General features: G+C 65.8%; 55 protein-coding genes. 26 read left to right on the top strand and 29 right to left on the bottom strand.

Going from position 1 to position 55241, the window contains the following annotated elements; translation table 11 throughout:
* The 11 genes from Q0R13_RS10015 to Q0R13_RS09965 form a co-directional block, all read left to right on the top strand.
* The coding region (locus tag Q0R13_RS10015; protein WP_293903229.1) for a DUF924 family protein at window positions 1-113 on the top strand (113 nt) is incomplete at its 5' end.
* A gap of 286 nt (window positions 114-399) precedes the next feature.
* The gene (locus tag Q0R13_RS10010; protein WP_293903226.1) at window positions 400-2778 is read left to right on the top strand and encodes a TonB-dependent receptor; all 2379 of its coding nucleotides are present in this window, start codon (window positions 400-402) and stop codon (window positions 2776-2778) included.
* Between the two features lie 152 nt (window positions 2779-2930).
* On the top strand, window positions 2931-3500 hold the full coding sequence (locus Q0R13_RS10005; RefSeq protein ID WP_293903223.1) for an SDR family oxidoreductase: 570 nt from the start codon (window positions 2931-2933) through the stop codon (window positions 3498-3500).
* Entirely contained in the window at window positions 3497-4264 is a 768-nt protein-coding gene (locus Q0R13_RS10000; protein ID WP_293903220.1) for an SDR family oxidoreductase, read from the top strand. Before Q0R13_RS10005 ends, Q0R13_RS10000 begins: the two co-directional genes overlap by 4 nt.
* 22 nt (window positions 4265-4286) lie before the next feature.
* The gene (locus Q0R13_RS09995; protein ID WP_293903217.1) at window positions 4287-5252 is read left to right on the top strand and encodes a thiamine pyrophosphate-dependent dehydrogenase E1 component subunit alpha; all 966 of its coding nucleotides are present in this window, start codon (window positions 4287-4289) and stop codon (window positions 5250-5252) included.
* A 2-nt stretch (window positions 5253-5254) separates the two neighbouring features.
* Window positions 5255-6265, top strand: a complete 1011-nt coding sequence (locus Q0R13_RS09990; protein ID WP_293903214.1) for an alpha-ketoacid dehydrogenase subunit beta — start codon at window positions 5255-5257, stop codon at window positions 6263-6265.
* Window positions 6266-6284: 19 nt separating this feature from the next.
* Window positions 6285-7295 carry an NADP-dependent oxidoreductase gene (locus Q0R13_RS09985; RefSeq protein WP_293903211.1) on the top strand — a complete coding sequence of 337 codons (1011 nt, stop codon included), beginning with the start codon at window positions 6285-6287 and terminating at the stop codon, window positions 7293-7295.
* Between the two features lie 4 nt (window positions 7296-7299).
* Entirely contained in the window at window positions 7300-8163 is an 864-nt protein-coding gene (locus tag Q0R13_RS09980) for a ThuA domain-containing protein (RefSeq protein ID WP_293903208.1), read from the top strand.
* A gap of 89 nt (window positions 8164-8252) precedes the next feature.
* The gene (locus tag Q0R13_RS09975) at window positions 8253-8663 is read left to right on the top strand and encodes an OB-fold domain-containing protein (protein ID WP_293903205.1); all 411 of its coding nucleotides are present in this window, start codon (window positions 8253-8255) and stop codon (window positions 8661-8663) included.
* Between the two features lie 18 nt (window positions 8664-8681).
* Complete coding sequence (locus Q0R13_RS09970) at window positions 8682-9824, top strand: thiolase family protein (RefSeq protein WP_293903202.1); 1143 nt, start codon at window positions 8682-8684, stop codon at window positions 9822-9824.
* A 2-nt stretch (window positions 9825-9826) separates the two neighbouring features.
* Window positions 9827-11233, top strand: coding sequence for an aromatic ring-hydroxylating dioxygenase subunit alpha (locus Q0R13_RS09965; protein ID WP_293903200.1), 1407 nt, complete (start codon window positions 9827-9829; stop codon window positions 11231-11233).
* 4 nt (window positions 11234-11237) lie between these two features.
* On the opposite strand, the gene Q0R13_RS09960 is transcribed toward Q0R13_RS09965, so the two are convergent.
* Together Q0R13_RS09960 and Q0R13_RS09955 are read right to left on the bottom strand one after the other, a co-directional pair.
* The gene (locus Q0R13_RS09960; protein WP_293903197.1) at window positions 11238-12029 is read right to left on the bottom strand and encodes an SDR family oxidoreductase; all 792 of its coding nucleotides are present in this window, start codon (window positions 12027-12029) and stop codon (window positions 11238-11240) included.
* A gap of 22 nt (window positions 12030-12051) precedes the next feature.
* Window positions 12052-12819, bottom strand: coding sequence for a glucose 1-dehydrogenase (locus Q0R13_RS09955; RefSeq protein WP_293903194.1), 768 nt, complete (start codon window positions 12817-12819; stop codon window positions 12052-12054).
* A gap of 239 nt (window positions 12820-13058) precedes the next feature.
* Here Q0R13_RS09955 and Q0R13_RS09950 point away from each other — a divergent pair, with 239 nt between their 5' ends.
* Window positions 13059-14417 (top strand): carotenoid oxygenase family protein, encoded by a 1359-nt coding sequence (locus Q0R13_RS09950; RefSeq protein ID WP_293903191.1) that lies wholly within the window; start codon window positions 13059-13061, stop codon window positions 14415-14417.
* A 57-nt stretch (window positions 14418-14474) separates the two neighbouring features.
* Here the strand turns inward: Q0R13_RS09950 and Q0R13_RS09945 are convergent, their stop codons facing one another.
* The 5 genes from Q0R13_RS09945 to Q0R13_RS09925 all read right to left on the bottom strand — a co-directional run bounded on the left by Q0R13_RS09945 (window position 14475) and on the right by Q0R13_RS09925 (window position 18951).
* Window positions 14475-15407, bottom strand: a complete 933-nt coding sequence (locus tag Q0R13_RS09945; protein WP_293903188.1) for an NmrA family NAD(P)-binding protein — start codon at window positions 15405-15407, stop codon at window positions 14475-14477.
* A gap of 39 nt (window positions 15408-15446) precedes the next feature.
* Window positions 15447-16844 (bottom strand): MFS transporter, encoded by a 1398-nt coding sequence (locus Q0R13_RS09940; protein ID WP_293903185.1) that lies wholly within the window; start codon window positions 16842-16844, stop codon window positions 15447-15449.
* Window positions 16845-16982: 138 nt separating this feature from the next.
* Entirely contained in the window at window positions 16983-18020 is a 1038-nt protein-coding gene (locus Q0R13_RS09935; protein WP_293903183.1) for an NADP-dependent oxidoreductase, read from the bottom strand.
* A 65-nt stretch (window positions 18021-18085) separates the two neighbouring features.
* Entirely contained in the window at window positions 18086-18454 is a 369-nt protein-coding gene (locus Q0R13_RS09930) for a MaoC family dehydratase (protein ID WP_293903180.1), read from the bottom strand.
* Between the two features lie 35 nt (window positions 18455-18489).
* A complete protein-coding gene (locus Q0R13_RS09925; protein ID WP_293903177.1) occupies window positions 18490-18951 on the bottom strand; it encodes a hypothetical protein in 462 nt (153 codons plus the stop codon).
* Between the two features lie 282 nt (window positions 18952-19233).
* Here Q0R13_RS09925 and Q0R13_RS09920 point away from each other — a divergent pair, with 282 nt between their 5' ends.
* The 4 genes from Q0R13_RS09920 to Q0R13_RS09905 all read left to right on the top strand — a co-directional run bounded on the left by Q0R13_RS09920 (window position 19234) and on the right by Q0R13_RS09905 (window position 22359).
* A complete protein-coding gene (locus tag Q0R13_RS09920; protein ID WP_293903174.1) occupies window positions 19234-19995 on the top strand; it encodes a glucose 1-dehydrogenase in 762 nt (253 codons plus the stop codon).
* A gap of 161 nt (window positions 19996-20156) precedes the next feature.
* Window positions 20157-20987: a ThuA domain-containing protein gene (locus Q0R13_RS09915; RefSeq protein WP_293903171.1), complete on the top strand. Its 831-nt coding sequence runs from the start codon at window positions 20157-20159 to the stop codon at window positions 20985-20987.
* 178 nt (window positions 20988-21165) lie between these two features.
* Complete coding sequence (locus Q0R13_RS09910; protein ID WP_293903168.1) at window positions 21166-21777, top strand: TetR/AcrR family transcriptional regulator; 612 nt, start codon at window positions 21166-21168, stop codon at window positions 21775-21777.
* A gap of 66 nt (window positions 21778-21843) precedes the next feature.
* Complete coding sequence (locus tag Q0R13_RS09905; RefSeq protein WP_293903165.1) at window positions 21844-22359, top strand: nuclear transport factor 2 family protein; 516 nt, start codon at window positions 21844-21846, stop codon at window positions 22357-22359.
* Here Q0R13_RS09905 and Q0R13_RS09900 read toward each other — a convergent pair.
* Window positions 22337-23104: a glucose 1-dehydrogenase gene (locus tag Q0R13_RS09900; RefSeq protein WP_293903162.1), complete on the bottom strand. Its 768-nt coding sequence runs from the start codon at window positions 23102-23104 to the stop codon at window positions 22337-22339. The two genes, Q0R13_RS09905 and Q0R13_RS09900, sit on opposite strands and share 23 nt — an antisense overlap.
* A gap of 188 nt (window positions 23105-23292) precedes the next feature.
* Between Q0R13_RS09900 and Q0R13_RS09895 the strand changes: the two genes are divergently transcribed.
* The 4 genes from Q0R13_RS09895 to Q0R13_RS09880 all read left to right on the top strand — a co-directional run bounded on the left by Q0R13_RS09895 (window position 23293) and on the right by Q0R13_RS09880 (window position 26912).
* Entirely contained in the window at window positions 23293-23766 is a 474-nt protein-coding gene (locus Q0R13_RS09895; RefSeq protein ID WP_293903159.1) for a nuclear transport factor 2 family protein, read from the top strand.
* A gap of 152 nt (window positions 23767-23918) precedes the next feature.
* Window positions 23919-24611, top strand: a complete 693-nt coding sequence (locus Q0R13_RS09890) for an SDR family oxidoreductase (protein ID WP_293903156.1) — start codon at window positions 23919-23921, stop codon at window positions 24609-24611.
* Between the two features lie 183 nt (window positions 24612-24794).
* Window positions 24795-25553 (top strand): SDR family NAD(P)-dependent oxidoreductase, encoded by a 759-nt coding sequence (locus tag Q0R13_RS09885; RefSeq protein WP_293903153.1) that lies wholly within the window; start codon window positions 24795-24797, stop codon window positions 25551-25553.
* A gap of 51 nt (window positions 25554-25604) precedes the next feature.
* The gene (locus Q0R13_RS09880) at window positions 25605-26912 is read left to right on the top strand and encodes a cytochrome P450 (RefSeq protein ID WP_293903150.1); all 1308 of its coding nucleotides are present in this window, start codon (window positions 25605-25607) and stop codon (window positions 26910-26912) included.
* A gap of 258 nt (window positions 26913-27170) precedes the next feature.
* Here the strand turns inward: Q0R13_RS09880 and Q0R13_RS09875 are convergent, their stop codons facing one another.
* From Q0R13_RS09875 to Q0R13_RS09810, 14 genes are all read right to left on the bottom strand, one after another.
* Complete coding sequence (locus Q0R13_RS09875) at window positions 27171-29708, bottom strand: TonB-dependent receptor (RefSeq protein ID WP_293903147.1); 2538 nt, start codon at window positions 29706-29708, stop codon at window positions 27171-27173.
* A 172-nt stretch (window positions 29709-29880) separates the two neighbouring features.
* Window positions 29881-30645 (bottom strand): LuxR family transcriptional regulator, encoded by a 765-nt coding sequence (locus Q0R13_RS09870; RefSeq protein ID WP_293903144.1) that lies wholly within the window; start codon window positions 30643-30645, stop codon window positions 29881-29883.
* A gap of 184 nt (window positions 30646-30829) precedes the next feature.
* A complete protein-coding gene (locus tag Q0R13_RS09865) occupies window positions 30830-31747 on the bottom strand; it encodes an NmrA family NAD(P)-binding protein (protein WP_293903141.1) in 918 nt (305 codons plus the stop codon).
* Complete coding sequence (locus tag Q0R13_RS09860) at window positions 31744-33405, bottom strand: FAD-dependent oxidoreductase (RefSeq protein ID WP_293903138.1); 1662 nt, start codon at window positions 33403-33405, stop codon at window positions 31744-31746. Before Q0R13_RS09860 ends, Q0R13_RS09865 begins: the two co-directional genes overlap by 4 nt.
* 120 nt (window positions 33406-33525) lie before the next feature.
* Entirely contained in the window at window positions 33526-34071 is a 546-nt protein-coding gene (locus tag Q0R13_RS09855; RefSeq protein WP_293903135.1) for a nuclear transport factor 2 family protein, read from the bottom strand.
* Between the two features lie 23 nt (window positions 34072-34094).
* Complete coding sequence (locus Q0R13_RS09850) at window positions 34095-34625, bottom strand: nuclear transport factor 2 family protein (protein WP_293903133.1); 531 nt, start codon at window positions 34623-34625, stop codon at window positions 34095-34097.
* A 19-nt stretch (window positions 34626-34644) separates the two neighbouring features.
* The gene (locus Q0R13_RS09845) at window positions 34645-35469 is read right to left on the bottom strand and encodes a glucose 1-dehydrogenase (RefSeq protein ID WP_293903131.1); all 825 of its coding nucleotides are present in this window, start codon (window positions 35467-35469) and stop codon (window positions 34645-34647) included.
* A gap of 22 nt (window positions 35470-35491) precedes the next feature.
* On the bottom strand, window positions 35492-36871 hold the full coding sequence (locus Q0R13_RS09840; RefSeq protein ID WP_293903129.1) for an MFS transporter: 1380 nt from the start codon (window positions 36869-36871) through the stop codon (window positions 35492-35494).
* Window positions 36872-36875: 4 nt separating this feature from the next.
* Window positions 36876-38267, bottom strand: coding sequence for an aromatic ring-hydroxylating dioxygenase subunit alpha (locus tag Q0R13_RS09835; protein ID WP_293903127.1), 1392 nt, complete (start codon window positions 38265-38267; stop codon window positions 36876-36878).
* A 79-nt stretch (window positions 38268-38346) separates the two neighbouring features.
* Window positions 38347-39537: an aromatic ring-hydroxylating dioxygenase subunit alpha gene (locus tag Q0R13_RS09830; RefSeq protein ID WP_293903125.1), complete on the bottom strand. Its 1191-nt coding sequence runs from the start codon at window positions 39535-39537 to the stop codon at window positions 38347-38349.
* Between the two features lie 42 nt (window positions 39538-39579).
* Window positions 39580-39927, bottom strand: coding sequence for an antibiotic biosynthesis monooxygenase (locus Q0R13_RS09825; protein WP_293903122.1), 348 nt, complete (start codon window positions 39925-39927; stop codon window positions 39580-39582).
* Window positions 39928-39939: 12 nt separating this feature from the next.
* On the bottom strand, window positions 39940-40341 hold the full coding sequence (locus Q0R13_RS09820) for a nuclear transport factor 2 family protein (RefSeq protein ID WP_293903120.1): 402 nt from the start codon (window positions 40339-40341) through the stop codon (window positions 39940-39942).
* Between the two features lie 3 nt (window positions 40342-40344).
* Window positions 40345-40887 (bottom strand): nuclear transport factor 2 family protein, encoded by a 543-nt coding sequence (locus Q0R13_RS09815; RefSeq protein WP_293903117.1) that lies wholly within the window; start codon window positions 40885-40887, stop codon window positions 40345-40347.
* Window positions 40888-40992: 105 nt separating this feature from the next.
* Entirely contained in the window at window positions 40993-41736 is a 744-nt protein-coding gene (locus Q0R13_RS09810) for a TetR/AcrR family transcriptional regulator (RefSeq protein ID WP_293903114.1), read from the bottom strand.
* 145 nt (window positions 41737-41881) lie between these two features.
* On the opposite strand from Q0R13_RS09810, the gene Q0R13_RS09805 reads away from it, so the two are divergent.
* Window positions 41882-43225 (top strand): aromatic ring-hydroxylating dioxygenase subunit alpha, encoded by a 1344-nt coding sequence (locus Q0R13_RS09805; protein ID WP_293903111.1) that lies wholly within the window; start codon window positions 41882-41884, stop codon window positions 43223-43225.
* A 141-nt stretch (window positions 43226-43366) separates the two neighbouring features.
* Window positions 43367-44488 carry an acetoin dehydrogenase dihydrolipoyllysine-residue acetyltransferase subunit gene (locus Q0R13_RS09800; protein WP_293903108.1) on the top strand — a complete coding sequence of 374 codons (1122 nt, stop codon included), beginning with the start codon at window positions 43367-43369 and terminating at the stop codon, window positions 44486-44488.
* 24 nt (window positions 44489-44512) lie between these two features.
* Here the strand turns inward: Q0R13_RS09800 and Q0R13_RS09795 are convergent, their stop codons facing one another.
* The gene (locus Q0R13_RS09795) at window positions 44513-45190 is read right to left on the bottom strand and encodes a TetR/AcrR family transcriptional regulator (RefSeq protein ID WP_293903105.1); all 678 of its coding nucleotides are present in this window, start codon (window positions 45188-45190) and stop codon (window positions 44513-44515) included.
* A 185-nt stretch (window positions 45191-45375) separates the two neighbouring features.
* Between Q0R13_RS09795 and Q0R13_RS09790 the strand changes: the two genes are divergently transcribed.
* The 3 genes from Q0R13_RS09790 to Q0R13_RS09780 are packed head-to-tail and all read left to right on the top strand — an operon-like array spanning window position 45376 to window position 47229.
* Window positions 45376-46137 carry an SDR family oxidoreductase gene (locus Q0R13_RS09790; RefSeq protein WP_293903102.1) on the top strand — a complete coding sequence of 254 codons (762 nt, stop codon included), beginning with the start codon at window positions 45376-45378 and terminating at the stop codon, window positions 46135-46137.
* A gap of 10 nt (window positions 46138-46147) precedes the next feature.
* Window positions 46148-46918: a ThuA domain-containing protein gene (locus Q0R13_RS09785; protein WP_293903099.1), complete on the top strand. Its 771-nt coding sequence runs from the start codon at window positions 46148-46150 to the stop codon at window positions 46916-46918.
* Window positions 46915-47229 carry a hypothetical protein gene (locus Q0R13_RS09780; RefSeq protein WP_293903096.1) on the top strand — a complete coding sequence of 105 codons (315 nt, stop codon included), beginning with the start codon at window positions 46915-46917 and terminating at the stop codon, window positions 47227-47229. The genes Q0R13_RS09785 and Q0R13_RS09780 overlap by 4 nt, the downstream gene beginning before the upstream one ends.
* A 207-nt stretch (window positions 47230-47436) precedes the next feature.
* On the opposite strand, the gene Q0R13_RS09775 is transcribed toward Q0R13_RS09780, so the two are convergent.
* The 6 genes from Q0R13_RS09775 to Q0R13_RS09750 all read right to left on the bottom strand — a co-directional run bounded on the left by Q0R13_RS09775 (window position 47437) and on the right by Q0R13_RS09750 (window position 54218).
* Window positions 47437-47973 carry a VOC family protein gene (locus Q0R13_RS09775; protein ID WP_293903093.1) on the bottom strand — a complete coding sequence of 179 codons (537 nt, stop codon included), beginning with the start codon at window positions 47971-47973 and terminating at the stop codon, window positions 47437-47439.
* The gene (locus Q0R13_RS09770; RefSeq protein ID WP_293903090.1) at window positions 47970-49187 is read right to left on the bottom strand and encodes an aromatic ring-hydroxylating dioxygenase subunit alpha; all 1218 of its coding nucleotides are present in this window, start codon (window positions 49185-49187) and stop codon (window positions 47970-47972) included. The genes Q0R13_RS09775 and Q0R13_RS09770 overlap by 4 nt, the downstream gene beginning before the upstream one ends.
* Before the next feature lie 80 nt (window positions 49188-49267).
* A complete protein-coding gene (locus Q0R13_RS09765; protein ID WP_293903087.1) occupies window positions 49268-50812 on the bottom strand; it encodes an AMP-binding protein in 1545 nt (514 codons plus the stop codon).
* Window positions 50813-50824: 12 nt separating this feature from the next.
* Window positions 50825-52027, bottom strand: a complete 1203-nt coding sequence (locus Q0R13_RS09760) for an acyl-CoA dehydrogenase family protein (protein ID WP_293903084.1) — start codon at window positions 52025-52027, stop codon at window positions 50825-50827.
* Between the two features lie 17 nt (window positions 52028-52044).
* Window positions 52045-53325, bottom strand: a complete 1281-nt coding sequence (locus Q0R13_RS09755; RefSeq protein WP_293903081.1) for a cytochrome P450 — start codon at window positions 53323-53325, stop codon at window positions 52045-52047.
* A gap of 38 nt (window positions 53326-53363) precedes the next feature.
* Window positions 53364-54218: an SDR family oxidoreductase gene (locus Q0R13_RS09750; protein ID WP_293903078.1), complete on the bottom strand. Its 855-nt coding sequence runs from the start codon at window positions 54216-54218 to the stop codon at window positions 53364-53366.
* Between the two features lie 100 nt (window positions 54219-54318).
* Between Q0R13_RS09750 and Q0R13_RS09745 the strand changes: the two genes are divergently transcribed.
* On the top strand, window positions 54319-55149 hold the full coding sequence (locus Q0R13_RS09745; protein ID WP_293903075.1) for an enoyl-CoA hydratase-related protein: 831 nt from the start codon (window positions 54319-54321) through the stop codon (window positions 55147-55149).
* The last annotated feature ends 92 nt before the right edge of the window (window positions 55150-55241 follow it).

The raw sequence follows: 55241 nt of genomic DNA, 5'->3' as shown, positions 1-55241 counted from the left end.
ACCGCGACATCGTCGTGCGCTTCGGCCGCTTCCCGCACCGCAACGCCGCCCTGGCGCGGGTGACCACGCCGGAGGAGCGGGAATTCCTGGATGAGGGCGGGTTCGGCGGCTAGAGCCTTCCGGTTCATATGGAATCATTTGAACCGGACAAAAAGGCTCTAAATCAAAAGCTTAGAGCACGACGGGCGCTTGAACCGGTATCCACTTCAAGCAGTCGTGCTCTAGGCGGATCGTGACGCTCTGACCGCACCGCAGCGGCGCTCTATCGAGTCATGCCGCCCGCTTCGCTTGTTACAATCACGCTTGACTTTTATTTTGGGCGGCGTTCACTCCACAGCTTGTTGGACTGTGACTGAAACGCGCACCAGACGCGTTCAGCGGTCCAGGGGAGGCTAGATCGTGGGCAACCAGGCTTCGAGATTCCGTGTCGCATTGATGGGCGGCGGCGCCCTGACGCTGGCGTTGGCGGCCCAGCCTGCGGTCGCGGCGGACGCCGCGGCCAAGGGGTCCGCCGAAAGCGCCACCACCATCGAATCGGTTGTGGTTACCGCCCGCCGCTCCAGTGAAAAGCTGCAAGAGGTGCCCATCGCGGTGACGGCGGTGACCGCCAAGCAGTTGGAAACCCTGAAGCCGCGGACGCTGGAGGACCTGAACGGCATCGCGCCCAATGTGGAAATCGGCCGGGTCGGCGCCGGGGCCGGATCGTCGGCCATCTACATCCGCGGCCTGGGCTATTCCGATATCGAGAAGGGCCAGAACCCGGCGGTCGGCCTGCTCATCGACGATGTGGTGATCGGCACCAACACCGCACAGCTGATCGATTCATTCGACATCGCCCAGGTCGAGATCAGCCGAGGTCCGCAGGGGATCTTCTTCGGCAAGAACACCACCGCCGGCGCGATCAGCATCCACCGCACCCGGCCGACCCACGCGTGGGGCGCGAACGTGAGTGTCGGCTATGGCGACTATCGACAGAACGCCGAAAAAATCACCCTCAACGCGCCGTTGGGTGAGACCGCCGGCCTGAAGGTGGGATACTCATTCCGCTCGCGCCACGGTTTCCTGGACAACCTCTACACGCAGAAGAGCTATGGTCGAGATGCGCTCTCCACCGGCACGGTGGCGCTCGACTGGAACCTGACGCCCGACCTGCACCTGTTGGCGACGGCCGACTTCACGCACCAGTATGGCGAAGGCACCCCCGTCGCGCTCGGCAACCCGCTGGCGGCCCAGGTCTACAGCTTCCTGCCGGCGGTGATCCCGGGCCTTGCCTACAACAAATACGGGTCCCCCTTCATCCCCGGGGTCACCATCCCGCTGGGTCCGCTGCAGGTCGCGAACGACTTTCCGGACCGGAATCTACTGACCCAGCAGCGCTATGCCCTGAACGTCGACTACAACACGCCGATCGGCCAACTCGTTTCGGTGACGGCGTTCATCCATCAGCACGATGACGCCGAACAGGACTTCGACGGCAGTTGCGGCGCATCCGTGCTGGGCGGCGGGGTTTGCCGGGTGCTGCCAAACCCGATCCTGGGGTTCCTGCACACCTCGCGCCCGCAGAAATATGACCAGTTCACCGAGGAAGTCCGGCTGTCGCACGACTTCGGCTCGAGGGCCAAGGCCACGGTCGGGGCCTACTATTTCCACCACACGATCGAGGCCCTGCAACTGACCCGCACGAAGGTCCCCGGCGTGCCGCCGACCAGTCCGATCACCAATCAGATTTCGGGCGAACGGAACCACAGCATCTCGGTGTTCGGCAACCTCGACGTGAACGTGACCAGCCAGCTGAAGATTTCAGGCGGCCTGCGCTACATCGACGAGTCGACCAGCTTCCACAACGCGTTCAACATCATCTTCCCACCCGGAACCAGCACGCCTCAAGGGCCCCCGTTCCGCGGTTCGGAGTCGTGGAGCAAGGTGATCACCCGGTTCTCGGCGGACTACAGGCTGTCCGACACCAGCCTGCTCTACATCAGCCGTAGCCAGGGGTTCCGGTCCGGTGGGTTCTCGCCGCGCGGCACGCTTTCGGAGTCCCGGGTGGGCAGCACCAATTTCTCGCCGGGCGCCAACTATGCGACCTTCAACCCGGAAACCGACGTCTCCTATGAACTCGGGGCGAAGAACACGTTCCTCAACGGCCAAGTGGTGCTGAACGTCGCCGGCTTCTGGAACATCGACAAGGACCACCAGGCCGGCCAGGTCGTCACCACCCCGGGCGACGGCCCCGGCACCAACACCTACATCGTCAACATTCCCCGGGTCAGGATCAGGGGCGCCGAATTCGAATTCGCCTATCGCCCCGAACAGGCGCCCGGCCTCACGCTCACCGCCTCCGGCGGGATGCAGAACGCCAAGATCACCAACGGCAAGCTGCCCGGCGTGGTCTCGCCTATCGGACCCGGCGGCCAGGCCGGCGCGCCTGGCACGGTTTCCGACATCACCGGCAAGCCGCTTGAACGCGTCGGGAAGTATAACTACCGGGTCGGCATCGACTACGTTTTCGACGTGGGACCGGGCGCCGTCGATGTCACGGCCGCCTACAACTGGACCGACAAATATCTGTTCACGACCCTGGCGGGTCTTGGCGACTACCAGCCTTCCTTCGGCCTGTTGAACGCCTCGGCCTCGTACAGCTGGAAGCAATACAAGCTGACCGTGGCCGGCAAGAACCTCACCGACAAGGTCTATCGCAGCAACTCCTTGCCCGTGGTGTTCTTCCAGGGCTGGGGCGATCCGCGCACCGTCTTCGTGGAGCTACAGGCCAAGTTCTAACCCCGGCTCGGGCGAAAACAGTTCGAGATGCCGCTAACAGTCAGCCTTGACTTTATATATCGCGTCCCGATGACTTCGGGTTGCGCCTCGCGGGGGCCGCCGAAGCCCGAACACGGGCGGGGCGTATTGCAAGCTGGGGAGTGCGTCCGACGATGGAGAGGCCCGCGCCCCCCCTTCTGACGGCCAGGCTGATCGGCGCCGGCGACGACCTGGCGAAGGCGATCGGCCACGCCCTCGGCGCGGACGGCGCGCGGCTCGTCGAAAGCCCGGCTGACGAAGACTCTGCCGGCCTCGACATCCTGGTTTTCATAGCCCCCGATACGACGATCGGTCCCATCGCCAAGACGACCGCCATCGACTTTTCCGGTCAGGTCGGGGCCAGCCTGCGGGCGGCATTCCTTGCGCTGCAGACCGGCGTGTCCTCGATGCGCGCCAAGGGGGGCGGGGGGTCGGTGGTGTTTGTCGCCCCGCCGGCTGGACAACGACGCGCGTTCGACGCCCTGACGCAGGGCCTCCGACTCATGACCAAGGCCGCAGCCCTGGAGCTGGGTCCGGAGAAGATTCGCGTCAATATCGTGCTGCCGGGCAGCGGGGAAAACCCGCTCGGCCGCCCCTACATGCCCGCCGATATCGCCGCCGTCGTGGCCTTTGCTGCGTCCGGGAGATCGCGGTTCATGACCGGCGCGGACCTAGTGATCGACGGCGGGGCGCTGGCCCGATGACCGGTGGCCTTAAAGACCGGGTGGTGGTGGTCACCGGCGCCACCAAGGGCATCGGCCGCGAGACGGCGAAGCTCCTGGCCCGCGAGGGCGCCAAGGTCGCCTGCACCGGGCGGGACGCCGCTGACGGCGCCAGCGTGGTCGCCGAGATCACCGCCGAGGGCGGCAAGGCGATCTTCGTCCCCCATGACATCGCCAGCGAGACCGACTGGCGCACGGTGATGGCTCGGGCCGAAGCCGAGCTGGGCGGCGTCTATGGCGTGGTGAACAACGCCGGAGCCTTCTTCGTGCGGCCGCTCGCGGACACCACCGAAGCGGACTTCCAAGGCATCTATGACGTCAACGTCCAAGGCGCCTTTCTCGGCCTGAAGCTCGGGTTCGAAGCCATTGCCCGCGCCGGCGCGCCCGGCGCCATCGTCAACGTCTCCTCGCTCATGGGCCAGGTCGGCTTTCCCGGGGCCATCGCCTATTGCGCCACCAAGGGCGCCGTCACCGGCCTGACCAAGACCGCGGCCGTGGAAGGCGCGGCCATGCGACCGCAGGTGCGCGTCAACTCGCTGCATCCCGGGGTGATCTGGACGCCGATGATCACCAGCCAGTTCGGAGACGATCCGGCCCTGGCAGACGCCTTCGCGGACGACACACCTTTGAAGATGATCGGGCTGCCGCAGTACATGGCGGACGCCATCCTCTTTCTGATCGGCGACGAGGCGGCCATGGTCACCGGCGTCGAGTTGACAGTCGACGGCGGGCGAGGCGCCGACTGACGCCCATGGAAGGATCGATGAGATGCAATTGAGCCGCGACGACCTGAAGCGCGCCTACCGTGGGATGTCCACGATCCGCGCGTTCGAGGAGCGGGTGGATAAGGAGTTCGCCCTGGGCAATATCCCGGGCTTCGCCCACGTCTATCTGGGTCAGGAAGCCTCAGGGATCGGCGTCTGTTTCGACCTCAGCGACGAGGACCAGATCGGCTCGACCCACCGCGGCCACGGGCATTGCATCGCCAAGGGCTGCGACGTGAAGGGCATGATGCTCGAGATCATGGGCAAGGCCGGCGGTCTCTGCGGCGGCAAGGGCGGCTCGATGCATATCGCCGACATGTCCAAGGGCATGTTGGGCGCCAACGCCATCGTCGGGGGTTCGCCGCCGATTGCGGTCGGTGCGGCCCTCACCCAGAAGCTCCTGAAGACCGGCAAGGTCGCGGTGGCGTTCTCCGGCGACGGCGCCTCGAACCAGGGCACCACGTTCGAAGCGCTGAACATGGCCGTCGTGCTCGGCGTACCGGCGATCTTCGCCTTCGAGAACAACGGCTATGGCGAACATACCGCCGCCAGCTATGCGGTGGGCGCCCCGTCGATCGCCGAGCGCGCCAAGAGCTTCGGCATGCCGGCCGAGGTGGTCGACGGCTCGGACTTTTTCGCGGTCCACGACGCCATGGGCCGCGCGCTCGAACGCGGGCGGGCGGGCGAGGGGCCCTATGCGCTGGAGATCGTCTGCTCGCGATTCCTTGGCCACTTCGTGGGTGACCCGCAAGCCTACCGCCTGCCCGAAGAGCTGGCGCAGGCGCGGGCCAACGATCCGCTGGCCCGGTTCCGCACCAAGGTCACCGAGGCGAGTCTCCTGGACGACGCCGATCTGAACGCCATCGACGCTGAGGTTCTGGCGCAGATCGAGGAGGCGGTGGCGTTGGCCATCGCCGCCCCCCGGCCGGACCTGTCGACCCTCGAACAAGACGTCTACGTCAGGTATTGAACATGGCTCGCAAATCCTATCGTCAGGCCATCAATGAGGCGCTCCGCCAGGAGATGCGGCGCGATTCCAAGGTCATCGTCATCGGCGAGGACGTCGCCGGCGGTCAGGGCGCCTCGGGCGAAACCGGCGGGGTCGGCGGCGTATTCGGCGTCACCGGCGGCCTCTACAAGGAATTCGGTCCCGAGCGGGTGATCGACACCCCGATCAGCGAGAGCGCGATCATCGGGGCGGCCTCCGGCGCGGCGCTCACCGGCATGCGGCCCGTCGCCGAGATCATGTTCGTCGACTTCGTCGGCGTCTGCTTCGACCAGATCTACAATCAGGCCGCCAAGTTCCGATACATGTTCGGCGGCAAGGCCAAGACGCCGATGGTCATTCGCACCATGATCGGCGCCGGTTTCCGGGCCGGCGCCCAGCACAGCCAGACCCTGCATCCGCTGTTCACCATGATCCCGGGTCTCAAGGTGGTCATGCCGTCGAACGCCTATGACGCCAAGGGCCTGTTGATCAACGCCATCCGCGACGACGACCCGGTGATCTTCATGGAATCCAAGGTGCTCTACGACACCGAGATGGAGGTTCCCGACGAGGCCTACCGCATCGCCTTCGGCGAGGCCAACATCGCGCGGGAGGGCAAGGACCTGACGTTCGTGGCGTTTGGCCCCATGGTCCCGCGTGCGCTGGCGGTGGCCGAGGTCCTGGCCAAGGACGGGGTGTCGGTTGAAGTGATCGACCCCAGAACGACATCTCCGCTCGATGAGGACGCCATTCTGGACAGCGTCGGGAAGACCGGCCGTCTGGTGGTCATCGACGAGAGCCCGCCGCGCTGTTCGCTGGCGGCCGATGTCGCCGCCATGGTCGCCAGCAAGGGCTTCCGCAGCCTGAAGGCGCCCATCGGCCAGGTGACCTGTCCGCACACGCCGGTGCCCTTCGCGCCCAATCTGGAGGACGAGTTCCTCCCCAATCCGCGGCGCATCGAAGAGGCGGCGCGCGCGGCGCTGTCCTGGCGCTGATCCGACACAAGGAGCGATCATGACCACCAGCCGCCAGTGGCTGATCAATGGGCGACCGAACGGCCGCGCGCTGGTCCAGGATGACTTCAAGTGGGTGGAGACCGAGGTTGGCGCGCCGGGCGAGGGCGAGGTGCTGGTCCGGACCCTCTATCTGGCGTTCGATCCGGCGCAAAAGGGCTGGATGGAGAACATCGGCGGCTACACCGCGCCCACCGAAATCGGCGACGTGATGCGTGGCTCCGGCCTGGCCGAGGTCGTCGCATCGAACAGCCCGCTGCTGCGCGAGGGCGACAAGGTCACCGGCATACTGGGCTGGCGCGACCTGGCCACCCTGCCCGCCAAGGACCTGTTGAAGTTGCCCGATGACGGGCCGCCGACCGCGCACCTCGGCGTCTTGGGGACCACGGGCCTCACCGCGCTGTTCGGACTGCAGCGGATCGGCAAACCCTTTCCTGGCGACACGGTGGTGGTCACCGGCGCAGCCGGCGCGACGGGCTCCGTGGTCGGCCAGATCGCCAAGATCGGCGGCTGCAAGGTCATCGGTGTCGCGGGCGGGGCGGAAAAGTGCCGCTGGCTGGTGGATGAACTCGGGTTCGACGGGGCGGTGGACTACAAGGCCGGCGACCTCCGCAGGCAGGTGCGTGAACACGCCAAGGGCGGGATCGACGTCTTGTGGGACAATGTCGGCGGGCCGATCCTCAACGATCTGATGGGCGAGATCGCCCTGCACGCCCGGGTGGTCATCTGCGGCGGCATCAGCCGCTACCAGCTGGGACAGATGCCCGCCGGTCCTGAGAACTACTTCAACCTGGTGTTCAAGCGCGCGACCATGGAAGGCTTCATCCTCACCGACTTCATCGGCGAGTTTCCGTGGGCGCGCCGGCGAATTTCGCAATGGATTGCGGACGGACGCCTAAAGTTCAAGGAGGACATCCAGGTCGGCCTCGAGAACGCGCCGCAGACTCTGATGCGCCTCTTCGAGGGCGCCAACTTCGGGAAACAATTGCTCAAGGTCGCGGACGGAGGCTGAACCCTTGCCGGTCATTCGGTACGGCGAGCCGCTGCGGATCCTGGTTTCGGTCAAGGGGCACCCGTTTGACCGCAACGCCTTCGCGTCGGTGTTCGAGGACATGCCGGGCGTCCAGGCCAGCTTCGTCGACCAGCCGGCCGCCGGCCGCCTGATGAACCCGGACGCCATGGACGGGTTCGACGCCCTGGTGCTCTACGACATGCCCGGGATCGACTTTGGCGCCGAGCGCGACAAGCCGGGAGTCGTGGCGCCGGAGGCCTCGGTCAAGGCGGGCCTCAAAGCGCTGCTGACCCAGGGCAAGGGGGTCGTCGCCCTGCATCACGCTATCGCCGGATGGCCGGGCTGGCCGGAGTATGCGGACTGGCTGGGCGGCCGGTTCCTCTACAAGCCCACGCTTGTGCGGGGTCGGATGTGTCCGGACTCCGGCTATCGGCACGACGTCGCCTATGACGCCGAATCCGCCGATCCGGCGCACCCGATCCTTCAGGGCGTGCCCGCATCGTTCCCGCTGCGGGACGAGCTCTACCTCTATGAGGTGTTCGAGGCCGAGGTGCGGCCGCTGCTGCGGGCCCGCCACGCCTTCGTTCGCGACGATTTTTTCTCGGCCCACCACGCGGTCGCGCGGGGCCGGATGTTCTCCAACGAGGGCTGGGACCACGCGGCGGGGTCAAATCTGATCGGCTGGACAAAGCGGGCAATCAACAGCCCGCTGGTCTATCTTCAGCCCGGCGACGGCCCGGAGACCTACGCCAACCCCGATTTTCGCCGGATCGTTCGCAACGCGATCGAATGGGTCGCCTCCGAAGCCGCGCTCGCCTGGGCGCGAGGCGAACGATCAAGCTCGGCGCGCCAAAACGAAACAGACTGACGCGTTCAAAGAAAACACGAGTGACTTTTTTATTCGACGCCGTATGGTTTTCTCACCGACGCGCCTGAGCGCGCTGGGAGGATTGACGCATGAGCCAAGTTGTCGCCGAAGGCGTGTTCGTCGAGGGCGCGGGCGGGCCTCGGATGATCGCCGGCCGGCGCAAGGCCGATGGCGAAATTCGTTTCCCGATGCCCTCGGGCGCCGACGCCGCCCTCTACGATGCGATCGAAGTGACCGGCGAGGGCCGCCTGTGGTCGTACACGATGCAGCGATTTCGCCCCAAGACACCGCCTTACATCGGCGACGACGACGAGAAGAGCTTCAAGCCCTTCGCCTTGGGATATGTGGAATTTCCCGGTCAGGTGATCATCGAGGGGCGCATTCTCGTGGATGACATCGCCGACCTGAAGATCGGCCAGCCCATGCGCGTGGCCATTGAGAAATTCCCGACCTCAAGCCGCGGCGAGCTGAGCACCTACGCCTTTGAACCGGCGACCTGAAACGAGGAGGCTGTAGACATGACCCAAGTTCATATCATTGGGGCCGGAATACACCCGTTCGGGCGCCATGACGACAAGACCGGGCTCGACCAGGGGGTGCATGCCGTCCGCGAGGCGCTGGCCGACGCCGGCCTCGAGTGGTCCGACATTCAGTTCGCGTTCGGCGGCTCCTCCGCCGCGGGGAGCGCGGACGCCGCCCTGCCCCGCCTGGGTCTGACCGGCGTGCAGTTCATCAACATCTCCAACGGCTGCGCCACGGGCGGCTCCTCGCTCCTTTCGGGCTATTGGGCGATCAAGTCGGGCGAGTTCGATCTGGGCGTCGTGATCGGCTTCGACAAACACCCCAGGGGCGCCTTCAACGCCGACCCGGAAGCCTCAGGCCTGCCGCGCTGGTACGGCGAAACCGGCATGATGCTGACCACCCAGTTCTTCGCCATGAAGATCCGCAGGTACATGGAGCTTCACGACATCAGCGCCACGACACTGGGGCGCGTGGCGGTCAAGGCCTACGAGAACGGAACGGTCACGCCGCACGCCTGGCGGCGGTCCCCGGTCGATCTGGAGACCATCATGACCAGCCAGATGCTGTCGGACCCGCTGACCAAGTTCATGTTCTGCTCCCCGGCCGAAGGCGGCGTGGCGCTGGTGCTGGCGTCTGAGACGAAGATGCGGGAGCTGGGCCTCGCCGGACCCCGGGTTCGCGGGGCGGCGGTCCGCACCCGTCCCAAGGGCTCCTTCGAGGTGTTCGCGCCCTCCCTGGACATCGAACGCGGCGTCTCACCGACCGAGTTGGCGTCGAAGGCGGCGTACGACATGGCAGGCGTCGGTCCCGGCGATATCGATGTCGCGCAGATTCAGGACACTGAATCCGGGGCCGAGATCATGCACATGGCGGAGAACGGATTCTGCGCCGACGGTGAGCAGGAGCAGTGGCTTGCCGAGGGGGCCACCCGGCTTTCGGGTAAGCTCCCGATCAACACCGATGGCGGCTGCCTGGCCTGCGGCGAGCCGATCGGCGCGTCAGGCCTGCGGCAGGTCTATGAGAACGTCCAGCAACTCCGCGGACGCGCGGAAGCCCGGCAGGTCGGCGGCGCTCGCCTCGCCTACAGTCAAGTCTATGGCGCGCCGGGTCTTTCCGCCGTCGCAATCCTGGAGATCTAGACATGGATGGATCCGCGCCAACCTATCGCCCCGATCGCCACCCGTCGGAGTCGTACGACGACATTCTCAATCGGGATACGCGGGTCGTTCCAGAGTTCATGCGCCAGGGCCCGACCCCGGACATCGGACTGGAACCCGTGCCGGTGTCGCGATATTTCGACCCTGTTTTCTTCCAGAAAGAGATCGATCATGTCTGGTCGAAAATCTGGCAGATGGCCTGCCGCGAGGAGGATATCCCCGAGACCGGCGACTATCATATCTACGAGGTCGTCGGAAAATCGTTCATCGTCACCCGGACGGCCACGGGGGAAATCCGCGCCTACTACAATGCTTGCCTGCATCGCGGCCGCAAGCTGGTGACACTGAACGGCTGTAAGGACGAGTTCCGCTGCCCCTATCACGGCATGTCGTGGAACACTGACGGCACGTTCAAGGAAAACCCCATCGGCTGGGACTTCCCGCAGTGGGAGGGCCGCGACATGGGCCTGCCGCAGGCGAAAGTCGACACCTGGGGCGGCTTCGTGTTCATCAACATGGATTTGAACGCGCAGCCGCTGATGGACCAGATCGGTCCGCTGGCCGAGCATTTCAAAGGCTATGACTACGCCAACCGCTACAAGTCGATGCACGTTTCCAAGGTGGTTCGCTGCAATTGGAAAGCGCTGGCGGAAGCCTTCATGGAGAGCCACCACTCCGTCACCACCCACCCGCAGATCCTGCCGTTCCTGGCCGACGCCAACAGCCAATACGATGTGCTGAACGACTATGTGAGCCGACAGTTCTCCGCCTCGGGGGTGCCCAGCCCATTTGTCGCCGACGAGAACTACACGCCGACCGAGATCATCCAGGCCATGGGCGGCACGAGCGGAGGGCGGCGCGGTTTTGCCGCCGAGGCCGAGAACCTCGTACCCGACGGCATGAGCGCCCGGGCGTTCGCCGCCGAGCAGGCCCGCACAATGCTGGGCGCCGAGGACGGCTGGGACTACTCGCAATGCTCGGACGCCGAAATGGGCGATCCGCTGCTCTACAATTTCTGGCCGAACATGAGCTTCTGGGGCGGATACGCCCCCAATCTGGTCTATCGCTGGCGGCCGAACGGCCGCGACCCGGACAGTGGGATCATGGACGTGATCATGCTGAAACGCGTCCCCAAGGAGGGGCCCCGGCCTAAGCCGGCGCCGGTGCGCGAACTGAGCGTCGACGATCCGTGGAGCGACGCGGTCGAAATGGGCGGCCTTGCCGGAATCTTCGAGCAGGACATGGGCAACTTGCCCTACGTGCAGGAAGGCCTGCATGCGTCAGGCAATGGCGAGGTCCACTTCGGGCGCTACTCCGAAATGCGCATCCGCCAGCTACACCTCATGATCGACCGCTATATAGCGGCCGGAGAAGCCGCCGCCGGCAAGTAGGCCGCTATTTGGCCGCCATCGCAGCGATCACCGAGGCGGTGATCTCATCCCCCGTCGGGTTGCGGCGCAGGGTGAGGCCGCCGTTCACCTGCAGGTTCTGGCCGGTCATGAAGCACTCGTCGCTGGCCAGCCAGACGGCCGCCGCGGCGATGTCGTCGGACGTGCCCACGCGGCCCAGGGGATAGGCGCTCGCAAACGCCGCGAACACCCCGGGGGTCTGCTTGGCGCCCGCCGTCATGGGGGTGTCGGTCAGGCCCGGCGAGATTGAATTGGCGCGGATGCCCCGGGCGCCGAACTCATTGGCGACACAGCGGACCACGTGATCGGTTCCCGCCTTGGTGCCCATATAGGCGGCGTGGTCGTTGAGCATGATGGTGGCGGTGGCCGAGCTGATCTGGATCAGCGAACCGCCCTGATCCATCGCACCGATCATCGCCTGCAGGAAGAAGATCGGGCCGACGAACTGCAGGTCGCTCATCGCCTTGAGCTCGGCTTCCGAGTTCTCCAGGAAGGGCTTCAGGAGGCCCCAGCCCGTGGCGTTCACGCCGATCTGCACGCCGCCGAGTCTGGACTTCGCCGTTTCGGCCAGGGCGAACACGTCGTCCCGCCGGGTGATGTCGCAAAGCGCCCAGTGACCGCCGATCTCGCCGGCGAAGCGGGCGAGCTCATCTTCGCGCCGCCCTGCCACCAGAACCTTGGCGCCCTCCTCCGCGAACCGGCGCGCGATGACCTGGCCCATGTTGTCCCGGCCCGCCGCGCCCAGCACAACCGCGCCCTTGCCTTCAAGTCGCCCCATCGTGTCGCTCCCGATCCTGATGCTACATGCCCGGGTGGCCGGCCATCATGCCGCCATCCACCAGGAATTCCCCGCCCGTGACATAGCTCGCCTCCTCCGACGCCAGGAACACCGCCATGGCGGCGATCTCCTCCGGCCGACCCATCCTGCCCATCGGCGACATGGCGTGGAATACCGGCAAGAGGTGCGGCGCGGCGTCCAGGGCCGGACGCAGGATCGGCGTATCCGTGGCGCCGGGATGCAGGGAGTTGCAGCGGATAGCGTAGCCGGACCGCGCGCAGTGCGCCGCCACCGCCTTGGTCAGCATCCGCACGGCGCTCTTGGTCGCCGAATAGGCCGCGTCACTCGGGATGGCCGCGTAGGCCGCGGTTGAGGCGATGTTGATCAGCGCGCCCCCGGACCCCTGGGGATTTTTCCGCATTGTCGAAATGCCGTGCCGGCAGCCCAGCATGACGCCCGTCAGATTGACCTCGATGACCCGGTTCCAGGTCGCCAGGTCAATGTCCTCGATCGACTGTCCGCTGACGATCCCGGCGTTGTTGACCACCACGTCGAGGCGCCCGAACCGGCGCCAGACAACGGCCATGAGGCGCGCCCACGCGGCGTCGTCGGCGACGTCGAGCTCATGGAAGAGGCCGCCGGTTGCCGCGGCGATCTCCGCGCCCAGGTCGGTCTGAAGGTCGGCGACGATCACGGAAGCGCCCTCGGCGGCGAACCGCTTCGCCGTCGCCGCGCCGATCCCCGAAGCGCCGCCCGTGATGATCGCCACCCGCCCCTGCAACCGTTCCATCCCTCACCTTAAGGTGGTCAGAAAAGCGACGGCAAGGCTTTGTTCAAACAATGTAGCTTGTTTTCGGCGACTCTGCCGGAAACCGTTTGATCGCAGGCCTTGAGCAGGTCTAACCTCGCAGTCTGAGGCCGCCCGTAAACCGGCTGAAATCATAACAACTTCAGGACGGAAACATGACTATTCAGGGCAAGATCACCGAAGCGTCAAATCCATTTCTGAGTGGCAACTACGCGCCCGTCATGGATGAGCATGTGACCCCGTGCCTTGAGGTCGAAGGTGAGATTCCACAGGATCTGAGCGGCAGTTTCCTGCGGATCGGCCCCAATCCAGTGTTCGTGCCGGACGTCGCGACCTATCACATCTTCGACGGCGACGGGATGATCCACGCGGTCCAGTTCGAGAACGGCAAGGCCACCTATCGCAATCGCTTCGTCGACACCGAGGGCCTGCGCCTGGAACGCGCCAAGGGCACGTGGATCTGGAAGGGCATGGCCAGCATGGGCGACCTGGTGAAGGGCGTGCCGCCGCCGGCCGAGGGGATGTTCAAGAACACCGCCAACACCGCGATGGTCTACCACAACAACACGCTCTACGCCCTGATGGAGGCGGCCCCGCCGCACGCGATTCAACTGCCGGACCTGGCCACCCGTGGTGAGCATACGTTTGGCGGCAAGCTCACCCACCCCTTCACCGCCCATCCGAAGGTGGACGCGGTGACGGGCGAGATGAAGACCTTCGGCTATTCGCCGTTCGCGCCCTACCTGACCTACAGCGTGGTCGATGCGAAGGGCGAGATCGTGCACACGACGCCGATCACCATGCCTAAGGGCGTGATGATGCACGATTGCGCGATCACCGAGCACCACACGGTGTTCCTGGACATGCCGATCACCTTCGATCTCGGCCGCGCGATGGCCGGCGGTCTGATGCTGGACTGGGAGCCCGAGAACGGCTCGCGCCTGGGGGTCATGCCGCGCTTCGGTCGAGACGAGGACGTCAGGTGGTTCGACGTCGCGATCTCGATGGTGTTCCACGTGTCGAACGCCTGGGAAGACGGCGACGAGATCGTCGTGCAGGGCAGCCGCTCGATGCGCACCGATATCTCCCGCGCGACCGAGAACGCGGCGCAGCAGGAGGCCATGACCGACCAGCTGGGCCAGCTCTATGAGTGGCGGCTCAACATGCAGACGGGCGCGGTCAAGGAAGGCTATCTCAACACCGCGCACTACTGCGACTTCACCCGGATCAACGACGATCTTTGCGGTCGCAAGACCCGCTACACCTACGCCGCCCGCTTTGACCCGGCGCACGGTGCGTTGTTCGACGCCGCCCTGAAGTATGACGGTTCGACCGGCGAGATTCAGGTGCACGCGCTGGGGGCCGGCCGGTTTGGCGGCGAAGGTGTGTTCGCCAAGCGCGCGGGCGCCACGTCAGAGGACGATGGCTACGTCATCTCATTCGTCTGGGATGAAAACCTTGGACAGAGCGAGTGCCTGATCATCGACGCCAAGGACTTTGAAGGCGCGCCCGTGGCGAAGATCCGCATCCCGCACCGGGTGCCGTTCGGCTTTCATGCGGGATGGGTCCCGGCGGGCTGAGCCCGCGGACCCGCGCGGTTCCCGAGGCCGGCGCAGCCAGCCTCGGGGTTGCCGCCATCATCCGGCAGGCGGCCGAGGCTTGTTGCTCAGGCGCCAATCCTGGCGCTTGGCCCAATGGTCCATGGTTTCCAGCTCGATCGGAATCCTCTCCAGCACCGGCCCCATATCGACCCTGAACGGCTTCAGCGGCGACCGGTTGTTGTACTCGTAGAACGCACCGATGGCGGGGGCGAGATGGGACCGCTCCTCTTCGCCCATGTCATCGCCGAAGGCATTGGCCAGGTGCCGGCCGAACTCCGCCGGCGTGCTGGGGTCGTACTTGATCGGCCGCCCGACAGCCTCCGAAAGATACTTGGCCACTGTCCGCGGCTTCAGGATCTCCGGGCCGCCAATATTCATCCAGGCGCCTTCGAGGTCGGGGCGATCGATCGCGGCGATCATGAACTTGGCCACGTCGTCCAGGCTGATCCAGCTGCATTCCAGATCCGGGTGGTGCGGATAGACGTAGCGCCCCTCATTGACGATGAACGGGAACGCCCAGTTGGTCAGCAGATTGTCCATGAACAGCACCGACCCGAACACCGTGGCGGGGACGCCGGTGCGCCACAGGGCGTTGATCGCCTTGGTGTTCTCACCATAGCTGAACGGGTCGCCGGCCTTGTCGGGGATCCACCCCGACGTGTTCCAGACCACGCGCTTCAGCCCGGCGCGCTTGCCCGCGCGGCCGATCGTGGTCACCGCGACCACGCGATCGACCCGGGCCCGTAGGGGATGGGTGTAGAAGGCGGCGTCGGCGCCCTCCATCGCCGCGAACACCGAGTCCTCGTCGTAGATGTCCGCGGGCCGCACCTCGACGTTCTCGAACGTCTCCCCATAGAAGGGATCCGCGCTTCGCGAGATCGCCCGCACGTCATGGCCCGCGGCCTTGAGCTGGCGCACCTGCGCCAATCCCTGCCGACCGCTCGCGCCGAAAACCGCAACCAAAGCCATGTCTGCTCTCCTTCAGGATCGTGTAAAATCGAACTCGGACTAGGGGTGACCCAACACCGGACGCGCGGCGTTTGCGGCCCGCAAGGTCAGCATGCTGGTCACCACCGCCACCAGGACCATCGCCGCCAGGACCAGGTAGGCGCTGCGGAACGCCGCCAGGCCCGCCAGCGGCCCGGCCAGGCCGATCACCGACAGCGCGACGGTCGCGCCCAGCGGCACGCCTATCGCCTGGGACGTCATCAGGACGGCCGTGGCCGCGCCCTGCTGCAAGGGCGGAATGCCGGACGTTGCGTCGGCCATCAGCACCATGAAGGCCCCGGTGGTGCCGAAGCCGATCACCACCGAGCCCAGGGCGATGGCGATCCAATAGTTCGGCTGGACGCTGAAGACCGCCAGCATCGCCAACCCCAGGACGAACAGCCCAAAGCCGCCGAATACGATCAGGCGATGCGGCGTATGGGCCATGACCGGCGCCAGGGCCTGGCCCGACGCCATGACCGCCGCCGCATAGGGCATCATCCCCAGGCCCGACTGCATGGCGGTCATCTTCAGACCCGCCTGCATGTAGAGGTTCAAGAGAACGAAGACGCCGCCGACCGCAGCCATGATCAGCAGGAAAATGATGTTCGCCGCCGCGAAATTTCGCCGGCCGAACAATGAAAGGGGTGCGAGTGGCGCGCTGGCGCGGCCTTCCACCACGAAGAACAGGGCAAACCCGACCACCCCCGCCGCCAGCATCGCCAGGGGCTGAGGCGCGGTCCATCCCACCCGGCCCATCATCGACACCGCGAGCAGGATGAGCGCCATGCTGATCGTGATCAGCGCCGCGCCGAGCCAGTCGACCTTGCCGCTCTGGCGTTGCACCGGCGGCGGCCTGGGCACCACCATCAGCGTCAGGACGATCGACACGAGCGCCAATGGCGGGTTCAGCAGAAATACCGATCGCCAGCCGTAGTGAGTGGTCAGGATTCCGCCGATCAGCAGGCCGATCACCAGCGACAGGCCCTGCATCACGCCGAACACGCTCAAGGCCTGGCGACGAGGGGCGCCGTCCGGCAGCAGGGTGTTGATCAGCGAGAAATTGGCGGGACCCAGGATCGCGCCGCCGAGCCCCTGCAGCGCCCGCGCGGCGATGAGCACGGAGAGATCCGGCGACAGCGCGGCGCCGAGCGACCCCGCCCCGAACAGGGTAAGGCCGATCAGCATGCAGAGCCTCTGTCCGAAGATGTCGGCGGCCCGTCCGGCCAGGATCAGGATGCCGCCCCCCGCCAGGGCGCCCGCTGAAATGACCCACGACAGCGAAGCGGGCGGGACTTGCAACTGCAGACCGATGGACGGCAAGGCCATGCTGACAATGGAGAAATCGATGGTCGCAATCAGCTGAGTCAGGCCGACCAACAGGATCACCAGCCGATAGTCCGCCCCGCCCCGCGCCATACGATCGACCTCGGCCTCTGCAGCTTGACTGCGGCCTATGGATCCGCATTCGCCGTCAAGTTGACTGAGCGATCCGCGCCCGTCTCCTGGCGCTTCTGACAGTATTTGGCGTGCGCCCGACGCCCGCCCTTGTCCGATCTAGACGACCGGCGGGTCGGCGATGCGCACGACCGTCTTGCCAAAGTTGCGCCCGGACAACATGTCGATCATGGCGCGGCCGGCATTTTCGATACCGTCCACCACATACTCCCTGGAGACCAGGCGGCCGTCGCGGATCAACCCGCCAACCTCCTCAAGGAACCTGGGCCGCAGGTCCCAATAATCGGCGACCATAACGCCCTTCACGATCAGCCGCTTGAGCGCGATCATGCGAAGCAGGTTCGGGGACCGATCCGGGCCGGGCGGCGGCGAACTGTCGTTGTAGTCCGCGACCAGGCCGCAGATCAGCATGCGGCCATAGGGCTTCATGTGGTCGAACGCCGCCCAGAACACCTCGCCGCCAGCGTTCTCGAAATCCACGTCGATCCCCTCCGGGCACGCTGCCGCCACGCGGGCGGCGAAGTCAGGCTGGGTCCGGTCCAGACAGGCATCGTATCCCAGCGCCTCGACAGCGTAGCGGCACTTCTCGGCCGAGCTGCTGACGCCGACCACCCGGCAGCCCTTGAGGCGCGCCAGTTGGCCCGCGACCGCGCCGACGCCCCCCAGCGCGGCGGACACGAACACCGTCTGGCCTGCCTCCGCCTCAGCAAGCTTGGTCATGCCCACATAGGCCGTCAGGCCGGGCATGCCCAGTGACCCTAGGTGCGCCGTGAGCGGCGCAAGCCGGGCGTCCACCTTGCGCAGCGAGTCTCCTGGAAGTGCGCAATAGTCCTGCCAGCCGCCGAACCCGGCGACGAACTCGCCGTCCTTGAATCCGGGATGCCGCGACTGCACCACCTGCAGGATCGCCTCCCCCGGGATCGGCCAGCCAAGAGGGGTGGTCGGGGCGTACCCGACCGACATGCTGGGGCTCACGTGGACGCGGATGTAGGGATCCACGGTCAGGTAGTAGGCGCGGCAAAGCACCTCGCCCTCACCGACCTCCGGAAGCGCCGCCATAACGACCTCGAAATCGCTCTCCTTGGGCATGCCGTCCGGATATCGACGCAGGGTCATCTGGCGGTTGACGGCGTTCATCGTCCCGGTCTCTCCGTGTCCAAATTCAGGCTGGGCCGCGGACAGGCCGCAGGCCAGGGGTCCGATCAATCGGGGAGCTTCACCGTCGCCGTGCCGATCAGCGGACGATCGCCGGGTTCGCGCTCCAGCCAGATGTCGCAGTCGGCGAAGCGCTCTCCGTCGACCTCCCGGACGGCGGTCACCGCGCCGCGCGCCGTGATCCTGTCGCCGTCGAGCACGACCTTCGGGAAGGTCATTACCAGGCGCAGCAAGCAGCCCTGCCCCGCCCAGGCGTGCAACATGTTGACCATGTAGCTGAGCCCCAGCGGCCCCTGGTTGATCGTCCGCTGGCCGAACCCCAGGGCGTCACAGGCGTTGCGGTCCCAGTGGACGGGGTTCGGATCGCGCAGAATCGCCGCCATGGTCCGCATCCGCTCCGGACGAACGCTCTCCATCAGCCAGTCAGGTATGAGGTCTCCAGGCGAAACCTTCATGACGAGAGCCCCCGGCGGTATATCCAAGTGATCGTCGTGCGCGCCGCCAGAACGCCGTCCGCCTGCGCGACCCCGAACTGAAACTGGATGCGATCGTAGGGCTGGTTGTCTGGTGTCATTCGGCGCTCGGCCGAGACCACCTTGCCGCTGATCGCATAGGGAACGTCCTCGTGCAGCGGCGAGAACATCTCCCAATCGTAGCTTTCGATGCCGATGGAGAAATCAGACTCGGCCTGACCGAGCGCGAACATCTCGGCGATCGAGGCGCCGCAGCCCAGGATCGGCATGTGGAACAGCACCACGGGATGGACCATGCCATCCGCCAGAAGATCGGCGCCCGTGCACTCGGTGAGCAGGAAATTCTCCCAGTGCGCGACCGTGTAGATCCCACCCGGGAAGCTGTGGCCAACGATTGCGCGTATCTCAGCCTCCGGCGGTATCGGCCGAACCCCTGCCATCGACTTTCCTCCTTGGACCTCATGTCGAGACGGGCCCTGTGCACTTATCCCGAGCCGGCCAGTTTCTGTCAAAACCAAAATGTGTTCCGGCTTATGAGAAGGCCCCGATCCGATCTGCGGCGAGGTCGGCAGCGACGGGCGCGCAAGCCGAGCACCCGGCCGGATTCGCCAGCGACGCCGTTCGTCCCAGCGCGCGTCACGTCAGATCGCTTTCCGATCTGCCGGATTCGGCGATAAGACCGCTGACGGGCAGCGCGCGAACCGGCGCGGCGGGAGGAAGCTATGGGACGTGTTCAAGGAAAAGTCGTGATCGTGACCGGGGCGGCGTCAAACCCCGGCCTTGGTCATTCCGCCGCGCTCAGCCTAGCGCGCGAGGGGGCAAGGCTCGTGGTCACGGACGTCGACGCCGCCGGGGCCAAACGCTGCGCCGACGAAATTCGCAACGCCGGCGGCGAAGCGATCTCGCTCCCGCAGGATGTGACCGATGAAGCGGCCTGGAAGCAGGTCATGGCCACCACCGTCGAGACCTTCGGACGCCTGGATGTGCTTGTAAACAATGCCGGAATTGCAGTCCTCAAGCCCCTCGACCAGCTCACTCTGGAGGACTTCAACCGACAGATAGCCGTCAATCTGACCAGCGTGTTCCTGGGCTGCAAATATGCGGCTGTGGAAATGCGCAAGACAGGCGGAGGGTCGCTGATCAATCTCTCGTCTGTGGCCGGGCTGGTCGGCATCTCCACCTGCGTCGCCTACGGAGCCTCGAAAGGCGGCGTGCGATTGATGTCAAAATCGCTGGCGGCGGAACTGGGCAAGGATGGGATTCGCTGCAATTCCGTCCATCCAGGCGTGATCTGGACCAACATGCAGGCCGGCGCCGGGGGTGGCAGCCGTGACAACGCCGACGCGCTGGCCGCCGGCCTTGCGATCCGCCGGGTCGGCGAGCCGAAGGACATCGCCAACTGCATCCTCTATCTCGCCTCCGACGAGTCCGACTATGTCACCGGCGCCGAGTTCACGGTCGACGGCGGGATGACCGCAACCTGACAGGATCGGCGGCGCATCCCGCAATTATGGATCGCTGTGCGGTATTGCTGGTTTGCGGTATGAGCGGCAGTGTCCGGGGTGCGACGCTGACCGCGGCGTCCATCGGCGACGCTGGACGCGCGGCGGGCATCAGGGATGGCGATGAACACAGGGAGCCGGTCATGACGTCCAATCTGCTGGTCGTAACCAAGGGACATCCCTTCGATCACAACGCGTTCCACGCCCTGTTCGACGCCAACACAGACATCGTCACCACCTTCGTGGAGCAACCCGCGGCTCAGGTGATCATGCGTCCCGAGAACATCGGACGGTACGACGCGGTGGTGTTCTACGACATGCTGGGCATTCCGATGGGTCCCGACGATTTGGCGGCGGCGCAACCGCCGGCGGACTACGCCAACAGCCTCGAGACCATGCTGGAACGAGGCATCGGTCTGGTCCTGCTCAATCACGCGCTGGTGCAATGGCCCCTGTGGCCGCTCTGGCGCGAGATTACCGGCTCGACCTTCAGGCTGACCGCGGGGGAGGTCGACGGACGGCAGGTTCCGGGCTCCGGCTATCGGGGGGGCGCCGGCGAGCCTCACCGCAACGCCACCCACCGACTATCTCCGGTGGGCGCGTCCCATCCCGTAACCCGCGGCCTGGAGGCGGGGTTCGAGATCACCGACGAGCTCTACCTTCGAACGCCGCTGGCGAGGACGCCGGACATCGTGCCGCTCCTGGCGAGCGACTATGCCTTTACGCAGTCGAATTTCAGCCCGCCGCCCCTGGCGCCCAAGGCCGAGCAGGACTCCTGGGCGCACGATGACGGCGACAATGTCGTCGTCTGGGCCAGGCGCGCCCGCAACAGTCCGGTGGTGGCGTCGGAGGCGGGCGATGGACCGGCCGCGTATTCCAATCCCGGCTTTCGCCGCCTGCTGGCGAACGCCATCGCCTGGGTCGCCTCCGACGAGGCGCGAGCCTGGGCGCGCGATCGTTCGGCCTTGGAATAGAAGTCCAACCCCGATGTTCGGCACGCTATGAGTGGCGCCAATGCCCACTAGATCCAAGGCGCCGACCGGCGAACAGCCCCCCGCCACCTTTAGCCGCACGTCGCCGGACGGCGCGCCGCGCAAGGCCGCTCAGCGCGGTCGCTACATCAGCGATTCCATCCTTGCGAGACGCCGGCGCATGCTCGAGGCGGCCAAGCAGATGATCGCGGAGGGCGGGGCCGAGGCCTTTACGATTCGCGAGATGGGCCGACGCGCCAAGGTGTCGGTGACGACGATCTATGCCACCTACGGCGACAAGCTGGGGCTGATCGCGGCCGCCATCGAGGACTACTACCAGAGCCTCCCGCTCGCCCGCGCCCCGCAATCCACCAGCCTGTCGGCGCTGCTGACCTCCAAGGACCGGGTCCGCGAGGCCATCCTCGCCGATCGGCCCTATGCGCGCCACTACGCCGAACTCTATTTCTCGCGGTCGGTCGACCCGCGAATCTACAACGTGATCCGCGACACTTCCACCGCGTCGGGCGGGCATCTGCCGTGGTTGCACAAGGTCGTGCGCGATGGCGATCTGGTCCCCGGCCTGTCCCTCGACTACGTGACCACGCTGTTTGCAAACCATCGCCTTCTGGTCCTGCACGACTGGGCGCACGAGCGGGTCAGCGATGACGAACTGGGAACCGCGCTCAAGATGTCCTTCCTGGTGCTGGCCCGGGCCATAACCCGCGGCCCGTCACAGGCGCAGGTCGATGCCGAACTCAAGAAACTGCTGCGGACACAGGTGGCCGCCCGTTGATCCCGAAGCGTCCCGCATCCTGCAGCAAGGCATGGGACGCGTCAGAAGAGCGAGAAGAACTTTCAGATGACAATTGATGACATGCTCGACATCGAGAGAATACGGAAGCTTCGCATTCTGTATTCCTACTATCTGGACGCGGGCGAAATCGACCGCCTGGTGGCCTTGTTCACCGATGACGCCGTCTGTGAATTTGGGCCATTTGGCGTGTGGGAGGGGGTCGAGATGATTGCCGAAAACTACAGGCGCGTGATGGGTCCGGTGATCGAAAAGGGGCCCTTCCAGTCCCTGCACGCCAACACCAACCACTGGGTGGAGATCACCGGGCCAGATACGGCGCTGGGTCGTCTCTATCTTATCGACCTGGCCTTCGGCGGCCCGCCCGAGACGAATCCGATGGTGTGGCTTGGCGTCTATGACGAGGCCTATACGCGGGTCGCCGGCCAGTGGCGGATCCAGCGTTCAGGTTTGCAGTTCATGTGGCCGCAACGGCATGTGTCCGACAACTTTCCAGGCGCTCACCTGCCGATCGGTTCGCAAGGCGGTACGGCTTCGATGTCTACGGACCACCCGCCACGCTGATGCACTGTCCGGTGGTCCATTCCGCCGCCGGCGAGGCAAAGAACACCGCCGCGGCGGCCGTGTCATCGGGGGTGCCGACACGGCCCAGCGGAATGCTTGGCCCGAACATCAGCTCGGCCTTGTCCTGCTCGACATGGAGGGTCTCGGCCAGCATTTCGGTGAAGATGGTGCCCGGCGCGATACAGTTGACGGTGATGCCGCGGGGCCCCAGTTCCACGGCCAAGGTCCGGGTCATGGCGATGACGCCACTGTTGGCCGTGGAATAGGCGCCGAAGCCCGGGGTCGGACGCAAGGCGGCGATGGAGACGATGTTGATGATCCGGCCACCGTTCTTCATGCGGGCCGCAGCTTGCTGGGAGCCATAGAACTTGTGACGGAGATTCAGGGAAATCTGCTCATCCCACTTCTGTAGCGTTATGTCGGTGAGCGCGTGTTGTCTGCGGTCCAGATTGCCACCGGCATTGTTGACCATGATGTCGATCGCACCGAGTTCGCCGACCACCCGGTCCAGCGCGGCCGGGATCACCGCGTCGTCCATGACGTCTCCCGAGATCGCCAGAGCGCGACGGCCCAGGTGCTCGATGTCGCGGGCGACAGCATCGACGTCCGCCTGGCGCCGCGCCAGCACGGCGACGTCGGCCCCACATTCTGCGAAGGCCAGGGCGATGCCACGACCGATGCCTTTGCCGCCCCCGGTGACAAAGGCGACCTTTCCGTCAAGCCGGAACCTCTCGTGCATGCCCATTGGCGATTCTCAATTCTCGTAACGCGTGACGGTTTTGACGCTATTGGTCGAAACCGTGAAAGGCAAGGGCCGGCCTGGCGGCCGTCACCGTCGTCGGGTCGAACAAACACTTTGGAAGCACCGCGCTCCGTGTTCCAATCTTGCCGGCATCTGACGCCGTCGATGGCGGCGTAGGGGAGGGAGAGGGCATGGACCCGTTGCAAAGGCTTCTGGATATCGAGGAGATCAGAGGCCTGAAGGCGCGCTACTTCCGCTGCATGGACACCAAGGACTGGGACGGCTTGTCCAAGGTCTTCGCGCCTGACGCCGTGTTCGATCTGCGAGAGGTGAGCAGCGTGCGCAACCCGCTCACCGGCGAGTGGTCGCCACCCTATGGCGATGACTCGGCGGTCCACCGTGGCCACGCGAACGTTCTCAAGATGATCCGCGAGGCCGTGGAGCACAGAGTGACGATTCACCATGGTCACATGGGTGAAATCGAGATCACCGGCGAAGACACGGCGCGCGGGATATGGGCGATGCAGGACGTTGTCGTCAACGCGCCGGGGGGCGAGCCGATCGACATGCGCGGCTCGGGCCACTATCATGACGGCTATGTGCGGCTGCCCGACGGTTGGGCCATTCTGAGCACCAAGATCACCCGCCTCGCCCTCGAGCGCTAACGTTTGGGACGTCTGGATGGGGCGCACCCGGTCCCTGTTCCCCCCAATTACTCTCATTGTCGGGAGGTTGAGGCCGCTCGAGCGATGTGATCCGGATGTAGCGGAGCGTTTCGCATCCGGCCCGGTAGGGCGGGGCGACTGGGGAGAGCCACATGTCCACCATACTCATAACCGGTGCAAACCGCGGCATCGGCCTCGAACTTGCCCGGCAATACACCGAGGCCGGCGATCGGGTGTTCGCGACCTGCCGTGCGCCCGCCGAGGCTCGCGACCTGACGCTTCTGGCGGGTGGGGCGGGCGGGCGCCTCACGGTTCATGCGATGGATGTCGGGGACGCCGCGTCGATCGCCGCCTGCGCGAAGGCGGTGGGCGATACGCCGATAGATGTCCTGATCAACAACGCCGGCATCCTCGGCGGCAAATCCCAGACCCTGGAGTCGATCGATTTCGATGCCTGGATCGACGCCTTCAAGGTGATGACCATTGGCCCCTTTCGGACCGTGCAGGCCTTCCTGCCGAACCTGAAGGCCGCCCCTGCGGCAAAGGTGATGACGGTGACCAGCCAGCTGGCCGCCTCGACCTGGCCGTTCGGCGGTTCCTACGCCTATTCCAGCGCCAAGGCCGCGGTGAACAAGGTGATGCAGACGCTGGCCAAGGACCTCAAGACGCAGAACATCGCCGTCTCAATGATCCATCCGGGCTGGGTGAAGACCGAAATGGGCGGCGCCGGCGCTGACATCACGGCGGAGGAAAGTGCGACTGGAATCCGTGGCGTCATCACCGGCCTGACGTCAGACACATCGGGTAAATTCTACAAATGGAACGGCGAGATCCACCCGTGGTGACGGCCATCCGGCCCGGCGAGATGCCGCGGGATTAGTCGATCCTGGGGCGCCAGGTCGCTGCACGAAAATACAAGTTCGTTGCATATTTCGCGGTGATCGCGCCAAATTCAAACCGGGTGCGGCGGCGCGGAGAGCTCGGGCCGCCCTACCCGTTCAGATCAGAATTCAGAAGGGGCCGAACCGATGGATCTTGGACTTGCCGGCAAGAAAGCGCTTGTCACGGGATCGACGCGCGGCATCGGGCGGCGGATCGCCGAGACGCTGTTGGCGGACGGCGCGGCGGTCGCCATCGGCGCGCGGGATGCGGCCGAGGTAGCCGCCACCGTCGAGACCCTGAGCAGGACCGGCAAAGTGGTCGGCGATGTCCTCGACGTGGCCGACGCCGCAAGCTATCGCGGCTGGATCGACGCCATGGCTGAAACGCTCGGCGGGGTGGATATCTTTGTCCACAACGTGTCCGGCGGCGGCAGCATGGATGGCGAGGCCAGCTGGTATAAGTGCTTCGAGATCGACATCATGGGCGCCGTGCGCGGCTGCGAGGCGGCCATGCCGTATCTGAAGGCCTCGGACGCCGCCTCGGTCATCTTCATCGGCACGACGGCGGCCGTCGAAACCTTCATGGGTCCCATGGCCTACAACGCCCTGAAGGCCGGCCTCGTCACCTATGCCAAACAGCTCTCGCAGGCCGTGGGGGCTGACAACGTCCGGGTCAATGTGGTGTCGCCGGGTCCGATTCAGTTCCCGGGCGGCGCATGGGAGAACATCGGCAAGGGCATGCCGGACCTCTACAAGTCCCACCTCGCGGTTCAGCCGAACGGGCGCTTTGGAACCCCCGAAGAAGTCGCCCAGGTCGTGGCCTTCCTGGCTAGTCCCGCCGCCAGCTGGGTGACGGGCGTCAACCTGGTTGTCGATGGCGGCTACACCAAACGCGTCCAACTCTAGTCCGGGTCCGCGACAGCGGGGCGCGAAGGCGCAACGAAGGAAAGACAGCCTATGGCCAGAACAGAACCCCGGACGGCGCCGACCGAAATGAAGCGGCCGGTCACACTTGCGGACGTGGATCTGTTCTGTCCAGGCGCTCAGGAGCACTGGTATGAAGCCTACCCGATCCTGCACGAACAGGCGCCGGTGCTTCGGCTGCCTGGTGAGGGCGCCGAGCCCGGGACAGATGGTTTCATCCTCTCCAAGTATCAGGACATCCTGAGGGTTGTGCGCGACTCGGAGCGCTTCCCGCCTGGCCTGACGACGCCTCCGAAGTTGAATCCCGACGGCTCGATGCCGCAGATGAACGCCATGATCGCGTCGATCCAGAGCCTGCGGCCGAACGAGGACCTGTGGCGGGCGCACAAGGCGGAGCTGACCGATCCCTGGGTGGGGACGGGCGCGACGCGTCACCGGGACATGATCGCGGCGGCCGCGACCGCATTGATCGACGGGTGGATCGACAAGGGGGCGGTGGATTTCGTCGGCGCGTTCGCCCGGCCGCTGCCTCAGATGGTCATGGCCAATGTGCTGGGATTTCCTTACGCGGACATTCCGCGGATGGAAATGTGGGGCGCCGCTCAGGTTATGGCGTTTGTCCACGGCAAGGGGCATCGCAATCAGCTCACGCCGGAGCAGATGGGCGAACAGATGCGCCTGCTGGCCGGGTTCGGAGAGTATGTCGCCACGTCGGTGATCGAGAAGCGGCGCGCGCCCAAGGACGATATGATCTCCTGGCTGACCCAGGTGACTTACGGCGCCTTGGATCGAAAGCTGACCGACACGGAGATCAACGGCATCGTCTATGCGATGATGATCGGCGGGCTGGAGACCACTCAGTACGCCATGGCCGAGCAGGCGCAGTTGTTCTGCGAGGATCCGGATCTCTACCGAAGCCTTCGCGATGACCGCAGCAAGCTGCGCAACTTCATCGAGGAGAGCCTGCGGCTGCGCTCGCCGACCCAGGGCCTGTCGACCCGAACCACGACGCAGGATGAAGTCTTCCAGGGCGTGCGGGTGCCGGCAGGCTCCCTCCTGCACATGCGCTGGGCCGCCGGCAATCGCGATCCCGAGGAATGGGATTGCCCCCACGATCTGCAGCTCGACCGCAAGGGTCTGACCCGGCACCTGACCTTCTCCCAAGGGTCGCGCAGTTGCCCGGGGTCGGGGATTTCCCGGCTTGAGCAACTGACCGCCTGGAACCTCCTGATGGACCGCATCGAGGCGATCGAGTACGCGCCGGGAAACAGCTTCGCCCACCAGCCGGGGATCATGCTGGGCCTGTTCGAATTGAAGCTGAACTTTACGGCTGCGACGTAGCGCAGGTCGGGGCGGCGCGCCGGGCAGGTTCGCGCCGCCGCCGGCCCCGCGACCGAGAGAGTCGTTCAATCAAAAGAAGAGCGCGGCAACCTCGGGGAGAGAGGCGGCCGCGCTCCAACGGCGCGTGTCGACCGAACCTGACCGGCTTAGCCTCTCCACAGCGCCGCCAACCGGGCCTTGGCGATGGTCACACGCGGATATGTCCCGCTCGTTGTACGCACTTCGGCGGGCCGACTGCGTACAACGAGGCCAGAGACCCTAGAATATCGCCTGCAGTTCCAGACCCCAGCTGCGGCCGGGTGTGATCGTACTGGCTCCGAACAGCGGGGCGATGAGGACAGGCGCTTCCTTGCGCCAGTTGGTCAGGTTTCGACCGAACACCGTCGCCTTGTAGTTCTCGTAGGAATAGCTCACTGAGGCCGACAGGTCGGTGTGGGAGTGAGTGAATCCCAGGCTCGTATTGTATATGTCGCCATAGGTTGAATCTACCCAGGTGACCTTCGAACCCAGAGACAGCGTGCCCGGACCGACGGGCACTGTATAGGTCGCCGATCCACCCGCCGTGTACTTGGGTGCATTTCTCGGCTTGAGGAACGTCGCGTTCACAATCGGCACCGCGCCGGCTTTGTTTCCCGGGAAGCCGATCAGGAGGTCGGTATATTTGGCGTCAAGGTAGCCAACTGACCCCGCGATGTTGAGTTGGTCGTTGACAACCCACTGGAGCTCCGCCTCCAGACCCTGATATCGGAGACCGCCCACATTTGTGAACAAGGTGACGACCGTGTTCGTCGTCTTGTCGAAGACGATAGCCGACTCCTGTTTATTGGTGAAATCGTTGCGGAAGGCCGCCAGGTTAAGCTGTATGCGGTGATCGAAGAACTGGCCCTTCATGCCAAGTTCAAAGGACTTCGCAGTCTCGGGTGCGTATTGATTCTGCTGGAAGTCCTGCGTGTTCTGATTGACGCCGAAGAAGCCGCCTGAGTGCCATCCTGAGGAATAGGAGCCATACAGGTGGATATCCGGGGTCACCTTATAGGAGAGCGCCGCCATCGGCGTAAAATGCGTCCAACTGTTCTGCAGGGTGACGCTGTCCGGGAAGGCGAAGACATTCACCCGCGCCAAGGGCGTTTGATAGGCTTGGTAGCCCGTGAAGGTCTTCTGTTCCCAAGTATACCTCGCACCGAGGGTCAGGGTCAGCTTGGGCAGGAATTCCCAGTCGGCATGAGCAAACCCCGCGACCGATTCAGTGTGCTGGTTCTCATAGAGTTTGGCGACCAGCTTGAAGCCGTAGGCGCCCGTCACACCCGGATCGCAACGCACCCGGCCAAACGTCGCGATCAAGCCGGGCGTCGTCCTGGGGGCGTTGCAGGCCGCGACGGGGTTGCTGAAGCCGGTAGCCGCCGCAAGCGCCGGATTGGTGAAGACATTCCGCGCGAGACTGTAGCCCCCCAGAAGGTCGACAAACTCCCAGAAATCGCCGCTCGTCACCCAATTGCGCCTGAATTTGCTGTCGAAGTAGTAGCCGCCGGCGACGAATGAGATCTTACCGAACTTCGAATCCCAATCGCCCTCCAGTCGCAACTCCTGGCTGAACTGATGGTAGTGGGCGTCGGTCGCGATATTGATGAAGTCGGTGCTCGATCCGTCGAAGTCTTCCGAAGCCAGTTCGTGCTGCCTCCGATAGCCGGTCACCGACACGGCCTGGAGGTGGTCGTTCAGTTTCGCCGAGGCGTTCAGCGTATAGGCGTAGGTCTGCACCGAGCCTGGGCTGGGGTAGTTGGGGCTGATGGTCTTCGGGATCGAGAGATCCGTTCTGGCCGGAGTATTCTGCAAGCCGAACAAGCCGGGCAGGAAGTTGTCCAGGGTGCCCCCTGGTCCCTGCGATGAGCCAGGGGTGTTGAAATCGCTGGGACCGGTGCCTACCGGCAGGACTCCTGCGCCGACATTGTAGTTTCCGATGAAGGCGCCGCCCTGGCTCTTGTCGTTGAATTTCTCGACCGTCAGCAAGGCTTCGATCTTGTCGTTGGGCGTGTACTTCAGCACGACCCCAAAGTTCTTATAGTCTTTCTGCGGCTGATTGATGTTCAGGAAGGTGTTGTGCAGATAGCCGTCGCGGTTCGCAGAGAAGTAGAATACCTTGGCTGCGAGCGTGTCCTTGATGATCGGCGCGTTGAGGACGCCGCGGAACTCCTGATCGTTCCACCGGCCTGTGGTGTACTGAACCTTCACACCCCATTCGCCGGTCGGCTTGGAGCGAATGACATTGAGGGCGCCGCCGACGGTGTTTCGTCCGAACAGCGTGCCCTGCGGACCCCGCAGGATCTCAACCCGTTCGACATCGAAGTTTTCGATGATCTGGCCCGGCAACGATCCGAGGTAGATCCCGTCGATGATCACGCCAATCGGAGAATCGATCGAGTTGTCGTCGGTGCGCGACGGGCTGATGCCGCGGATGTTGATGCTGGGTGAGTTCGCACGCTGGTAGACGGAATCGATGCGCACGTTCGGCGTGTAGGCGACGATGTCTCGGATGTCGCGAACGTCGGCCGAATTGAGCTGTTTCGTGATCGCGGTGATGGCGATCGGCACATTCTGAACCGACTCTCCCTTCGAGCGCGCCGTGACCACGACCTCTTCGATCCGGTTGCCCGTGGCTCGGTCGTTTTCGGCGGAGGCGCCGCCGTTCGATTGCGCCACCGCCATGCCCGGCGACAGAAGCAGGGCCGGCAACGCCAAAACCGTGGCGCTGGCGGTCGCGGCCATCAATCTGCGGCGGCGCGAGACATCGTGTTCCATATCAGAGACTCCCCACATCTTTTTTTGGCGCTCTGCATGGCGCGCTTGTATCGGGGGTGTCCGATAACTGAGCGAACCTCTGCGTGGCCCTGAGACCACTCTGAGGCTCGGATATGAAAGTAGAAGCTAGCGTAAACGCTAGTTCTGCCGCCCCGCGAGAACGGGCGGCGGCTCACGCAACGGCGCGTATCATACCCATCTGGGAGGCGACGGCGGCCGCGCGGGTGCGGTTGTTCACGCCCAGCTTCGACACCGCGCTTTCGACGTGGAACCGGGCCGTGGACGGGGACCGGCCGATGAGTTCGGCGATGTCCGCGTCGGTCTTGCCCATCGCCACCCAGGTCAGGCACTCGAGCTCGCGCTCGCTCAGGGCGACGTGCGGCAGCAACACCATCGCATCCGGACGTTCACGGTAGACATGGCCCATGAACAGATGCGCCGCCAACCGCAATTCGTTGGAATAGGTCGCGAGGATCAGATCGACATCCACCTCGTGGTCGATCGCCACCCAGCCCACCGCGCCGACCCGCGACATCGGCATATGCACCGGCACTGTCACGCCGCCGACGATGCCCAGCTCGCATGTCCTTCGCCTGAACGCATCGAGCCGATTATCCCACGGGAATGCCGATTCCAGGACACTGGCCACGCGCCAAGCGAACGGATCGATAGAGACCCTGCAAGCCTGTCCAACAGGGCAATGCGACTGGCATGACTCGGTGCCGGCGTGCGGCTTGGGCGGCGAGAGCAGGCCAAACAGCTCGCCGAAGCCGCCATTCACGCTGGTTCGCCAACGCTTGGCGGTGAAGTCTTCCACCACGCCGGGCAGTTCAAGGCCGATGGCTGCGCCGATCGCCATGAGCGGCAAGGCCGCATCGTCCAAGGTCGTGGCGTCACCCACGGCGTTTATGTGAGACGTGAGCGAGACCCTCAGCATGTACGTCACCCCCCTTGTTCCCCTGTTCCCGGGGTATTTGGGTTGAGCGTCGCACAGCCCTCGCCAAAGTCAAATCCGCCACCGAACGCTTGCCGGGGCGCGGCCTCACAAGTCTGGCATGACCTCACGCAAACGGGCGTCGCAGCGGCGATAGGCCGCTTCCTCTATCGGTTGAGCTGCGTTCTCAGACTCGGCTCCAGTCCTGGCGCGCCGCCCAGCGGTCCATCGGCGTGGGCGAGATCGGCAGTTTGGACAGGGCGGCGGCGACATCGACCACCAGGGGTGAGGTCGGCTGAATATTATACCAGCTATAGAACTGCGCCATCCCATCATAGATGCTGTGCGGCAGGACCTCGGACGAGCCGGTGACCAGCAGGCTCATCTTCGCGGCGTAGTCGCCGGGAGTTAGGCTCTGAAAGCGGATGGTCCGCCCCGCGGCGGCGCTCAATCGCTCGGCCACCTGCGCGCCTACCAGGGCTTCCGGCCCGCCGACCAGCACCTTTTCAGCGGTCAGGTCGTCCCGCGCCAAGCCGCACGTCATATAGGCGGCGACGTCTTCCAGGCAGATCCAGGAGATCTTGAGGGTCTCGCCGGCGGGATAGGCCCAGACATCCTTGTTGACGATCGACGGCTTCGACCAGGCGCGGATCATATTGTCCATGAACACCATCGGGCGAACGACCACGTAGGGCACGCCGCTCTCGGCGATCGAGCGTTCGATGTCGCGGCGACCGTCATGGGCGGAGAGGTTCAGGTCGTGGTCGGCGACGAAGCAACTGGTGTTGAAGACGATCTTGCCAAGGCCGGCGCGTTTGGCGGCCGCGGCGATCCGCCGGCCAAAACCCGCAGCCCGCGCGCGATCGAATTCGAAGGGCAGGTGCATGGCCAAGGCGTCCTGGCCCTGGAAGGCCTTGAACAGCGACTCCTCGTCCTCAAGATCGGCCGGCACGACCGGGATCGCGGCGAACGCGGTGTCCTTCAGGGCGTCGGCCCGGCGGACGCCGGCGGTCGGCTGGAAGCCCTCCTCGAGCAGTCTTTGCAACAGGGGGAAGCCCTGGTCGCCGCTCGCGCCCAGGACGAGTACCTTGCGGATGGCGGTCATGGGGCGGCGGTCTCGCTGTTGTTGTGTCGGCGAAGGGGGCCGTTCGACCGCTGTGCGGCGTGGCGCCCCGCGATGCAGCCGAATGTCAGGGCCGGACCCAGCGTGCCGCCGGCGCCAGCGTAGACCGACCCGGTGGGAGCGGCCATCACGTTGCCCACTGCATAGAGGCCTGCGATCACCGCCCCATCGGGGTCGAGGGCGCGCCCGTTGGCGTCGGTCCGGACGCCGCCGTTGGTCCCCAATGCGCCCATGGTGATCGGGACGGCGAAAAAGGGCGGCGTCTCCAAGGGCCCAAGGGTCCCGGCCGGGCCCGGCCGCGAGCGATCGCCATAGAAGACGTCATAGGCGCTCTCCCCGCGCCGGAAGTCCGGATCATGCCCCTGCGAGGCATGGCCGTTGAAGCGCGCCACGCTCGCCTCGAGGCCGCCCGCGTCACAGCCGATCGCACGCGCCAGTGCGGCGAGACTGGGGGCCGAGACGATCCAGTCCGGGGCATCGGGGCCGGGCGGCGCCGGGCCCACCGGATAGCGCGATTTGTAGGCGCCGTCGAAGATCAACCAGGCCGGCAGGTTTGCCCAGTCATAGGTATTGGGGTCGAACTGCTGGAAGGCGCCGCCGAGTGCGGAATAGTTAGTGGCTTCGTTGCAGAAGCGCCGGCCGCGGCGGTTGACGATGAGCGAACCTGGCAGGGTGCGCTCGATCAGCACCGGGGCGGACCTTGGCGACCCGTCGGGCCAGGTTTCGCCGTCCGGCGTGATGGTCGGAGCCCACCAGGCGCTGGTCATATTGCCAAGGCTCGCCCCCACCCGCTGCGCCAGCTTCAGTCCGTCGCCGGTGGCCATGGGCGGCGAGGCGGGATGGGTCAGCGGGCCTCTGAGGAAGGTGCGGGCGAGGTCCTGGTTCCATTCGAAGCCGCCGGTCGCCAGGATCACGCCGTACCGCGCGATCAGCCGGTGGACCTGATCGCCGCGACGGTAATCGACCCCGATGATCGCCCCGTCATCGACCAGCAAGCGCTGCGCCGGCGCCGCCAGGATGGGTTCTATTCCGCGCTCCAGGCATCCTGCCAGCAAGGCGCCGACCAGCGCTTGACCGAAGCCGCGCAGGTCGCCATGCGCCCGGGCCTGAAACACCTCCATCGAGGGCAGCACCTTGGCCCCGCCCAGGGGCGTCTCGCGAAGCATCAGCCGCTGCACGGGCCCCGAGCTGAACACCCGGTCGCGCCAGTCGCCAAGGCGGTTGAAGTCGAAGAGGTCGACATCCAGGGCCCGGCCGCCTTGCGCGCGGGCGCCTGGCCGGTCGAGATAATAGTCCGGGTAGCCTTCCAGGACGGCCAACCGCAGAGGCGTGGCGCTCTCAAGAAAGGCGATCGCCTCGCCCGCCCCGTCCACAAACGCCGCCAGGACGTCCTCGTCCAGATTGTCCGCCAAGGCGTGGAAATAGGCGAGCGCCGCCGCCCGATCGGCGTCTCGCTCCTGGGCCGGCATGTGCAAGTTGGCCGGCGCCCAGACGACGCCTCCGGACACCGCCGCCGTGCCGCCGACCGAGCCGGCTTTCTCGATCAGGCGGACTTCGGCGCCGGCTTCGTGCGCGGCGAGCGCCGCCGCGAGACCGCTGGCGCCGGCCCCGATGACCACGACGTCCGCAATGTCCTCCACGTCGAGCGTTCTCCGGGCAACGCCGAAAGACGCGTCACAGCCCTAGGATGCTGGCCGCGCCGGCCCGGACAACTGTCGGATTCGAGAGATCGCGCTCGGGGCGGTATTCTGCCGTTTGAATCAGCGAGCCTGGCCTCCGCGGAGAAAGACCTGTAGCGGATCGTCCGGCCAGCGCCCGCCGCGGATCTTCAAGCCCGTGTAGAGGCCATCGTCCCACCGGCAGGTCGAAACCGTGTTCCGGTTCCAATCCATGACATAGGTCCGGTGCGAGACCCGCCACGCGCCGTCTCGCCGCTCAAGAAGGTCAAGGTAGCGGCCGCCCACCACCATCTCCAGCCCGCCATCGTCGCCGTCGAGTTCGTGAAAGGCCTGGCAGTAGGTCTCGGCCCGAGCGCGGTCGCCGTCCACCTCGATCAGCATGTTGCTGAGCGCGTGCTGGGTGCGGCGCATGCCCCTCAACGCCGCCACTGTCGCCCGCGCCCACTGATGGGCGTTCTGGGGGCCCGATCCATAGTCGGCCGTCGCCTCGGGCCAGAACACAGCGAGCAGCGTTTCGATGTCGCAACGATCTATGCCCCGCGAATACCGCGCCAGGACGTCGGCGATCTTCTGCTTGGCGATCACCTCACGCAGCTCGGCGGCGTCGATTTCATCGGCTCGAGGCATGGCTGTCTCCGGCGCGGCGAGCGTCAAAGCGCGCGGACGCGGTCGCGCTGGTTGCTGAGATCCTGGTCGCCGCGGTAGCCGATCAGCACGTCCGGCGACCCCTTCAGCCATTCGTCGGCGGCGGGCTCGGTGCGCGCCCAGTCGACCAGTTCGCTGCGATGGGCGATCTTCCAGACTCCATCGCGCCGCTCATAGCGGTCGACGTAGCGGCCGGCGATGAACAGGTCCTTTTCCGCGCCGTCCTCGACGATGCGATGAAAGGCCTGAAAGTAGATCTCGCCGAACCCCACGTCGCCTTCGACCTCGATCAACGCCTGGCCCATCATGTGGTGGTTGGAGAGGTGATCACGCAGGGCGTTCTGCGCGAACGAAACGAAGCCGTCGGGTCCGCCGCGGTAGAAGCCGTAGTCGGTGGTCGCGTCGTCCCAGAATACCGAGCGGTGCAGGGCCGGCATCAATCGGTCCTGGGCCCGCAGGTAGCGGCAGCACTGATCGTAGATCTCCTGGCGTGAGATCAAGGCGTCCAGGCGTGGGTCGGGATGGGGCGCGGTCACAGCGACAATCCTCCTGCGTTCAACCGACCGCCGGCGCGCCAATGAGCCGGACCTCGCCATTGTGAAAGGCCGGGATCGTCCCGCCGGTGGTCTGCCCGGCGTCCACCAGCAGCGTGTGGCCGGTCACGAAGCGGGCTTCGTCGCTGGCCAGATAGAGCATGGCGTAGCCCGGATCCTCAGGCGCGCCGGCGATCCCAAGCGGCGAGCCGGCGGCGATGCGTTGACGGGTGCCTTCGAGGTCGGCGGCATCGCCGGTGAGCAGCGAGGCGGTCATCGCGGTGACGGTATTACCCGGCGCCACGGCGTTCACGCGGATACCGTACTGGGCCAGTTCCGAGGCGGCGGATTTGGTCAGGCCGACCACGCCGTGCTTAGCGGCGGTATAGGCGTGAGGACCAAGACCGCCCATCACCCCCGCGGTGCTCGCCACCGAAAGAATGGAACCCCGGCCTCGGGCCGTCATCACCCGGGCGGCATGCTTGATGCCTAGGAAGGCGCCTGTGAGCAGGATGGCGAGGGTGCGGTTCCAGTCCTCCAGCGGCGTGTCCTTGATCGGCCCGACCGCGCCGATGATGCCCGCGTTGTTGACCATCACGTCCAGCCCGCCAAAGGCCGCGACCGCCAGATCGACGCAGGCGGCGACATCCGCCTCGGAGGTCACGTCGGTTCGAACAAATCGCGCGCGCGGCCCAAGTTGGCCGGCCAGCGCCGCGCCGGGCCCCTCCTGCATGTCGGCAATCACCACCGAGGCCCCCTCAGCGTGGAAGAGCCTGGCCGTGCCCGCGCCGATGCCACTGGCCGCGCCGGTGATCACCGCGACCTTGTCTTTCAGCCGATCGGCCACGCGTGAAGCTCCATCTCAGTCGTCATTTGGCTTCCCAGGCCCGCGCCTTGTCGAGCGCGGCGCGGAAGGGACCCAGGCAAAGCAGCAGGGCAATCGCCGCCAGAGGGTAGTTGATCGCCGCCATCAGGCTCAGGCTGCCGCCGAGCGACGTCCCACCGAACACCTTGTCGCTGATCAAACCGCCCAGCAGGGGGCCGAGCGCCAGGGAGATTGCGTTCACCACCAGCGAATAGAGCGCGATGATCCGGCCCTTCAGCTCGTTCGGCACGATAAACTGCAGCGCGGTCATCCCCAGCGCGCCCGGCCACCCCATCAGGAAGGTGATCGGCAGCAACAGAAGCAGGGTCTGCCAGGCCAGCGGAACCAGGGGCATGGCAATGGCCAGCGGCATGAGCGCCAGGATGCAGAAGAGCACCAGACGCATGGTGGCGTCCGCCGAGCCTCGGGCCACCAGCCGCGACGCGAGCCGCCCGGAGACAATGCTGCCGGCCAGCCCCAGGCCAAAGGCCATCAGGCCATACTTCAGGCCGGCCTCCGCCCGCGGCAGGCCCCGCTCACGAACCAGGAACTCGATGACCCAGAAGAACAGGCCCCAACCCTGGACCGACATGGCGATATAGGCCGTGAAGTGCAGCGTCAGGAACCGGCGTCGCTCGCCCAGAAAGGTCAGGACCTGGCGCGAGGTCATCGGCGCCTGTCCGTCCTCGGTCGCCCGGCCCTTGCGCGCGGGTTCGCGCAGGGTCGCAAAGCCCACCAGCGCCATCATCACGCCGAGCAGTCCGAGCAGGAGGAAGATCGCCTGCCATGACCTCACCGCGCCGAGCAGCGGCAGGACCAGCGGCGGCGCGGTTTCAAAGTACTGCGCCAACTGCCCGCCGCCGATGCTGGCGACGCCCACCCCGAAGAACGGCGCGGCGGTGAACAAGCCGATCGCCATCGGCAACTTCCGCCTCGGCAGCAGGTCCGACATCATCGAATAGGCCGCCGGACCCAGCGCCGCCTCGCCAAGGCCCACGCCCATTCGCGTCAGAAACAGCGTCGCGAACTGGCCGACCATCCCGCAGGCGGCGGTCATCGCGCTCCAGAAGGCAATCCCGCCCGTGATCACAATACGGCGTGAGCGCTTGTCAGCGATCCAGGCCGCCGGGACAGTGCCGACCGAATAGAGCAGGCTGAAGGCGACGCCGCCCAGCAGGCCCATCTGGCTGTTGCTGAGATCCAGGTCGCGCTGGATGGGCCCGATCAGTACCGCGAGCACCTGTCGGTCGACGCTCGATAGCGTGGCGGCCACCGTCAGGAAGGCGACCACGTACCAGGCGTAGGCGCCCGTCCGCGCCTGCGCGCCCGGAGCCGATGTCAGGCCAGGCGCGGCGGCCTCGCGCGTCTCGGAGATCTCGGCCAAGGGTTCAGTCCCGCAGATAGGTGTCGAGGGTCATATGCACCCGCCGCGTGCGGGCTTCCTGGTAGTTGCCCAGGGTCTGCCCACGCTTGCGGGACGCCTGCATCCCTTTGTACTGCATGGCTAGGTTGTCGGTGTCCTGGTCGTAGACGAACCCAAGGCCCGCGCTCATCCCCGGCGCAGAGGCGTAGGACTCGCCAGGCGTGAGCCGGTGCGGTGCGGGGGCTTCGGGGCGCGCCTCGCCGGGCGACAGGGGGCGCAGGAACAGCAGATCGAACAGCGTCCTGCCCGGGTCCGATCCCAGGGGGCGAAAGCGATAGATCATCGGCAGGCCGACGCCGGGGAACAGGAACATGTTGGGGAACAGGTGGTATTCGATGGAGTCCAGCATCTCGCTGTCGGAATAGCCGGACAGGTCCAGGCCCCACGCGGCGCCGAGGCTCTTGCGCAGGTGTTCGGAGGCGACCGATCGCGCCAGTCGGCCTTCGGGAACCGTCGCCCCCTCGGGCGCTGAGCGCATCTTGTCGAGAATCTCCTGCTGGGTCAGCGGCCGGGTGAAGTGCGGACTGGGGTGGCCGATGGTGTGGACGAACCGACTGACGGTGTCGCCGAAGATATCGTACTGGGCGTTGGCGTCGGCGGCGGTCGGCAGGGCCTGGGTGTGAGTGGCGAACACGTGATAGGCCTCGAGAAACGCCTCCTGGGCAGCCTTCCAGTTGGTCTCGAGTTCCTTTTCGATGTGCAGCACCGTGTAGCGGTTGGCGAGATCCCAGCCGTCCTTGAGGTGATCGGGCAGAACGCCGAGGTGCTCGGCCAGGGGTCCGGCGTTCGGATCCATGTTGATGAACACAAAGCCGCCCCAGCGCTCGACCTTCACTTCCGGCAGCCGATAGGCCTCATCGGTGACGTGGGGGAAGTCCCAGCGGCAGGGCACGTCCTTCAGGCCGCCGTCCAGGTTCCAGGTCCAGCCATGGAAGGGGCAGCGTAGGACTGGTGCGACGCCCCGGCTGTCTGAGGGGCGGAACTGGGTGCCGCGGTGCAGGCAGGCGTTGATGTAGCCCTTGATCTGATCCGGTCCGCTCCTGACCAGGATCACCGAGTGCGGACCCACATCGTACGTCAGGTAGTCGCCGACGTTGAGCAAGTGCTCTTCCCGGCAGGCCCATTGCCAGACCCGCGGCCACAGCTTGGCCACCTCCTCGTCGAAGAAGGCTCGCGACGTATAGCGGTCATAGGCAATGTCGGCGTCGCCGAGGAAGGCATAGCTTGAGGCGGTCAGCGTCGGCGGCGTCGGCTGTCCATCGGCAAGGATCAAATCGCGGGTCGAGGGGCCAGGACAGCGCGCGTCGCCAGGGCGCAGCGCGGCGTCCCCCGGAGCGTTGGCAAGGTCGTCGGCCATCGGATCCTCCCGTCGGTGGGCGGTTACGCCTCTTGCAGCGCCGTCGAATTCGCCGGGCGCCTGCGACCTGTCGCCGCGATCAGGCCGATAGGAAGAGCCGCTCCAGCGCGTCATCGTCAACGGCGATCAGGCGATCGACCCATTGGTGGAAAAGCTGGGCGCCGCCCTCGTTTCGCCCGAACAGAACCTGCTTGCGCCCACCGTTCTTCAGGGCCGACTGTTGGCGAAAGCCGGTGGCATAGTCTTCGTCGCGCACGACATGTTCGAGGAATGCGCATTGCCCATCGACCAGCGCGGACTCAGCCTCATCGGGGGCTCTGACCGTCAGGAAGATCTGGGTGGTGACAGACTCGCCCACGCTCGCCCCCGGCAGCAGTTGGGAAATCATCACCGTGCGCAGGCCGGCGTTAAAGTTGGCGATGGAGATATGCGGAAACACTGTCCAGACGCCATTCAGCATGTCCTCGGTCGACCAGTCCGCCTCGGCGATATTGTCGAAGTTGAGCAGGTCGGGACTAGGCGCCTGAACGCGCTGGTGCGGTCCCCAGGCGTAGTAGAGCGCCTGATTCAGCATCTGTTCGCCGAAGGTGTTCTTGTGAAGCACCGGGAGATGGTAAAAATCGAGGTACCCGTCGTAGGCGATCTTCCAGTTCGGGCCCGGGATGACCTGGCTGGAATGATAGTGCCAATCCTCAAACCCATAGTGCGCCAGCAGCTTGTCATAGCCGCTGAGGAACGCGTCGAAACTCAGCTTGCTGTCGGGATTGACGATCACCCAGATCAGCCCGGCGCGCTCGGTCACCGGCAACGGGGTGAGGCCAAGGCAGGATTTGTCGATCTCGCCGAAATCGTCGGCCGAGGCGACGCCCATCAGCTCGCCCTTCTGAGTGAACGTCCAGCCGTGATAGGGGCACATGAAGCGGCGCGCGTTGCCGCGCCCCTCCGCGGCGACGTTTGTGCCCCGGTGACTGCAGGAATTGATGAACGCCCGGACCACGCCGTCCTGGCCTCGGGAGATCAGGACGGGCACGCCCGCCGCGTCGAGGGCCTTGAAATCGCCCGGCTGCGGCATCTCCGCGGTCACCGCCAGCAACAGCGGCACGCGCTTGAAGATCTTCTCGATCTCCGCCTCGAAAATGGCCGGGTCGAAATAGCGGGCGGCGGGAAGCGCAACCACCGCCGGCGCCTTGGCCAGAGTGTGCGCCCGGGCGTGCGCCATGCCGTTGCGCACCATGGCGGAGAGCTCTGATCGGTCGACAATCTTGTTCATCGTATCGCTCCGGAACTCTGGTTGCGGCTGCGCCGCCGGCGGTCATTTGGCGGTGAAGAAGTCCGCCCTTGGCCGGCCCTCGGGATCGTAGACCGGCTCGACGAGGTCGACGCGGTACTTGCGGGTGACCGCCTGCTTGATGCCGACCGCCCCAAGGTGGGCCAGCATGCCCTGGTAGGGCTTGCCGGCGAGGTGGATCGCCAGATCGGACTCACTCGCCCAGTCCTCGAAAACGTTCACCCGTCCCGGCCGGCTGAGGTCTGCCGTCCAGGCATATTGCAGGCAGCCGGATTCAGCCAGGGCGGCCTCAATCAACGGACGGGCGTCGAACAGGGCCTTTTCCCGGGCCTCAGGCGCCAGGTCGATCTCCCCGGAAATCACAATTCTCATGGTCGTCCGCTTTCAGGTCTGATCGTGCAGGACGGTGTAGGCGCGGCTTGCGAACAGCCAGACGCCCGCCGTCTTCACCAGTTCGTCGTCATAGGCGCCGATGATCCGGCGCACACTGCCGGCGTGGTCGATCAGGACTTCCTGCGTGTAGACCCGAACGTTGGCCCGATCGCCGCGCACCTCGATCGCGCCGGGCGTGGCGAAGAAGCCGGCGACCGCAAAGCCCGCCATGGCCCCCACCCAGGCCGCCTTGATCTGCGCCTTGCCGGCGACGTCGATGCCGGGCAGCCGCCACACGCCATCCTCGCGCCAATTGGCGATCCAGGCGTCGGCGTCCTTGCGGAACACCGCGTCGCTGTAGGCCTCAATCCGCTCACGGATGGCGAGGCGGTCCTCCACGGGCCCGTCAAACATCGATCATGCGCTCCCAGCGCGCGGCCGCAGGTCGCCGGCGAAATTGGCGTAGGACGCGTCCGCAGTCCCCCGCTGGCCAAACATCCATCCGGGGCTGGCGCCGCGGTCCCAGCTGTCGGTCGCCGGAGCCTGGGCGTTCCAGTCGTAGCAGGCCTGCCGATGCGAGAATCGCCATTCGCCGTCGCGCCGTTCGAAGCTGTCCAGGTAGCGGCCCGCGGCGACCATGTAGACATCCGGCCCCTGGGGCTGCGGCAGGGCATGGTGCGCGTTGAAGTAGCTCTCGCCGCGCGCCGTGTCGCCGGTGACCTCGATGAGCACGTTGCAGATGCAGTGCTGCGTGCGGGTCATCGTGGCCAGCAGCGGCAGCACCCAATCGACAAAGCCCGAGGCGGAGCCTCGATACCCGCCATGGTCGTCCGTGGCGTCGGGATGGAACAGGGACCGCAGCAGCGCCTCGTCGCATCGGTCGATGGCCCGCGCCAGGCGATAGACGAGCTCGACGCACGCCTGCTTGTCCAGCAGCCCACGCAAGTCCGTTTGCGCCATGGTCCGGCCTCTCCTGCAGGCGTCCGCGAGCCCTTCGACGCAAACCATCACTCACGCTGTTAGCCGACGCAAGTGACTTTAATCGCCGCCGAATAATTTCGGCGCCTACGCGTTGGGGGGCTTTACGCTCCCGGCCCTCACCCGCACCCGCGGTTTGGCCAGGTCGGCTTCGGCGTCCAGGCTGGGGATGCGCCAGAGCGTATGCAGCGCGATCCTGAGCGCCGCCAGGACCTCGGCGACCCGCTCGTCGCGCCGATCCGGGAAGATCTGGACAAACAGCCAGTCGTTCACCAGCGCCGTGAGGTCCCGCGCCGCCCGGAACTGCGGCGTGTCGGCCAGGTCGGCGTTGCCGAACAGCTGCCCCGTGAAGCGCTTGGCCTGAGCCTCGACGATCCGCGCGGCCTCCTGCAGCACAGGCCGCAGCGCCGGCGTCGTGCGCGCCGCCGTCAGCAGCTCGAGGTGCGCCACCCGGTAGCGGTCGGTGATCGGATTGGCGACCAGATCGATTGCAAATTCAACAAGATCACGGCCGGATGGCGGGTTCGCGGCATGGCTTTCATAGACCTCCCAGTTCCGGTGGGCGACGTGCTTGGCCAGCGCGATGACCACGTCTTCCTTGGTCGTGAAATAATACTGCAGACAGCCTCGGGTGACCCCGGCCAGATCGGCCACCCGCGCAATGTTGGTCCCGTGGAAGCCATACTGATTGAGGCAGTCCACGGCGGCCTCAAGGATCAGCGCGCGGGTCTGTTCGCTCTTGGGCGTCGCGCGGCGCGAGCGCGCGCTCCGGGGCGCCCGCAAAGGCGCGGCGACAACGTCCGAAGATGACACCAGTTTCAGATTGGCCATCGCCTCCGCTCATCGTCCGTCGCGCAAAGCGCCTCTGGGATATGCATTATCGCGTTTCTGCTTTTCAGCGATATTGCTTTTTTTTCGCCGCCGGTCAGAATTGCCATTCGACAGGACGGCGCTACTCGCCGGGGAGCGGACAATCATGGCCGATACACTGGAACCTCGCGGGGCGGTCGCGCGCGGTCTCGCCGACATCTCCAAGGCGCCCGAAATGCGGCTCGGCGACCGCCCGATCACGCCCGATCGCTACTTTTCGTCGGAGTTCGCCCGCAAGGAGTGGGAAAAGGTCTGGACGCGGACCTGGCAGATCGCCGGCGTGAAGCGCCAGTTGGTCAAGTCCGGCGATTTCATCACCACCACGCTCGGCCCCGAGACCATCCTGTGTGTGCTGGGCGACGATGGCAAGACCCGGGCCTTCTACAATGTCTGCCAGCATCGCGGCATGCTGCTGATGGCCGAAGAACAGGGCCACGCCCGCCGGCTGGTCTGCCCCTATCATGGCTGGGCCTACGACCTCAAAGGCGAGCTGCGGACCGTGCCCGACGAGCTGGATTTCGCCCAGGGCAGCCCCTGCGGCAAGCTCAACCTGGTGGAGATCCCCTGCGAGGTCTGGGCCGGATTCGTCTGGTACAACATGGACCCCAACTGCGCCTCGCTGCGCAGCTACATGCATCCCATCGCCGACCAGATCGACACCTATCCGATGGACGACATGGTCCGCACCCACTGGGTGACGCTGGAGGGCGACTTCAACTGGAAGCTGGTCCAGGACAATTTCAACGAGTCCTACCACGTGCCCTTCGTCCATCCCCAGACCAAGTATGTGATGGAGTATGCGTATCCGTTCAGCCAGTTCGACCTCTATCCCAGCGGCCACGCCCGGATGCTGATGCCCGGCGCCGGGCCGACCAAAATGCTGCAGGGCGGTGAGGACGAGACGCTGAAATCCATGACCGAGGAACTGAACTTCTGGGGCCTGGATCCGGATCAGTTCCGGGGCGGCAAGACCGGTGAGATACGCGTGGCTCTACAGCGTCAGAAGCGCCTGCTGGGCGCCGAAAAGGGCTTTGATTTCTCTACCTATCACGACGCCCAGCTGACCGATCACTGGCACTTCACGATCTTCCCGAACCTGTCGTTCAGCCTGAAGCCGGACGGCAATATCTGGCTGCGCGCGCGGCCGCACGAGTCCGACCCGCAGAAGTGCTACTTCGACATGTGGTACATGACCTTGTTCCCCAAGGGTCAGACCAAATACTTCTCGCAGAGCATGAGCGATTGGGTCGACGTCAACGTGCCGGCCCCACATCTCCAGGGCAAGCTGGGCGAAGTCTCTATGGGTCCGGGCATCGACCAGGACCTGTCCGTTTGGTTCGGCCAGCAGAAGGCGCTGCACTCTCGCGGCTACCGGCGCGACTATCTCGCCGGACAGGAAAGCCGCGTGCGGTTCTTCCATGAAAATCTCGAACGCTGGATGCTGGAGTAGGCCAGATACCGCACCAGAACAAACAATCACGATTGTCGGTTTTAGGCGGCGCTGCTAGGCTCGAGGGGTCAGTCGCGAGCGCGCTGGCCGACCCGGACAGACGCGCCGCGCCAGATGCGACCCTCCACTTGAGGAACTACGATGTCCGAGGTCACGCCCATCCGCATGCCAAAATGGGGTCTCTCCATGCAGGAGGGTGCCATCGTCGAGTGGTGCAAGGCCCAGGGCGACACCATTGCCGAGGGCGACGACCTGGTGGACATCGAGACGTCCAAGATCACCAACGTCTGCGAAAGCCCGGCGGCGGGCGTGCTGCGCCGGATCGTCGCGCAGCCGGGAGAGACCCTGCCGGTCGGCGCGCTGATCGGCGTGCTTGCCGCCTCAGTGACTCCTGAAGCCGAGATCGACGCCTACATCGCCGATTTCCAGGCAAACTTTACGCCCGAGGAGAGTGCCGAGGCCGACGGCGCAGGGCTGGCGACCACCATGGTCGAGGCGGCGGGCAGAACACTGCGGGTCGCGCGGCTGGGCCCGGAAGAGGGCACGCCGGTCGTGCTGATTCACGGCTATTCCGGCGACCTGAACAACTGGATGTTCAATATCGAGGAGCTGGCCGCCCGGAACCCCGTCATCGCCCTGGATCTGCCGGGTCACGGCGGCTCGACCAAGGACGTCGGCGACGGATCGCTGCGCACCCTGGCGGACAGCGTCGGCGCGACGCTCGACGTCCTGGCTGTGAGCCGCGCGCACCTGGTCGGCCATTCACTTGGCGCGGCCGTCGCCGCGCGCCTAGCGGCGGACCGCCCTGGGCTGGCGGCGTCGCTGACGCTGATCGCGCCGGCGGGGCTCTCCGCGTCGCCGATCTCGGAGGAATTCCTCATCGGCGTCATCGAAGCGCAGCGCGCCAAGGACCTCCGGCCGGTGCTGGAATTGCTGCTCGCCGATCCCGCCGCCGTCACCAAGGACATGCTCGACGACATGATCAAGTTCAAGCGTTTGGACGGCGTCGAGGAGGCGCTATCGGCGCTTCGCGACCGGATGATCGAGGGCCATGACGCGGCGAGCCTGCGCGCCGATCTCGCGAAGATCCCTTCAGCCCTGGTCATCGCCTCCCGCGAGGACCGGATCGTCGGCGCGCCGGATGAAGCCGCCCTGCCCGCGGGCTTCACGGTGGCCTGGATCGCAGGGGCCGGGCACATGCCGCATCTGGAGAAGTCGGGAGAGGTGAACGCGTTGCTGGCGGGGCAGGTCGGCGGCGCCTGACTTAGAGCGTCGGCATGGCGGGACTCACTCGCCAAGCGCCTTGATCGCGCCGCTGCGCAACATCAGGATCGCGCTTGAGATAAAACCGCGCAGCCGGACGCGGCGCTCGCGATCCTCCCAGATATCGCGGTTCAGCAGCAGCCCCTGCATGCCCGCGATACAGAAATCCATGGCCAGGTCATAGGCGCCTGGATCGCCCTGCCACTCTGGAAAGGCGCGGACAACCTCGGTCCGTTCGATCCGCTCGTAGTGTCGCGCCTTTGGCAGGAAGGTCTCGCGCAGCTCCGCGTCGGTCCGCGCCGCCATCATCAGTTCCAGATAGGCGCCGAACTCCCGGGTCAACAGGCTCTGCCAATAGATCTCCATACCGGCGTTGCGGCCGATACGTTCCTCCTCGGACAGGTTGCCGATGGCGGCCAGGAAGTTCTCCATGCGCTTGTAGAACGTGTACTCGATGACCGATGCGATGAGGTCCTGCTTGGTGGCGTAGTGATGCAGCATCGCCCCACGGGAAATCCCCGCCATCTGGGCGATCAGTTGTGTAGTCGTGCGGGCAAATCCGTTCTGCTGCAGGCAGTCGATAGCGGCCTCGAGGATGGCCAGCCGCGTCTGTATGCTCTTCCGCCGCTGCCAGTTCTGGCCCTCAGCGTCGAGCCCCTCGGGCTCCAGCTTCGCCAGCTCCAACGTCGCCCAATCCTGCATTCGCAAATTCCCGCCAGTGTTGGCCGCGTCCGACTCGTTGCCATACCCTAACACAACGCCTCGAAGCCGGATTTCGGGTGAATTGCCGATAGACGAGGGACAGTGATCGCCTATAGTGCCCGATAACAAACAGTCAGGCTGGCTTTTTGCGGTCTGAACAAGCAGAAGATGGCGGGAGTGGGACAATGGATCTTGGCTTGAAGGGTCTGAAGGCCATCCTGGCGGGCGCCAGCAAGGGTATTGGCCGGGCCACCGCCGAGGCGCTCGCCGCCGAAGGCTGCAATGTCGCCGTCTGCGCCCGGGGCGCGGAAGGCGTGGACGCCACTGTCGCCTCGCTAAAGGCCAAGGGCGTCAAGGCGTTCGGCGAAAGTGTCGATATGGCCGATGGCGACGCCTACAAGGCCTGGGTTGCGCGGGCCGCCGAGGCGCTCGGCGGCTGCGACATCTTCATCTCCTTCGCCTCCGCCGGCGGCGGGCCGGCCAGCGAAAAAGCCTGGAAGGCGGTCTTTGAGCTGGATCTGCTGGCCACTTATCGCGGCGTCGAGGCGGCGTTGCCCTACCTTGAGAAATCAAAGGCCGGCTCGATCATCGCGGTGTCCTCCACCGCGGCGCTGGAAGAGTTCCTGGGCCCCCAGTCCTACAACGCCATGAAGGCCGCGGTGATCAACTACGCCTCGGCGCTGAGCCAGCAGCTCGCGCCCAAGCAGATCCGGGTCAACACCGTCTCGCCGGGGCCCATCTTCATCAAGGGCGGCTCCTGGGACATGATCAAGACCCACATGACCCCGCTCTACGACCAGACCGTCAAGGCCGTGCCGATGGGACGCCTGGGCAATGGCGAGGAGGTGGCCAACGCCATCGCCTTCATGGCCTCGCCGGCCTGTCCGTTCATGACCGGGACCAATCTGGTCATCGATGGCGGCGTCACCAAGCGCGTCCAGTACTAGGCTCACGCCGGTGAGCGAAACGCCCAGAAAGCGCCTCAACGCGGTCCTGGTGGCCGGGGGCAAGTATCACGACATAGACTTCGCTCGCCTGGAGATCCTGAAGCTGCTCGGACAGGATGACCGGGTGCGGGTGCGGGTGTTCGAGGACTATTCGAATCTCGCCGCCATCCGCGCCGCCGACTTCCTCGTCACCTACACCTGCGACGTGATCCCCCGGCTGGATGAACAGGAAGCCCTGCGCGCCTGGCTGGAAAACGGCGGCCGTTGGTACGCGCTGCACGGCACCAACTCGATCCTGCGTTTCCTGGCCAATGGCCAGGTCGACAGCCCCCGCTGGGCGCCGCACTTCATGGAAACGCTCGGCTCCATGTTCATCGCTCACCCGTCGATCGCGCCCTACACCGTCACCGTCGCCGACCCGGGTCACCCGCTGGTTCAGGGGATCGAACCGTTCCAGGCCGACGATGAGCTCTATCTGTCGGAGACCTACGGCCACCTCCACGTCCTGCTGGACACCGAGTTCGAGGGCGAGGCCACCGGCTTCGTGGAGCACGCTTGGCCCAAAGCGCGCCATCCGGTCTTCTATCTGCACCCGGTCGGCAAGGGCGAGGTGCTCTATCTGACCCTGGGCCACTGCCGCGGTCACTACGACATGCAGCCGATGATCGAGTTCTATCCGGCGCCGGAAAAAGGCTCCTGGGCGCTGCCGGTGTTCTACGAATTGCTGGGTCGCGGCCTGGAGTGGGCCAAGACGCGGACCGACGTGGGAGCCGGAGCATGAGCGTCTTTCTGATCGCCACCATCGAGGTCAGGGCCTCTCTCTTCGGGCCGTTCACCGAGGCGATGGGCACGCTGCAAGCCATCGTCGAGTCGGCCGGCTGGAAGCTGGCCAGCGCCTATGTGCTGCGGACCGGGCAGCTCAACACCGTCATCGATGTCTGGGAGCTGAACGATCACAACCACATGAACGCCGGTTTCGCCGCTGTCGGAATGGATCCCCGCGCGGCCGGCATCCAGGGCGTGCTGCAGGACGCGATCATCAAGGAAACCCTCACCTTCGCCGACGCGATCAGCTACCCGAAGCCGACGTAGGGCGAGGGACGGCTGGGGCGCGGATATGCCCCCACGCTGTCATCCCGGTTTCGCCATAGGCGAAGACCGGGACCCATACGCTCCGTGGCGACAGACGGAACGCGGCGGCGCAGCGCGCAATCCCAATGATCTGGCGATTTTGGGTCCCGGTCTTCGCCTGCGGCGAAACCGGGATGACAACGTGGAGGAAGGGTTGCGAGCTTCCCCCTACCCCAGGCGTCGAACCGGATCCGTCCCGTCCCAGCCGCGTGCAGCGTCACGCATCATCCCGAAGAACTCGCGGCCGCCGGCCCCGGTCTTGAGAATTTCCACCATCGTCCCGGGGCCGCCGCCCGTATCGACGTAGATCACCTCGCCACCGCCCGCGACCTTGCCCTCCTGGACAACCACCGCCCCGGCCCGGGCGCAGACGTCCCTCGCCGCGGCCATGTCGTCGACCAGGATACAGACATGGTGCAGGCCTTCGCGGCCCTCGTCGCGCCAGGCCTTGTAGATCGACGGCGCGTCGTTGTGCTGGCGGATCAGCTCGATCTGGACGTCGCCCCAATAGCCGATGACCATCGAGAAATCGATCTGGGCCGGCGCGCCGCGATACTTCAGGTCCTGCAGCTGCACGTGATCCAACGCGAAGAACGGCCCGACGCCCATGGTCTTGGTCCAGAACGCCAGGGCGGCGTCAAAATCGGCGGGCACATAGGCGATCTGCATCACCGTCCCCAGAGAGGTAATCGATGCGGCGCTCATTCGGCGGCCTCCAGCCTGGGCGAGACGGTGGGCAACGGCATGCCAATGGCCTCCGAGATGGAGCGGTGAACGTTCTGCAAGGCCATCTCCTGTCGGCCGTAGACGACGCTTGACCCCGGTGGCAGGGCGCTGAGGTTGCCCCACCCCTGGGCCGCGACGACATAGTCCTCGGTCTCGACCACGTGGGCGGTGGCGTCGTAGGCGGCCTCGACCTCCTGCCGGTATTCCGCCGAGTGCACGCCTTTGGGCGCGTATATGGTCTTGTGCGTCACCGTCTCGCCGGGAGCCTCGCCGGGGAAGTGGCGGAAGGTCGTGTAGTAGCCCTTGCCGGGGGCCACCGCGCCCGCGAACAGTATGGTGTTGGGGAAGATGTAGTGGATGCCGCCGATCCGGTGTTCCACGCCCCACTCGCTCTCCGGCAGGTCCAGCCATGCCTCCTGCTCGCGGCCGACAAAGAGCACGCGGTGGTGCGGTCCGAACCGGTCGTAGACGGTGATGTCGTTGCGGAAGAACGGCGCCAGGGTCTGTTTGTGCAGCGCGGCGAAATGATAGCCTTCGCCGTAGGTGTCGAGGGCGTATTTCCAGTTGGCCTTCACCGGCAATTGGCCGGACTTGACCGGCTCGGCCTGCTCGAGTTGCAGCAGCTCCAGCTCGGCCGCGAACGTCCCGAGATGAGCGTCGATGTCCATGATCGATCCGGGCGTCGCCTGCACGAACACCAGCCCGAACCGCTCGGCCGCCGGCACCGATACCAGGCGATCGTTGCCGCACAGCGCATCGTCGAACCGCTCGGCCTCCGGCGCCGCGGCCAGCTTGCCGTCCAGGCCATAGGACCAGCCATGGAACCAGCAGGTGAACAGCTTGGCGTGGCCGCCGGCCTCGCGAACCAGGCGCGCGCCGCGATGCACGCAGATGTTGAGAAAGGCCCTGACGCCGCCATCTGCGCCGCGGACGACGACGATCGGAACCCCGGTCTCATCGAAGGTGCGAAAGCTGCCGGGGCCCGGAAGTTCACGCGACAGGCACGCCACCAGCGGAGTCTCGCGGAACAGCTTCTGGCGCTCGGCGGCGTGCCGCGCCGGGTCGGTATAGACGCTGACGTCGTTGCGCATCGGCCGCTCCGCCAGGTCGCTCGTACCCTGGCGAATGTGCTCGACGACCCGCCGGCCGAGCCGCAGTCGGGTCTCCAGAAGTCGGTCCTCGAAACTTGCCATTTCGCCCTCCTTGGGGCCGATTTCGACGCCACGTTCGCGAGGCGCCAGGGCGTTGCGGGTCCTTGGCTCGACGCTTTCGATCAGCCGCCGATCGTTCGATCCGTGGGCCAGTAGGGCCGCATCAGCGAGCGCTTGTTGATCTTGCCCATGGCGTTGCGTCCGAGATCGTCGACGAACTCATAGCTCCGGGGGCACTTGTAGCCGGCGAGGTGCTCGCGGCAGAAAGCGTCCAGGTCTGCGCCGGCCGGCGGGCTGGTGGGCTCGGCCGCCATCACCAGCGCCTTGACCTCCTCGCCCATCTCGGCGTTCGGTACCCCGATCACCGCGACATCGGTCACGCCCGGATGCCGGATCAGCACCAGTTCGGCTTCCGCCGGATAGATGTTCACCCCGCCGCTGACGATCATGTCCGAGACCCGATCGGTGATGAACACATAGCCCTCGTCGTCGGCGTAGCCCATTTCGCCCAGGGTGAAGACGCCCGGCGCGATGTGGGCGGCCGCGGTCTTCTCCGTGTCGTTGTGGTAGATGATGCCGCGTCCCGTGGTGTCTCTGAAGTACAGCTGGCCCACCGCGTTTGGCCCCAGGGTCTCGCCGGACTCCCCGACCACCATCAGCTCGAAGGGCGGCAGGGTCTTACCCACCGAGCCGGGCTTCCGAAGCCACTCCTCCGAGGTGATCATGTTGGTCGTGCCGGATTCGGTCCCACCATAGGCTTCCACCAGCACCGGCCCGAACCAGTCGATGATCGCGCGCTTGGCGTCCCTGGGGCAGGCCGCGCCGGTGTGGAACACGGCGCGGAGGCTCGAGACGTCATGCCGCGCGCGCACCTCGGCCGGCAGGGTCAAAAGCCGTTGGAAATGGGTCGGCACCATCAAAGTGCTGCTGATCCGATGGCGGGCAATGGTCTCGATCACCTTTTCAGGATCGAAGCGGCCCATCACCACCAAGGGCTTGCCGCCGCCCAATTGCCGGACCGAGCCCAAGGGGCCGGTATGATAGAGCGGCCCAACCGCCAGGCCCGGCCCTGGGGACGCAACCGCAGCCTGCTCCTTCAGGGCTTCGAAAAACTCCGCGACCGTCGCGGAGCGGGTGAACATGTTTGGCGGCGTTTCCGCGCCCTTGGGCTTGCCGGTTGTGCCGGACGTGTAGTGCAGGAACGGTCGTGGGGGCTGGTCCGTCGGCGGCGCGGCCGCCGACGCCTGCTCCAGCCAGCGGTCCCAGGCGATCACGCCGTCCGTCGCGCCGCGCCAGCCGATCACCTGATCGATACCGGCCATGGCCGCGGCCTGGACGCCGACGGCGGCGGTTTCGGGACCCACGAAGATCAGGCCGACGGAGCCGTCCTTGAGGATATAGGCCACCTCTTCGGCGGTCAGATGGAAGTTGATCGGGATCGAGGAGATCCCGGCGTGCAGGCCGGACAGGTAGGCGAGCACGGTCTCGGCGCTGTTGTTGGCGAACACGCCGATCCGCTGCCCGGGCGCGAGCCCGCTAGCGAGCAGGGCGTTGGTCGCCCGGTTGAGGACGTTGTCCAGCTGGGACCAGGATATCGCCTGACGCTCGTCCGCCAGCGCGAGGTCGTCCGGATGGGTTCTGGCCTTACCGGCGGCGGCTAGCGACATGTGCGGTCCATCCTAGAGCCCCAGGACCGCGCGCGAGAGGATGTTCCTCTGGACCTCGCTTGAGCCGCCGAAGATCGTCGAGGCGCGGGCGTTGAGGTACTGAGCCGTGGGCGCGACGGCGAACGCCGGGCCAACCGGTCCGGCCTCCCCGTCATTCGGCGCGGCGTCGCGCTGAAAGGGCGCGGCGTAGACACCGAGGATCTCGAGCACCAGTTCGGTAAGCTTCTGCGAGGTCTCGCTGCCACACACCTTCAGCGTCGAAGCGGTGGCGTCGCCGACATTGCTGCCAACGCCAAGGCTGGAGATCGCCCGCCGTTCGGAATAGTCCACGGCGGTGACCTGGATCTCCAGGTCGGTGAGCTTTCGGCGAAACGCGGGGCAGTCGAGCAGGCTTGCGCCGTCGACCGACGTGTCGGCCGCCATCCTGCGGATCCGCGCCAGGCCGCTGCGGAGCCGCGCGGCGTAGGAACCGCCGCGTTCGAACTCCAGCAGATACTTCGCGACGGTCCAGCCTTCGTCCTCCGGGCCCACCCGGTTTTCGACCGGCACGCGGACGTTCTCGAAGAACAGCTGGTTGACCTCGTGTTCCCCGGAGATCGAGATGATCGGGCGAACGACGATGCCAGGGGTCTGCATATCGACGAGCAGGAAGGTGATCCCAGCCTGGCGCTTGCCTTCGGTCCGGGTGCGAACCAGCAGGAATATCCAGTTGGCGTTCTGGGCGTGGGTGGTCCAGATTTTCGTCCCGTCAATCACGTAGTCGTCGCCGTCGCGCACCGCCCGACACTGCAGCGCCGCGAGATCCGAGCCCGCCCCTGGCTCCGAATAGCCCTGGCACCAATAGTGTTCGCCAGACAGGATGCGGGGCAGGAAGTGCGCCTTCTGGGCGTCGGTTCCGTAGCCGATCAGCACCGGCCCGCACATCTGCAGTCCCATGGCCGGTAGGGTGGGGGTTCCGGCCTCGGCGCACTCGCTGTCGTAGATATATTTCTGCACGATCGACCAGCCCGTGCCACCGTAGGCCTTCGGCCAGGAGGGTGCGATCCAGCCCTTCTTGAACAGGATCTGGTGCCAGGCGCGGTTCAGCGACGCCTCGGCGAAGACGCCCGACTGGCGACGCGCCGCTTCGCGCAGTTCCGGCGTGAACGCCGCGTCGAGGAAGGCGCGCACTTCATCGCGGAATGCCAGGTCTTCGGCGCTGAATGAGATGTCCATGGTGACTCCGCGGCCGGTCAGCGGTCGAATTCGACGTGCAGTTCGAGAACGCCGCGCAGCAGGATGTTGGGGCTGTATCGGAAGACGTTGCGACCGGCCTGGATGCGGGGGCTCTTCAGCCGATCGAGGACAATCCCGAAGGCCGTGACCATCTCCTTGCGCGCGAGCTGGGCGCCGATGCAGGTGTGAATCCCGGCGCCGAACGCCAGGTGGCCGCGCGCGTCCGGCCGTGACGGGTCAAAGGACTCGGGATCGGGGAAGCGGGTTTCGTCCCGATTGCCAGACCCATAGCGGACCAGGATCATTTCGCCCCCCTTGATCGGATATCCCCCGATCTCCGCATCCCGGGTCGCGATGCGCCACATGTTGTTGGTGGGCGACAGCAGGCGCAGGGTTTCCTCGACAAAGTCTGGAACGAGCGACCGGTCAGCCAGCACGCGCGCCAGGAGCTGCGGGTCGGAGACCAGATAGTACAGGCCGGTGGTGAGGGTATGGGCCGTCGTCTCATTGCCGGCGACCAGGAGCTGCTGGATGATCGACAGCAACTCCGAATAGTCCATCGTGCGCGGATCGCCCTCTTCGGCCAGTGTGGCATGCACCAGATCGGAGATCACATCCTCGGTGGGATTGGCCCGCTTCTGCTCGATGATCTCGATGAAGTACCGCTGGAATTCGTTGATGCGGCGCGACGCTTCAAGGCGGGTTTCGCGATCGGAGACGCCACCAAGCTGGACCACGAAGGCGTCGCTCCAGCGGTGGAACCGGTCCATGTCGGCGCGAGGCGCGCCCAGCGAGTCGGCGATCACGATCATCGGCAGATGATTGGCGAAGGCCGACTTGAACTCACACCGGCCGTCCGCGATGAATCCGTCGATCAGTTCATGGGCCACCGTCGCGACATAGGCGCCCATCGCCTCGACGCGCTTGTGCGTGAAGGCCTTCATCGCCAGCTTGCGGAAGCGCGTGTGCACGGGAGGGTCGGCGGTGAGCATGGTGTTGGCCACGGCGATGCCCTCGCTCATGATGGCCATCTCCTCCGGGTCCTGCGCACCGACCGACCCCCGCATCTGCCCGCCGAAATTGTTGGAGAACACCAGGGGCTGGCGGTTGACCTCCATGATCAGGTCATAGGTGGCGACCGAGACAATGCCGGTCTTGGGGTCCCGAAACACCGGCGCCTCCTGGCGCAGGCGTCGATAGTAGGCGTGCGGGTCCTGCAACAGATCGGGGTCAAAGATGTTAAACTCCGCCAGCGGGCGGCCCGCGACATCGGCCATCTGGGCTTGATCATCGGCCATGGTCGTCACTCCTCGAACTGGGGTTCAACCGCGAGAGCTCACGCGAGAAGGCCGCCATCGACCGCCAGGTCGGCGCCGGTGATGAAGCTTGCCGCATCGGAGGCCAGGAACACGATCGCCGCCGCCGGCTCGATCGGTCGGCCCAGGCGCTTCATCGGGTGGGCCTGAGCAAAGCCGCCGATCACACTCTCCCGCGTGGCGCCCCCGGCCTCTCCAGCCGCGATGTAGCCTTCGACCATCTCGGTGTGAATCGCACCCGGCAGCACGGCATTGACCCGAATGTCGTATCCCTGCTCCGCGCAATGCAGGGCGACTGCCCGCGTCAGCATCCGAACACCGCCCTTCGAGGCCGAGTAGGCCGGGAAGATGGCGCCGGCCTGGACCCCGAGCGTAGAGCCGAGGTTGACGATCGCCCCGCCCGTCCCCGCCTTGAGCGCCTCGACGCCCACCTTGCAGCCTAGGAAGACGCCTTCGAGATTGATCGCCAGGGTGCGCCTGAACCCTTCCAGGGTCTCCTGCTCGATGTTGGCCGGAACTGACACACCCGCCGAATTGACCACGGTGGTCAGAGCGCCGAAGCGCGCCTCGACCGCCTTCACGGCCTCCCGCCACGCCGCCTCCTGCGTGACATCAAGATCGACGAACATCGCCCGCTCGCCCAACGCCTCCGCCGCAGCCGCGCCCTTGGCCTTCTGGACGTCGCCGAGCGCGACCTTGGCGCCTTGCTCGACAAACAGGCGGGCGGTCGCATAGCCGATGCCGCTGGCGCCTCCGGAAATCAGAACGACCTTGGAGGAAAGCGACCCGTCGACCCCAGACATGGTTTCCACTCCCCAAAGCGCCGCCCGCCGCGCCAGCCTGGGCAGGCTCAAGGCGACGGCGGTTTCGAGCATAGACCGCCGGACATGATTTTTACAATCAGCCCTGACTTTTCTTTACCGCGCCGTCAAATCGGAGTGTTATCGGGCCGATATTCAAGGGCGCTGACCGACCATGAGCGACGCTGCCGAGACCCTGCTACTGGACGACCCTGCGCCCTACGTGCGCCGGCTGACCCTCAATCGGCCGGAGAAACGCAACGCGCTGTCCAACGAGCTGAGGTCGCGCATCTTTGCGGCGCTGGAAGCGGCCGACCGGGACCGCGAGGTCCGCGTCACCATCCTGCGGGGTGCGGGCGACTGCTTCTCGGCGGGCTATGACCTCGGCGGCGGCGCGGGTCCGCCTTACCCATTCCACACGGCTGGCGGGGCCGGCATCTGGGCCCGCCACGTCGTGGAAGGCTGCTTCAAGGTCTGGGACCTGGCCAAGCCGGTGATCGCCCAGGTGCACGGCTGGTGCCTGGCGGGCGGCTCCGAACTCGCCACATCCTGCGACCTGGTCTACGTCGCCGAGGACGCCCAGATCGGCTACCCGCCGGTGAGGATGATGAGCCCTCCCGACAACCAGTTCCACGCCTGGCTCTGCGGGCTGAGACCCGCCATGGAGATGATGCTGACCGGCGACGCCATGGACGGGCTCGAAGCGGTTCGCGTGGGCTTCGCCAACCGCGCCTTCCCGGCCGAACAGCTCGACGAGGAGGTGCTGAAGCTCGCCGCTCGGGTCGCGAAGATCCCCACCGACGTGCAGCAGATGAACAAGCGATCCGTCCATCGCGCCATGGAGATCATGGGCCTGCGCGCCGCCATCCGGGCCGGCACCGAAATCCAGGCTCTGGCGCTGACGACGGAGAGCTCGCGGGAGACTTTCGCCCGCTTCCGCGAGGGCGTCTCGCAGGCCCTCGACGCCCGAGACGGAGCCTTCGGCGACTATCGGACCCGTCGGTAGGGCGGCCCCCGACCAGGGGCTGCGGCGCCACCGACCCAGATTGCACATGTCGCCGGCATCGAGGCTGCAAATGGTTTCACATCGGGTCGCGG

This window comes from Phenylobacterium sp. (assembly GCF_025351295.1).
Classification (GTDB): Bacteria; Pseudomonadota; Alphaproteobacteria; order Caulobacterales; family Caulobacteraceae; genus Phenylobacterium.
Note: the sequence above shows the minus strand (reverse complement) of the source record. Positions and strands in the feature narration are given on the sequence as shown.

Excerpts from the sequence above, each read along its gene's own strand:
- Q0R13_RS09890 (WP_293903156.1), top strand. The coding sequence starts at position 23,919 with ATGTCCACCATACTCATAACCGGTGCAAACCGCGGCATCGGCCTCGAA.
- Q0R13_RS09930 (WP_293903180.1), bottom strand. The coding sequence starts at position 18,454 with ATGGAGAGCGTTCGTCCGGAGCGGATGCGGACCATGGCGGCGATTCTG.
- Q0R13_RS09915 (WP_293903171.1), top strand. The coding sequence starts at position 20,157 with ATGACGTCCAATCTGCTGGTCGTAACCAAGGGACATCCCTTCGATCAC.
- Q0R13_RS09755 (WP_293903081.1), bottom strand. The coding sequence starts at position 53,325 with ATGGCCGATGATCAAGCCCAGATGGCCGATGTCGCGGGCCGCCCGCTG.
- Q0R13_RS09990 (WP_293903214.1), top strand. The coding sequence starts at position 5,255 with ATGGCTCGCAAATCCTATCGTCAGGCCATCAATGAGGCGCTCCGCCAG.
- Q0R13_RS09800 (WP_293903108.1), top strand. The coding sequence starts at position 43,367 with ATGTCCGAGGTCACGCCCATCCGCATGCCAAAATGGGGTCTCTCCATG.
- Q0R13_RS09905 (WP_293903165.1), top strand. The coding sequence starts at position 21,844 with ATGACAATTGATGACATGCTCGACATCGAGAGAATACGGAAGCTTCGC.
- Q0R13_RS09835 (WP_293903127.1), bottom strand. The coding sequence starts at position 38,267 with ATGGCCGACGACCTTGCCAACGCTCCGGGGGACGCCGCGCTGCGCCCT.
- Q0R13_RS09815 (WP_293903117.1), bottom strand. The coding sequence starts at position 40,887 with ATGGCGCAAACGGACTTGCGTGGGCTGCTGGACAAGCAGGCGTGCGTC.
- Q0R13_RS09885 (WP_293903153.1), top strand. The coding sequence starts at position 24,795 with ATGGATCTTGGACTTGCCGGCAAGAAAGCGCTTGTCACGGGATCGACG.
- Q0R13_RS09775 (WP_293903093.1), bottom strand. The coding sequence starts at position 47,973 with ATGAGCGCCGCATCGATTACCTCTCTGGGGACGGTGATGCAGATCGCC.
- Q0R13_RS09935 (WP_293903183.1), bottom strand. The coding sequence starts at position 18,020 with ATGAACGCCGTCAACCGCCAGATGACCCTGCGTCGATATCCGGACGGC.
- Q0R13_RS09960 (WP_293903197.1), bottom strand. The coding sequence starts at position 12,029 with ATGGGGCGACTTGAAGGCAAGGGCGCGGTTGTGCTGGGCGCGGCGGGC.
- Q0R13_RS09955 (WP_293903194.1), bottom strand. The coding sequence starts at position 12,819 with ATGGAACGGTTGCAGGGGCGGGTGGCGATCATCACGGGCGGCGCTTCG.
- Q0R13_RS09810 (WP_293903114.1), bottom strand. The coding sequence starts at position 41,736 with ATGGCCAATCTGAAACTGGTGTCATCTTCGGACGTTGTCGCCGCGCCT.
- Q0R13_RS09910 (WP_293903168.1), top strand. The coding sequence starts at position 21,166 with ATGCTCGAGGCGGCCAAGCAGATGATCGCGGAGGGCGGGGCCGAGGCC.
- Q0R13_RS09945 (WP_293903188.1), bottom strand. The coding sequence starts at position 15,407 with ATGGCTTTGGTTGCGGTTTTCGGCGCGAGCGGTCGGCAGGGATTGGCG.
- Q0R13_RS09855 (WP_293903135.1), bottom strand. The coding sequence starts at position 34,071 with ATGCCTCGAGCCGATGAAATCGACGCCGCCGAGCTGCGTGAGGTGATC.
- Q0R13_RS10000 (WP_293903220.1), top strand. The coding sequence starts at position 3,497 with ATGACCGGTGGCCTTAAAGACCGGGTGGTGGTGGTCACCGGCGCCACC.
- Q0R13_RS09940 (WP_293903185.1), bottom strand. The coding sequence starts at position 16,844 with ATGGCGCGGGGCGGGGCGGACTATCGGCTGGTGATCCTGTTGGTCGGC.
- Q0R13_RS09875 (WP_293903147.1), bottom strand. The coding sequence starts at position 29,708 with ATGGAACACGATGTCTCGCGCCGCCGCAGATTGATGGCCGCGACCGCC.
- Q0R13_RS09950 (WP_293903191.1), top strand. The coding sequence starts at position 13,059 with ATGGATGAGCATGTGACCCCGTGCCTTGAGGTCGAAGGTGAGATTCCA.
- Q0R13_RS09895 (WP_293903159.1), top strand. The coding sequence starts at position 23,293 with ATGGACCCGTTGCAAAGGCTTCTGGATATCGAGGAGATCAGAGGCCTG.
- Q0R13_RS09805 (WP_293903111.1), top strand. The coding sequence starts at position 41,882 with ATGGCCGATACACTGGAACCTCGCGGGGCGGTCGCGCGCGGTCTCGCC.
- Q0R13_RS09865 (WP_293903141.1), bottom strand. The coding sequence starts at position 31,747 with ATGACCGCCATCCGCAAGGTACTCGTCCTGGGCGCGAGCGGCGACCAG.
- Q0R13_RS09965 (WP_293903200.1), top strand. The coding sequence starts at position 9,827 with ATGGATGGATCCGCGCCAACCTATCGCCCCGATCGCCACCCGTCGGAG.
- Q0R13_RS09920 (WP_293903174.1), top strand. The coding sequence starts at position 19,234 with ATGGGACGTGTTCAAGGAAAAGTCGTGATCGTGACCGGGGCGGCGTCA.
- Q0R13_RS09870 (WP_293903144.1), bottom strand. The coding sequence starts at position 30,645 with ATGCTGAGGGTCTCGCTCACGTCTCACATAAACGCCGTGGGTGACGCC.
- Q0R13_RS09995 (WP_293903217.1), top strand. The coding sequence starts at position 4,287 with ATGCAATTGAGCCGCGACGACCTGAAGCGCGCCTACCGTGGGATGTCC.
- Q0R13_RS09825 (WP_293903122.1), bottom strand. The coding sequence starts at position 39,927 with ATGAGAATTGTGATTTCCGGGGAGATCGACCTGGCGCCTGAGGCCCGG.
- Q0R13_RS09760 (WP_293903084.1), bottom strand. The coding sequence starts at position 52,027 with ATGGACATCTCATTCAGCGCCGAAGACCTGGCATTCCGCGATGAAGTG.
- Q0R13_RS09985 (WP_293903211.1), top strand. The coding sequence starts at position 6,285 with ATGACCACCAGCCGCCAGTGGCTGATCAATGGGCGACCGAACGGCCGC.
- Q0R13_RS09900 (WP_293903162.1), bottom strand. The coding sequence starts at position 23,104 with ATGGGCATGCACGAGAGGTTCCGGCTTGACGGAAAGGTCGCCTTTGTC.
- Q0R13_RS09820 (WP_293903120.1), bottom strand. The coding sequence starts at position 40,341 with ATGTTTGACGGGCCCGTGGAGGACCGCCTCGCCATCCGTGAGCGGATT.
- Q0R13_RS10005 (WP_293903223.1), top strand. The coding sequence starts at position 2,931 with ATGGAGAGGCCCGCGCCCCCCCTTCTGACGGCCAGGCTGATCGGCGCC.
- Q0R13_RS09830 (WP_293903125.1), bottom strand. The coding sequence starts at position 39,537 with ATGAACAAGATTGTCGACCGATCAGAGCTCTCCGCCATGGTGCGCAAC.
- Q0R13_RS09750 (WP_293903078.1), bottom strand. The coding sequence starts at position 54,218 with ATGCTCGAAACCGCCGTCGCCTTGAGCCTGCCCAGGCTGGCGCGGCGG.
- Q0R13_RS09790 (WP_293903102.1), top strand. The coding sequence starts at position 45,376 with ATGGATCTTGGCTTGAAGGGTCTGAAGGCCATCCTGGCGGGCGCCAGC.
- Q0R13_RS09780 (WP_293903096.1), top strand. The coding sequence starts at position 46,915 with ATGAGCGTCTTTCTGATCGCCACCATCGAGGTCAGGGCCTCTCTCTTC.
- Q0R13_RS09770 (WP_293903090.1), bottom strand. The coding sequence starts at position 49,187 with ATGGCAAGTTTCGAGGACCGACTTCTGGAGACCCGACTGCGGCTCGGC.
- Q0R13_RS09970 (WP_293903202.1), top strand. The coding sequence starts at position 8,682 with ATGACCCAAGTTCATATCATTGGGGCCGGAATACACCCGTTCGGGCGC.
- Q0R13_RS09745 (WP_293903075.1), top strand. The coding sequence starts at position 54,319 with ATGAGCGACGCTGCCGAGACCCTGCTACTGGACGACCCTGCGCCCTAC.
- Q0R13_RS09925 (WP_293903177.1), bottom strand. The coding sequence starts at position 18,951 with ATGGCAGGGGTTCGGCCGATACCGCCGGAGGCTGAGATACGCGCAATC.
- Q0R13_RS09795 (WP_293903105.1), bottom strand. The coding sequence starts at position 45,190 with ATGCAGGATTGGGCGACGTTGGAGCTGGCGAAGCTGGAGCCCGAGGGG.
- Q0R13_RS09880 (WP_293903150.1), top strand. The coding sequence starts at position 25,605 with ATGGCCAGAACAGAACCCCGGACGGCGCCGACCGAAATGAAGCGGCCG.
- Q0R13_RS09975 (WP_293903205.1), top strand. The coding sequence starts at position 8,253 with ATGAGCCAAGTTGTCGCCGAAGGCGTGTTCGTCGAGGGCGCGGGCGGG.
- Q0R13_RS09765 (WP_293903087.1), bottom strand. The coding sequence starts at position 50,812 with ATGTCGCTAGCCGCCGCCGGTAAGGCCAGAACCCATCCGGACGACCTC.